A 55,919-nucleotide genomic window follows, 5' to 3' on the forward strand; every position below is an offset into this window, starting at 1 on the left:
TGTTCCGGGAACAACAAACAAGGCCAGAGCCGAGAGGCTCTGACCTATAAAAAATTTTCGGGTGTTTTGCAAATGAAAATGCTCAGCAAACATTTCACGTCTCGACGACGAAGTGGAGAGAGCTGGAATCAGCTCACTGCTTGCTGGTTGCAGCGCCATCATTGCGCATCGACAGGGCAATCCGTTCGGCGGTCCCGATTGGAATCTCGCCAACCACCGTCACCATCATTTCGCCTTGAGGCGTTGTCAGGCGGCGGGAAACAGCAACGGTCGGGCCCAGTTGAGTCCGGGTATCGGTGACGGTTGCGCCGTTCAACGGCTCCAGAAATACAGAGAAGCGGGCAAGACCATCGTCATACATCAGGCTGTTGACCTGGGTCTTGGTTTCCGGATCCTTGTGCGAGGAACTGCTGGTCAGTTCGAAGCCAGGAGGCAACCAGTCGGAACGCCAGACCTGTGCGGTCTTGACCGCAGAAGCCTTGTCGCTGTCGAGAGTGACTGTCTTGCAATCGGAATTGGCTTGCAGGTCTTTATCGGATGGAACTTCAGAGGTATCCAGTCGCGTGAACTGGAAACGCTCCAGCAACTGTCCCTTGTCGTTTAACAAAAGCGACTTGAGCGGCAGGCCCGTTTCCTTGTCCAGATGCAGTTCGAAACCGTAGCGGTGCTGATCACGCGGCGTCAGCGATACGATCACCGCTTCACGCCCGGCCACGCGCGACTTGCCAATGACGGCAAGCTCATACCAGTTCTTCAGCTTTTGAGGATCGAGAGGGCGAGCGGCGGAATTGGGAGAATCCCCCAGCCCCGCAATCAGGGTGCTGCTGACGCATTGAGTATGCCCATCAATGCGCACGACTTCCTGAGCCGAACCGTCGAGCTGAAGCAAACGCTCACGGACCTGGCCATTCTGGACGCGATGCCAGATGTTGTGGGTAGAAAAGCTACCGTTACGCTCGTAAACGAATGTGCCGTGAAAGCTTTGCTGCTGCTCGGCCTGGCCCAGGCGGGTCAACCAGTCCTGAGCCTCGTCGGCATGGGCTGGAACAATGAACCAGCCGCTGAGCAGAAGCGAAAGTAGAGGTATGGCGCGCATGATCCCCCTTAACGGTTTTCCAGGCTTGCTGCACGTGCATATGGCAGCGCACTCTCGGTGCCTTTCAAGGCAGCCTGTTGAGCGTGTTGACGCAGGTAACCTGGCAGACGCTGATCGTGCCAGCCTGGCTGACCTTGCAGTACGCCATTGGCCATTGGGCCAGTAGCTTCCGAACTCTCATTATAGCCTGCCAATACCGCCGGGCCTTTGACCTGAGGAGTGGCCAACACTGGCTGGTTGGATTGCTGAGCGAGTTCGACGCCGGCGATTTCGTCCTGGTTGTACAGACGAACACCCGCCAGAACGGCAACGGTCACCGAAGCAGCTACGGCCAGACGACCGAGGCTGCGCCATGGGCCGCGGGACACTTTGGCAGGGGTCGCTTCGTCTTCCAGCGCAGCAGAAACTGCCGCAGCGAGATCCAGGCGTGGAAGCAACAGATCCTTGTGCATGGCTGCCCGAGCGATCTGGTAACGAGCCCAGGTTTCACGGGTTTCAACATCGTCCAGTGCATTGAGCACTCGACGCAATTCCAGTTCGTCCGCTTCGTTATCCATCACTGCGGACAGCGATTCCTGCAGGGCTTCACGACTCATGGCGTTCCTCTCTTGGCTGTCGCCGCTGTCTTTAGTTTTCCTGCAACAACGGCTGCAGGGCTTTATCGATGGCCTCCCGGGCGCGGAAAATCCGGGAGCGCACGGTACCAACCGGACATTGCATGACGCTCGCGATGTCCTCGTAACTCAGACCATCGAATTCGCGCAAAGTTAACGCCGTGCGCAAATCCTCTGGCAGTTGCTGAATGGTTCGATGGACGGTGCCTTCGATCTCATCCCGCAGCAATGCACGTTCAGGAGACTCGAGATCTTTCAGGCCGTGATCGCCGTCATAGAACTCTGCATCCTCGGAACTTACATCGCTATCCGGCGGCCGACGGCCGCGTGAAACCAGATAGTTCTTCGCCGTGTTAATGGCGATGCGGTACAGCCACGTATAAAACGCACTGTCGCCGCGGAAATTTCCAAGCGCTCGATACGCCTTGATAAAGGCTTCTTGTGCGACGTCCTGGGCTTCATGGGTGTCGTGCACAAAACGCACGATCAACCCGAGAATTTTGTGCTGATACTTCAGCACCAGCAGATCGAAAGCTCGCTTGTCGCCACGCTGAACGCGTTCGACCAGCTGCTGATCCTCTTCCTGGGTTAGCATGAACACTCCTCGATAAACTCGGAGGAGGCTTGCATGACCAAACGACCGGACTTGCAAACATAGACTCGGGCTTTTCGCAAAAGTTCTCCCCCTCCAAGCAAGTTTCCTGCGGGCTCTGATTTGGCACGCACGAAAAACGCAGCGCGGGATGAACCGGCTGCGCGAATAATCTTGTCATCGGCTCGCCGGCAAGAACCCAACCGCAGGTTCCGCATTGAAGCCGACACTGTCCCTTGTTTCGGGCAACTGTCTATTGATCTTGGGCCTCTGGCAAAAGTTCCAAATATTTATAGACGTGCCGCGCCGACATTGTGCAACCGTGAGCGGAAAAAGCGTGTTTCATCTTCGATACAGTCGCTTTTTCCCAAAACCGCTGAAAAAAACATCCGACAAAGCGTCGGTATTTTTCCGTCACGGTAGTTTCACAATGCCATATCGGCCCGGCTATTGTGCCGCCCCACCCCTCTATATACTAGTGGGCTGTGTGGCTGTCTCGACTCGCCCATCCGCCTGTCCTGCGCCAACCCCGACCCGGGTCGCTTTGAGCGGAATCCTGAAATGAGCCAACAGTTTCAACACGATGTTCTGGTGATTGGCAGCGGCGCTGCCGGTTTGAGTCTCGCGCTGACCCTGCCCGGTCACTTGCGCATCGCAGTTCTGAGCAAAGGCGACCTCGCCAACGGCTCGACCTATTGGGCACAAGGTGGCGTCGCGGCCGTGCTGGACGATACCGACACGGTCGAATCCCATGTCGATGACACCCTGAATGCCGGCGGCGGCCTGTGCCATGAAGACGCGGTGCGTTTCACCGTGGAGCACAGCAAGGAAGCGATCCAGTGGCTGATCGACCAGGGCGTGCCCTTCACTCGTGACGAACAGTCCGGTACCGAAGACGGCGGTTTCGAATTCCACCTGACCCGCGAAGGCGGCCACAGCCATCGACGCATCATCCACGCAGCCGATGCCACTGGCGCTGCGATTTTCACGACTCTGCTGGCCCAGGCCAAAGAACGCCCGAACATCGAATTGCTCGAGCAGCGAGTAGCAGTCGATTTGATCACCGAGCGTCGGCTGGGGCTGGAAGGCGAACGCTGCCTGGGCGCCTACGTACTCAACCGCAAAACCGGGGAAGTCGATACCTTCGGCGCACGCTTCGTGATCCTGGCGTCCGGCGGCGCTGCCAAAGTCTATCTATATACAAGCAACCCCGACGGTGCCTGCGGTGATGGCATCGCCATGGCGTGGCGTTCGGGCTGCCGGGTGGCGAACCTGGAGTTCAACCAGTTCCACCCCACCTGCCTCTATCACCCGCAAGCCAAGAGTTTCCTGGTAACCGAAGCCCTGCGCGGCGAAGGCGCCCATTTGAAGCTGCCGAACGGCGAACGCTTCATGCAGCGCTTCGACTCACGTGCAGAACTGGCACCACGGGACATCGTCGCCCGCGCCATCGACCATGAAATGAAGCGTCTGGGCGTCGACTGCGTCTACCTCGACATCAGCCACAAGCCCGAAGCCTTCATCAAATCGCACTTCCCGACCGTCTACGAGCGCTGCCTCGGATTCGGCATCGACATCACCAAACAACCGATCCCGGTCGTACCGGCCGCGCATTACACCTGCGGCGGCGTGATGGTCGATCAACGGGGCCGAACCGACGTGCCCGGCCTGTACGCCATTGGCGAAACCAGCTTCACCGGCCTGCACGGCGCCAACCGCATGGCCAGCAACTCGCTGCTTGAATGCTTCGTCTACGCCCGATCGGCAGCGGCGGACATTCTCGAGCAACTGCCAGACGTCGCCATCCCGCGAGCGCTGCCCGCCTGGGACGCCAGCCAGGTGACCGACTCCGATGAAGACGTGATCATCGCCCACAACTGGGACGAATTGCGGCGATTCATGTGGGACTACGTCGGCATCGTGCGCACCAACAAGCGCCTGCAACGGGCACAACATCGCGTGCGTCTGCTGCTGGATGAAATCGACGAGTTCTACAGCAACTATAAAGTCAGCCGTGACCTGATCGAGTTGCGCAACCTGGCACAAGTGGCGGAACTGATGATCCGCTCGGCCATGGAGCGCAAGGAAAGCCGAGGCCTGCATTACACCCTCGACTACCCGGACCTGCTGCCCGAAGCACTCGACACTATTCTGGTGCCGCCCACCTACGTCGGCTGAACTTGAGGCGTACCCGCAGGCGTCGGTGCAGATCCGCCGCCTGCGAATCCCGGGTTACACAGATCGACCTGACCCGCCGTTCACCACGCAATCTAAAGCGCAGCACCACGATCAGTGGCAGCGCCAGGCTGTCCGGGCGCAATTGCACCGTTTGCCAGCCATCGGCCCGGTTCCACAATTGCCAGCCATCGGCGTCCCGGCGCAATCCGCAAAATGCCTTGGGATGACTCAGCAGGATCTGCCGCGGCGACACCCAGGCAGCATGGACAAGACACGCGAAAGCCCCAAGCAGAAAAACCCAGAATGGAATCGATAACAGAAACAGAGAACCCAGCGCGAATGCCTGGGCCAGCAGATACGCCGCCAGCAACTGCCGTGAGGCATGCCAGCGGCATTCGAACGTTTTACTTGGGCTGGACACGATCCAGGATCATGCGAACCATGCGTTGCAGCTCGGGATCTTCCGATTCGCTGCGCTCCATGAACCAGCCGAACATGTCCTGATCCTCGCACTCGAGCAGGCGGACATACAGCGCGCGATCCACCTCGTTCAGATTGGCGTAGACCTCTTTCACGAACGGCACCAGCAACACGTCGAGTTCCAGCATGCCGCGACGGCTGTGCCAAAAGAGGCGATTCAGTTCAACTTGTTCGACCATGGAGCCCTCCTCAAATAGGCCGCAAGTATACAGGCCCGAAGCGGGCCGAACAGTCGGCTTTGGTCGGGCACCACCGATCCTTTATCAACTACCCATTTCAACACCACCCCCTTATGATGTGCCCCAGTCTATTTACCCTGCGATGACCCATGGCCGATTCTGCTTTTTTCTGCACCCTCTCTCATGAAGGCGTTCTCGCGGTTCGCGGCGCGGATGCCGGCAAATTCCTGCAAGGCCAGCTGACCTGCAACATCAATTACCTGAGTGATACCCAGGCCAGCCTTGGTGCCCGTTGCACGCAGAAAGGCCGGATGCAGTCGAGTTTCCGCATCGTGCTGGAAGGCGACGGCGTGCTGCTGGCGATGGCCGGCGAGCTGCTGGAGCCGCAACTGGCGGACCTGAAAAAGTACGCAGTGTTCTCCAAATCGAAACTGACCGACGAAAGCGCCTCCTGGGTGCGCTTCGGTCTGGATCATGGCGATGCAGCCCTGAGCAGCCTGGGTCTGGAACTGCCGGCAGACACCGACAGCGTGGCCCGCCACGAAGGGCTGATCGCGATTCGCGTATCCCCGAATCGTGCCGAACTCTGGGTGCCCGCCGATCAGGCCGACTCCGTCAAAGGCAAGCTGTCCGCGCAATTGAGCGAAGGCGAACTCAATCAGTGGCTGCTGGGCCAGATCCGCGCCGGTATCGGCCAGGTCATGCCGAGCACCCGCGAGCTGTTCATTCCGCAGATGCTCAATCTGCAGGCTGTCGGCGGCGTGAGTTTCAAGAAAGGCTGCTACACCGGCCAGGAAATCGTCGCGCGCATGCAGTATCTGGGCAAACTCAAGCGTCGCCTGTACCGCGTGCAACTGGACGCCAGCGAATTGCCGGAGCCGGGCACCCCGCTGTTCGCCCCGAGCCACGGCAGTTCCATCGGCGAAGTAGTGCTGGCCGCCCGTGCCGAAAAGAATATTGAACTGCTGGCGGTGTTGCAGGCCGAAGCTGCCGACGCAGGCGATTTGCATCTGGGCACGGCCGAAGGTCCGGCGCTGCACTTGCTCGACCTGCCTTACGAACTGGATCGCGACCGCGAAATCCAGCGTTGATCGCAGCATTTGTTGCAACACCCTAGAGAAACGACATGAGTGAGCTGGCGGATAAGGTCCAACAGGATTTGGTTGAGGCCATCGATAACGATGACCTGGTTCTGCCAACGTTACCGGAAGTGGCCCTGCAGATTCGCAAGGCCGCTGAAGATCCGGATATCAGCGTCAGCGACCTGAGCAAAGTGATCGGCCGCGACACGGCGCTGTCGGCGCGCCTGATCAAAGTGGTCAACAGCCCGCTGCTGCGCGCCACTCAGGAAGTCACCGACCTGCACACCGCCATCACCCGGCTCGGCGTCAATTACAGCAGCAACCTGGCGATAGGTCTGGTGATGGAACAGATCTTCCACGCCCGCTCCGACGTGGTCGAACAGAAGATGCGCGAAGTCTGGCGCAAGAGTCTGGAGATCGCCGGAGTCAGCTACGCCCTGTGCCGCCGTTATACCCAGCTCAAGCCCGATCAGGCCGCGCTCGGTGGACTGGTTCATCAGATCGGCGTGCTGCCGATCCTGACCTATGCCGAAGACCACTACGAATTGCTGTCCGACCCGGTCAGCCTCAACCATGTGATCGATCACATTCACCCGCTGCTCGGCGACAAGCTGCTGCGGGTCTGGGAATTCCCCGAGCGTCTGGTGGAGTTGCCGGGGCTGTATCAGGATCTCAAGCGCGAATCGCAGCAGATCGATTACGTCGACATCGTGCAAGTGGCCAGCCTGTATTGCCACAAGGACACCGATCACCCGATGGCCCGCATCGATCCCTTCAGCGTGCCGGCGTTCCGCAAGCTTGGCATCGACCCGGACAACAAGGCGCTGTGCGCCGATCTGGAAGAATCGCGGTCGATGTTCTACTGATCAACCGGCGACAAAACTCACCCGCACCTTCAAACCCGCCTGCTCGCCATCGTGCAGACTGATCTGCGCCAGATGCGCGCGGCAGATTTCCCCGACAATCGCCAATCCCAGCCCGGAACCGGCCACCTGCTGGTTGCGCCGGTAAAAACGCTCGAACACCCGATCCCGCTCTTCCAGCGGAATGCCCGGCCCATCGTCTTCAACCTCCAGCACCGCCGGCGCCGTGACGCGCAGAATCACATTGCCGCCCGGCGGCGTGTGCGCCAGCGCGTTGTCCACCAGATTGCTCAGCAACTCGTTGAGCAACGTCGGCTCGCCACGCAGCCACACCGGCTCGTCCGCTTCCAGCGCCAACGCGACACCCCGCGCGTGAGCCAGTGGAGCCATGGCCATGCCCAGTTCACGCGCCAACTGACTCAGATCGAGCAACTGCGCACCGCCTTCGGCAATCGCCCGGGCACCGTTTTCCACTCGAGCCAGCGACAGCAACTGATTGGCCAGATGGGTCAGGCGATCCGTGCTTTGCGCTGAAGACTCCAACGTATCGCGCCAGGTCTGCGGCTCGTTTGAGCGCAAGCCCAATTCAAGACGCGCCTTGAGCGCCGCCAGTGGCGTGCGCAATTCGTGGGCCGCATCGGCGATGAATTGCGCCTGCCGCTCGAACTGCCCGCGCAGGCGTTCGGTAAAGTGATTGAGCGCCCGCACCAGCGGCCACAACTCGTGTTGCACCTCGACCAACGGCAAGGGGCGCAGGTCATCGGGTTGACGCTCTTCCACTGCCGTGCGCAAACGTTCGATCGGCCGCAGCGCCGCACTCACCGCAAACCACACCAGCAACAACGCGCCAATCGCCAGCATCCCGAGCCGCAGCAAGGTATCGGCCGCCAGGCTGCGGGCCATGCTGACGCGCGCCTCGTCGGTTTCGGCGACGCGAATTTCCGCCATGCCGTTCATGTTCGGCTCGCTGACCGCTTTGAGCAGGCTGACCACACGCACGTTCTGCCCCTGATATTTCGCGTCGTAAAAGCGCGCGAGGGCGGGATAGCTGTCGGTTCTCGGGGTGCCCGGTGGTGGGCCGGGCAGATTTTCATAGCCGGAAATCAACTTCTGGTTGATGTCGTTAACCTGGTAATAGATGCGACCCGCACTGTCGTAGGCAAAGGTATCGAGCGCCACGTAAGGCACGTCGGCACTGAGGCTGCCATCGCGTTGCGACAGACCGGCAGCAATGGTCCGCGCCGAGGCCAGCAGTGTGCGGTCGTAGGCGGTGTCGGCAGCTTCGCGACCGTTCCAGTACGCGCTCAACCCGCTGGCGAGCATCAACACCACCAGCAGCAGCGCGAGGTTCCACAGCAACCGCCAGCGCAGGCTGCTGGGCTTATGCATCACGGCTTTCCAGCAGATAGCCCAGGCCTCGGAAGGTCACGATGGCCACTGAATGGCCGTCGAGTTTCTTGCGCAGGCGATGCACGTAGATTTCGATGGCGTCGGGGCTGGCCTCTTCGTCGAGACCGAATACCTGCGCAGCCAGTTGTTCCTTGCTCATCACTCGACCCGGACGGGCAATCAAGGCTTCAAGCACCGCTTGCTCGCGGGACGTCAGCGTCAGCAATTCATCGCCAAGAGTGAAGCGTCGGGTGTCGAGATCGTAGGCCAGCACACCGCAACGCTGCTGGCGTTCGCCGCCAAGCACGCTGCGGCGCAACAGGGCCTTGACCCGCGCTTCGAGCTCGGTGAGTTCGAACGGTTTGGCGAGGTAATCGTCGGCCCCAAGATTGAGCCCATGGACCCGATCCTTGACGTCGCTGCGAGCGGTCAGCATCAGCACCGGCAGGTTCTTGCCCCGGGCCCGCAGGCGCGCCAGCACTTCAAAACCGTCCATGCGCGGCAGGCCGACATCGAGGATCGCCACCGCGTATTCCTCGCTGCCCAGAGCCAGGTCAGCGGCCACGCCATCGTGCAAGACGTCCACGGTCAGACCGGTGCTCTTGAGCGCCTGGGCGACGCTTTCGGCCAGCGGCAAATGGTCTTCGACGAGCAGGACACGCATGGATCTCTACCTCATTCAGGGATGGCCGACGCCATTCTTTGCGGCGGAGTTTACAGCCGCAACCGCCACTGTGAAGCCCGAAAACACGCGAAAGAATACTGAAAGGTTAGCGAAAGGTTGGGCCGTTAGAGTCGCTTCACCGAGGGTCCCGACTGCCGACCTTCGCCGTTTTGCTTGTCCTTACACCGTAGCTTCAAAACGTAGCTCTCGAAAAACGCCTCGATGCGTTTTCGCCAATAAGAACAATAACGAGGTACTGCACCATGCTGTCCACACAGCTTCAGGTTGACCCGTTCCATTCTTCCTCTCGAATTTCCCCGTTTTCGCTTGTCAGCGCCATCGTCGGCTGCGCGGCGTTCAACCCGTCCGGGTCTGAGCCTGTTAGCCTGCGCGCGCGAAACCGCCGCACCTGAAACATCCCCAAAAACAACAACTCCCGTGGAGACACTCATGAACCGATCCCTGCGCCGTTTCGCCCTCGCCGCCGGTTGCGTGCTGTTCGCCGGCCAACTGATGGCCGAACCGAAACGTCCGGAATGCATCGCCCCCGCCTCCCCCGGCGGCGGTTTCGACCTGACCTGCAAACTGGCGCAAAGCGCGCTGGTCAACGAAAAACTGCTGACCAAACCGATGCGCGTGACCTACATGCCCGGCGGCGTCGGCGCGGTGGCGTACAACGCCGTTGTGGCGCAGCGTCCGGCCGATGCCGGCACGCTGGTGGCGTGGTCCAGCGGTTCGCTGCTGAACCTGGCGCAAGGCAAGTTCGGCCGGTTCGATGAAACCAATGTGCGCTGGCTGGCGGCGGTCGGCACCAGTTATGGCGCCATCGCGGTGAAAAGCGATTCGCCCTACAAGAACCTCGACGATCTGGTCAAAGCCCTAAAGAAAGATCCGAGCGCTGTGGTGATCGGTTCCGGCGGCACCGTTGGCAGCCAGGACTGGATGCAGACTGCACTGATCGCCAAAGCCGCCGGGATCAACCCGCGCGACCTGCGTTACGTCGCCCTCGAAGGTGGCGGCGAAATCGCCACCGCTCTGCTTGGCGGCCACATCCAGGTCGGCAGTACCGACATCTCCGACTCCATGCCGCACATTCTCAGCGGTGACATGCGCCTGCTGGCCGTGTTTGCCGAGAAACGCCTGGACGAACCGGAAATGAAGGACATCCCGACCGCTCGCGAACAGGGCTACGACATCGTTTGGCCGGTGGTGCGCGGTTTCTACCTCGGGCCAAAAGTCAGCGACGAAGACTACGCCTGGTGGAAAGACTCCTTCGACAAACTGCTGGCCTCGGAAGATTTCGCCAAGCTGCGCGATCAGCGTGAGCTCTTCCCGTTCGCCATGACCGGTCCCGAGCTGGACACCTACGTCAAGAAACAAGTGGCGGACTACAAGGTGCTGGCCAAAGAGTTCGGCCTGATTCAGTGATCGTCTCTGTCTAGCGCTCACGGCCCTGCCTCGCAGGGTCGTGGCCCAGGAGTTCCCCATGCTTATTCAACGCATTTTTGCCTCGGTGCTGTTGCTGGTCTGCGCCAGCCTGGCGCTGATGGCCTGGCCGTATCAGGCGGCTTTTTCCTACGAACCGGTCGGCCCTCGGGCATTCCCCCTGCTGATGCTGGGCCTGATGGGCCTGGCGCTGCTGTACATGGTGTTTCGCCCGGCGCCCATCAAACACAGTGAGGACGAACCGCCGCTGGATCGCGAAACCCTGACCAAGATCTCGATCTGCGTCGCCTTGCTGCTGGTGTTCGCCGGCTTGTTCGAACCGCTGGGCTTCATCCTCAGCAGCATTCTGATCGGCATCCCGATGGCGCGCCTGTATGGCGGGCGCTGGGTGCCCAGCGTCATTGTGACGACGCTGATGGCGATCGGTTTGTACGTGCTGTTCGACCGCGTGATGGACGTACCGCTGCCCCTCGGCCTGCTCGACGTTCTGGAGAACTGATATGGATACTCTCGGTTATTTGGGTCAGGGCTTCGGCGTCGCGCTAAGTCCGTACAACCTGGTCACGGCCCTGACGGGCACGCTGATCGGCACCGTGGTCGGATTGTTGCCGGGCCTGGGCCCGATCAATGGCGTGGCGTTGCTGATCCCGATTGCATTCGCCCTCGGGCTGCCGCCGGAATCGGCACTGATCCTGCTGGCGGCGGTTTATCTGGGTTGCGAATACGGCGGCCGGATCAGCTCGATCCTGCTGAACATTCCGGGCGAAGCGTCCACCGTGATGACCACCCTCGACGGTTACCCGATGGCCCGCAAAGGCCTGGCCGGTGTGGCGCTGTCGTTGTCGGCATGGAGCTCGTTCATCGGCGCCTTCATCGCCACCTGCGGTATGGTGCTGTTCGCGCCGCTGCTGGCGAAATGGGCGATTGCCTTCGGGCCGGCGGAATACTTCGTGTTGATGGTGTTCGCGATTGTCTGCCTGGGCGGCATGGCCGGTGACCGACCGTTGAAAACCTTCATCGCGGCGTTGATCGGCCTGTTCCTGTCCAGCGTCGGCATCGACGCCAACAGCGGTGTTTACCGTTTCACCGGCGACAACATTCACCTGACTGACGGCATTCAGTTCGTGGTGCTGGTGCTGGGCCTGTTCTCGATCAGCGAAATCCTTCTGCTGCTGGAGAAAACCCATCGCGGCCAAGAAGCCGTGAAAGCCACCGGACGGATGATGTTCAACTTCAAGGAAGCAGCGTCGGTGTTCGTGGTGAACATCCGTTGCGGCCTGCTCGGTTTCATCATGGGTGTGTTGCCGGGTGCCGGTGCGACCCTCGCCAGCGCCGTGGCCTACATGACCGAAAAACGCATCGCCGGTGCCAGCGGCAAGTTTGGTCAGGGCGACGCCCGCGGCCTCGCTGCGCCGGAAACCGCCATCGGTGCCTCCGCTTGCGGCGCGCTGGTGCCGATGCTGACCCTCGGCGTTCCGGGTTCGGGCACCACGGCGGTGATGATCGGCGCTCTGTCGCTGTACAACATCACTCCGGGCCCGCTGCTGTTCCAGCAACAGCCGGACATCGTCTGGGGCCTGATCGCCTCGCTGTTCATCGCCAACATCATGCTGGTGATCCTGAACATCCCGATGATCCGCATCTTCACCCGCATCCTCGCCGTGCCGAACTGGGCACTGGTGCCGGTGATCGCGATCATTACCGGGATCGGCGTCTACGCCGTGCACGCGACCACGTTCGACCTGTTCCTGATGGTTGGCATCGGCATCTTCGGCTACATCCTGCGCAAACTGGATTTCCCGCTGTCGCCAGTCCTGCTGGGCTTCATCCTCGGCGGCCTGATGGAGCAGAACCTGCGCCGGGCGCTGTCGATTTCCAACGGTGCGCTGGACATCCTCTGGTCGAGCCCGATCACCTTCGGTGTCTGGGTGCTGACCGCGCTGATGCTGGCGTTCCCGCTGCTGCGCATCTGGCGCCGTCGCTCCGCTGCCCGGAACGCGATTGCCGATGTTTGATCGCTCCTCGTTGAAACAATGGTGGGGAACCCCGCTGGTCGGTCTGCTTGGCGGTTACATCGCCAGCCAGATCGGCTGGCCGTTGCCGTGGATGGTCGGCTCGTTGCTGGCGATCATCCTGGTGCGCTGCCTGACCCCATGGCAATTGGCTGAAATCCCTGGCGGCCGCAAGTGCGGCCAGTGGATCGTCGGGATCGGTATCGGCCTGCACTTCACCCCACTGGTGATGGAGCAGGTGCTCAGCCACTTTGGCCTGATCTTCTTCGGCGCGCTGGTCACCAGCCTCTCGGCGGTGGTCGGCGTGTGGCTGATGCGCCGCACCGGTGAGGATCGCGCCACGGCGTTTTTCTCCAGCATGCCCGGCGGCTCCGGCGAAATGGTCAACCTCGGCGCCCGCAACGGCGCGATGCTCAGCCATGTCGCGGCCGGGCAAAGTCTGCGGGTGTTGGTGGTGGTGTTGTGTGTTCCGGCGGCGTTCAAATATCTGCTGGGTGACGGCACCCCGATTTCACACGCCGGCAGCGTCGATTGGCGCTGGCTGGCGATTCTTTTTCCGGCGGGCGGCCTGCTCGCCTGGCTCTGGCAACGTCTGCGTCAACCCAACCCTTGGCTGTTCGGCCCGCTGCTGGTCAGCGCGGCAGTGAGCATCGGCTGGGATCTGCACATCGGTTTGCCCAACGGTGGCAGTCAGATTGGCCAGTGGCTGATCGGCAGCGGTCTCGGCTGTCACTTCAACCGCCAGTTCTTCCGCCGCGCGCCATCGTTCATGGGACGTACATTGATCGGCACGGCGCTGACCATGTTGATCGCGACACTGGCAGCGTTGGGACTGAGTGCAATGACCCATCTGGATCTGCGATCGCTGACCCTGGGCATGATGCCCGGCGGGATCGCCGAGATGAGCCTGACCGCGGAAACCCTGCAACTGTCGGTGCCGCTGGTGACGGCGATGCAGGTGATGCGGTTGTTGTTCGTGCTGTTTCTGGCGGAACCGTTGTTCAAATACTGGAACCGTAATCCCGAAGCCTGATCCGGTTATTGATAGTTGCTGATCGTTCCCACGCTCTGCGTGGGAATGCAGCCCGGGACGCTCCGCGTCCCAAAGCGGACGCAGAGCGTCCATTGAGGCATTCCCACGGGGACGGTCGACGTGGGAACGAGATTGGCCGCCAGCCCTGAGTATCAGACTACCGACGGCAGGCGCCACTCGATCGGCGCTTCGCCGTTCTGCTCCAGGAACTTGTTGGTGCGACTGAAATGCCCGCAACCGAGGAAGCCGCGATAGGCCGACAGTGGCGACGGGTGCACCGACGTCAGCACAAGATGCTTGGTGGCGTCGATCAGCTTCTGCTTGCTCTGCGCATGAGCACCCCAAAGCATGAACACCAGATGCGGTTGCTGTTGGCTGACCACCTCGATGATCCGGTCCGTGAAAAACTGCCAGCCCTTGTCCTTGTGCGCATTGGCGTTGGCGCGTTCGACGGTCATGGTGGTGTTGAGCATCAACACACCCTGATCGGCCCAGCTCTGCAGATAGCCGTGGTTGGGGATGTCGATGTTCAGGTCGCGTTTCAACTCTTTATAGATGTTGACCAGCGACGGCGGCGCCGGCACGCCCGGTTGCACCGAGAAGCACAAGCCATGAGCCTGGCCCGGGCCGTGGTACGGGTCCTGGCCGAGGATGACCACTTTTACCTTGTCCAGCGGCGTCGAGTTCAGCGCGTTGAAGATCATCGGGCCCGGCGGATAGATTTCCTTGCCGGCCGCCCGCTCCTGCTGCAGAAAAGTGCGCAACTCTGCCATGTAGGGCTGGTCGAATTCGGCACGCAGTGCCTCCTTCCAGCTCGGTTCGAGTTTGATACGGTCGTCAGCAGTCATGGTCATACCCGGCAAAAACAATGGGGCGAACCCTAGGAAAGCCGACCACGCTTGTCAATTGATCTGACGCAGATCCGGCACTTTCCCACACAGCGATCATACTGATCGTTCAAATTCCCGATCGAGGTCACGATGAATCTGCACTTCGAAGAACTCACCGGCACCGACGGCGCGCGCATCGGCGTAGCCACGCTGGATGCCGAAAAGTCGCTCAATGCGCTGTCCCTGCCGATGATCCACGCCCTGAGCGACAAACTGAACGCCTGGGCCAAGGATCCGCAAATCGTCTGCGTGCTGCTGCGCGGCAACGGCGCCAAGGCCTTCTGCGCCGGCGGCGAAGTGCGCAGCCTGGTGGAAGCCTGTCGCGCCCATCCCGGCGAAGTGCCGCCGCTGGCCGCACAGTTTTTCAACGCTGAATACCGTCTGGATTACAGCCTGCACACCTACCCGAAACCGTTGATCTGCTGGGGCCATGGTTATGTGCTCGGCGGCGGCATGGGCCTGTTGCAAGGCGCGAGCATCCGGATCGTCACGCCGAGCAGTCGATTGGCAATGCCGGAGATCAGTATCGGCCTATACCCGGATGTCGGCGCCAGTTGGTTTCTGTCGCGATTGCCGGGCAAGCTCGGTTTGTTCCTTGGTTTGACCGGCGCGCACATGAACGGTCGCGATGCGATCGATCTGGACCTGGCCGACCGTTTCCTGCTCGACGAACAGCAGCAGGAACTGATCGACGGCTTGTTGCAGTTGAACTGGCAGGAACAGACCGCCATGCAACTCAACAGCCTGCTCAAGGCGTTGCAGCAGGAAGCCGTGGCGCAGATGCCCGAGGCGCAATGGCTGCCGCGTCGGCAGCAAATCGATGAATGGCTGGATGTCAGCGACGTGACCTGCGCCTGGAAAGCCATCAGCCTGCAGCGGGACAGCAGCGATCTGTTGATTGCCCGTGCGGCGAAAACCATGAGTGAAGGCTCGCCACTGACCGCGCATCTGGTCTGGGAACAGATCATTCGTGCCCGCCACTTGTCGCTGGCCGAAGTCTTTCAGATGGAATACACCCTGAGCCTCAATTGCTGCCGGCATCCGGAGTTCAGCGAAGGGGTTCGGGCGCGGCTGATCGACAAGGATCACAAACCGCACTGGCACTGGCCGGACATCGCCCGGGTGCCGGACGCGGTGGTCGAGGCGCACTTTCACAAGGTCTGGGAGGGGCGACATCCGTTGGCGGATCTGTCGCAATACTAAAACTGATCATTGCCCGCGATGGCACTCTCTTGAGCTCTGTCGCGGGAAGTTTGAGCCAGTTGCGAAACTATCTGCGATCAAACATTCAACTCGTAAAACTCGATTATTTCCTTCATTGCCCGCAACGCCTCTTCATCATTTCTCGGCAAGATATCCTCTACATCCCGTAAGGGAGGTAGAGGGTGCAAAAGCTCAGCGAGCTGGTTCGCCGTGTAATTTTTAACAGCGCCCTCTTCTCCTTGAACACTGATGAAGCTGATAGCGGCATCGCCTCCTGAAAAGTGTTTAGAGACACGAATCTTTGGAGACATGCCATAGCTGACTACGATGACGAGATCATCCCGTTCACGGTGGAACTTGAGTTGATCAATCGACAGCCCAACCTCAGAAAAGTCTATACCGTCAGTTCCGCCACCGGCATTGACTACCAGGTCTCGCCCAAGCCCATCATATTTATAAACATCATTGCCCCCGCCACCGGACAAAGTGTCATTGCCCGGCCCGCCGTAAAGCACGTCATCGCCTGAGCCACCGCACAGCAGATCATCTCCTTGCATCCCTCTTATTTCACCAGTGCCACTGAGGGTGTCATTACCGCGACCGCCCACGAGCGGTAGAAAATGGTTCTCTCGAAAGGACTTAACCTGAGTAGCGTACGGAACAGTGACGCCGTGATGATAAATATCGGGGGCATTGCCTAATCGGCTAACGAGGTCTTTAAAACTTATGCTCGATCCGTCAGAAAACCTCACTCGTTCAATTCCGGAACCGCCGATGTCATTCGGATTGGGCAAAACGATTCGTACTTTTTGAGTTCCGCCCCATTCGATATCGAGTGTGGTGTACAGCATCTGGGCTCGAGGCGGTTGACGATGAGCGCCACGCAGTGGGGCCGGTGAGAGTTCAATATTTACCGTCTCAACCAACACAGCGCCCCAGGTTAGCTTCAACTTATCTGGTTTCGCCTCTTCCGGAAGAACGACGGTATCAACATCAAGCCCCGCAAACTCTTCATGCCACCCAGAGACTCCAACCTCGGGACGCAAAAAAACAGGGTTAAGCACGTCGGCAATAATGGTGGTTGCGCCATCATGCGCTTCAACTATGTAAGTGTCGGGACCGTTTTCGCCGTAAAGCCAATCTTCTCCCGGCCCACTGATCAAATAATCGGCTCCCGCAGAGCCCAGCAGCGTGTCGTTGCCTGCGCCAGCCGATAAAAATGCACCCGGGATCCTGTCGTTCACTCCGCCGTACTCAAGCACTGAATCAGCATAGGTAACCACCAAGTCATCTCCTGCACCGCCATGGAAGAGATTTCCCACTTCGAGATTTACCCTGCCGCCAGCGTCATTACCATGAACAACTTTATGTTTGATCGTTTGGGTAGTAGAACTCCAGCGAAACGCTTTACGAACAGTTTCATGATTTTCAAAACTGCCAGCGGGGTACACGTACCACCCCAGAATAGCGCCCGAGTGGTCTATATCTTCGACTACAGCATCACCCACGTTGAACGAGAACCCCGAATAACTGGAGCCAGACGGGTAATATTTTGGCTTTTGTTTCGGTAATTGCGCAGTTTCAGCTTTTACAAACTTGAACGTGGTTTTCGTTGCAGAAATTGACTGCCTTTCACTCACCACGACGTCTGCGGCAATCGCCCCCATCCACTCAGGTGTATTGGAAAAGACTCCGGCTTCAACGTCCTCATGGATCAGTTCGGCGCTGATGGCATAGCCACTTTTGTCGGTAGCAATATGACTTCTAACCCAAACACCCTGATCGTTCAGTGCAAATCCTGATGCCTGCCGGGCCGCTGAGCGCTTTGCTTTCAGTTCCGAAAGGAAAAGGCTATCCCACCGGGTGTGACGACCCGTTTCACTGCCTTCCCTCTCAGTAGAAGCGGCTAAGTCATCGGGCTGTGTCTGGACGACTGCTTCGCTCTCACTCTCAATGTCCTGCTTTTTTTCGGGATCGGGTACCGCAGCAAATGTCGCAGACGGATCCGTTACATCTACCGGTTGCACCGTTAATTTGATTACATCCTGGAAATTCAGGATCACGCCGTCGCTGAACCTGAATGTCGAACCTGCCCACTTTTCATGGTGAAGAATCAGAAGCGCGTCACCAATACCATTCGACAGCCGCAACGCCGTGCCCACATCAAGATTGACGATCTTGGCCTGCAAGTTCTCCGCAGAAAACCCATCACCAAAACTTACGACATTGTTGCCACCTGTATCGGTAACAACATCCAGTCCATCGCCCACTCCGAAGTAGAAAACATCGTTGCCCTGCATCCCTTCCAGATAATCGTTGCCGGCGCCACCCTCAAACACGTTATCGCCAGGGCCGCCGCGCAAATAATCGACTCCCTCCCCGCCAACCAGCGTGTCGTTTCCACCACTGCCCAGCAAAGTGTCGTTGCCTGAGCCGCCGTCAAGATAATCGGCGCCATGTTCTGCTTCGGATGTTTGCTCGTAGTCACCCACCAAAAAGTCATCATCGGCACCGCCCCAAAGCGTATCGGCGCCCAAACCTCCCCAGAGCGTATCGTTTCCTGAATTACCTTGAATGTGGTCATCGTTGGTTCCGCCCGCTTTCAAGTTGGGCTCATCGCCATCCAGAGCGTCGGCGCCTGATCCGCCTATCAGTGTGTCGGAGCCACCCAATCCACGGAGTGTGTCGTCTCCCGCACCGCCATCGAGATAATCATCACAGTGGTAACGAATCGGGTGTTCATGGTAATCACCGACCAATTCGTCATTCCCACCACCACCGAAAAGCGAATCACCGGCACCGCCGCCCCAAAGGGTGTCATTTCCCTCGCCGCCATCCAGAAAATCACTTCCGAAAAAGTCTGCGGCATCACCCGAAACGCCTCGCAGCACCTCGTCATCACCTTTCAGCACATCATTGCCGCTGCCTCCGTACAACACGTCGCTACCACCGTTTCCGGCAAGGAAGTCATCGCCACTGCCACCCGCCAACAAATCGTTGCCATGATGGCGACTGTCGAGACCGCCACCCCAATCCAGGTTGTCTCCCGATAATGTGTCATCGCCACTCCCGCCAGCCAGCGTGTCATTACCCTCTTCGCCGTACAGTGTGTCGTCGTCACTTCCGCCATCGAGCAGGTCACCTCCCCTGCCGCCATTGATAAAATCCCGGCCACCCTGCCCATAGAGGATGTCGTCACCGCCCTCGGTGGGACTATTCAATGAAAATTTGTCAAAGACGCTACGCATGCTGATGACGCCATCACTGAGTGGAACGTCGATGCGCTTGACTGTCCAATTTTGTTCATGTGCTCCGGTTGTTTGATCACCGGACAAATTGTCATCACCTGCTCCCCCAATCAGCGTGTCTCGACCGTTGCCGCCGAGCAGCACGTCTCGCGAGGCAGTGCCGACAAGCAGGTCATCACCCTGCCCACCATCCAGCCAGTCGCCACGGCTGGCCTTTCCCTTTGTTGCATCGGTAAAGGCATTTTCCAGCGTCGACTGCTTGTCACCGAATAAACGGTCATTGCCGTCCTTGCCGAACAGTCGATCAGACCCGCCAAGACCAACGATGAGGTCATCTTTCGGTGATCCGTAAAGCAGGTCGGCTTTGTTCCTCTGTTTAACATTGGGCAAAAGCAAGGCGTTGCCCAACTCATCGTAAGAAGGCTGATCTCCGCGAACATTGGGGTCGTTATCTTTAATTTTCCAGTCGCCTTGAAGGACCAGATCGGGAGCGGGGAACGCCTGGTCCTGGTAATCAGGAAGATCAATGCCGAGCATCCCCGGCTTGAAGTTCTTCACGACGATGAGATCACTCAGTCCGTATTTAATGTTCAGCGTGTTTTCAGCCTGATCTTCAATGAGCGTCAAGCTGATGGCTCGATCTTTCGTAAGCCAGATATTGCTGAGCGGAGCACTGCGTTCGAGAGGTGGGATCGGAAGTCCATTTATCAGCAACACGCCATCAATGTCCGCCTCGAAAATCTCGTCGACTCCATCTCCGCTGGAGAACTCATACCGATCGTTACCCGGCCCACCAGTCAGCGAGTCGTTACCCTTGCCACCCACCAACACATCATCACCGGCCATACCGTACAACGCATCATTGCCATCGCCTCCCGTTAAAGAGTCATTGCCACGAGCCCCCTGGATAAAGTCGTTACCAGACAGTCCGCTCATGGAATCGTTGCCGCCACCGCCGTAAAGATGATCGGTATTTGCCCCGCCACCAAATGATCGTCCGCCGTCATCACCAAACATGACCAGAGGGTTCAAGACACCTGTATTCATCGGGGCCTGTTTGCCCGAAGCCAGATCCGAATAGGAAAATGTCTGGACAGTATTTCGACCGAACGATCCATTGGTTCGGGCAATCAGCCGGGCCAGCATCTCAGAGCGATCGGCAAGCCACTGTTCAGTGATGAAGCCCTCTCCCGTTTCGGGGTCGTAAAGCTCCAGTTCGCGTCCGGAAAAACCGTCGGCTCGCTCAATCACGATTTCGCTTAGTTGCTTGAGGGAATTGCGTAACGCGGCGCCGATTTGCGTTGCCTGACTGGCCAACGTTGCCCAGTCCCTGGCACTGCCATACTCGCCAATGGTTCTGGTAACGATGCTTTGCGATTGAGCCGGAGAAAGTGCGGAGAAAAATGTGTATGCGTTGGCGGCGAAGGTTTCATCGGTGGTAGGCGTGGCGGCCGAGTTCCCGTCGTAGGTTCGCCTGAGCATGTCAAAGAAGTCATTCAGGTTATATCGCAATATCAGGCTGACAATGGGTGAGATGGGAGTACCTTTCACCACATGCTGAATCAGTGGATTGATGCTGCCACTGGCGAGAGCGATGTTTATCTGTTCGGGCAGGACTGAAAACAGGCTTTCAACCATATTCGACCCGAAGTTTTTAATCACTGCCTGCAATGCAACACTGTATGAGTCCACGGCAAACAGAATATTCTTTAGGTCATCGAGCCTGTTTAACTTGGCAAGATGATGATTCCCTTTTATATGGGAATTCGGATCACCGGCGGAGATCAACCTCCAAGTTTCATATGGCTTTTCTCCACCCAGCAGACTGAAGCCGATTGCTCCAGACCATCCCGCATTACGACTGGTAGCTGTATCAATTTCATTAACATCTTCACGAAATAATACTTTACCAATAGCGCTCGCATCGATTGCTGCAATTTGACTAATGGAGGGTACGGCCCATGGAGCCAACTCATGTTCAACGGAGCCTTTTATCAGCGTATTCATGAAATTGACAGCCACCTGATTAGATGACTCTTGCATCTTGAAATCGCTAAATTTTTTATTTAGCCTCAACTCCCCCTGCCGCAAAGTGTAGGCTCGGATCAACGCAGAGTAAGCGCCCACCCCGCCATTTGCATCAATTGCTACATCGAGCCAAAGTTTGGCATCCTTAAAAATGCCCATTACATTCTCGTCGAACGCAGAACCGTCTAAAAATTTTTCCCCAAAAACATTCGATAATGTGCGATAAAGTACGGCGCAGTTTCGCCCCTCTACCGCCACAGCACGATACTCTTGCCGCTCGATATTGAATTCCATCCCATCACAAACATTTGCAGCTTGTAAAATTACCGACTTTTCCAAATCACTGAATACATAGCTCATACTTACTTCCCTGTAATAATTGAACGTGAAAGATAGTCACTAACAGATTTAAGCGCTTCAGGAGCACCCCGCAATGCTTCTGTACCCAAATGTATACGACCATCCCCGCCTGCAAAGTCAAAACTATGCAACTCGACCGTACAATACGCACGCAGACTCCCAAACTCCAAATTCTCCAACTGCTCCTTATTCATTTTCAAAAGATATGCTTTACTCAAACCGCTGACCGAAGCTTTAGATTCTGGCGAATTCAAACCATCACAATTTATCGTCCGTGGTGTTCCATCACGCCGGCGCCAGTCGTGCATAACAAAAGTTCGAACAGAGAATTCATTTTTGATACTGGGTGGAGGCGCGGTAAGCCAAAGTTCAAGGCCTGGATAGTTCTTCAGTTTTACAACCAGATCATCCGGCCAATCCACATGCCGTCCGCCCATATTATGCGGCTCCGTGGTATCCCTTCTGGTGTAAAGTCTGGCGGAAACATTGTAATACGTCCAACTAATGGGTGGTTCTACCCCGTGAGCTTCATATTCCGGAAACAGTTCTTTTCCCGTCCACCAGAATGACCCTGAAAGAAGATCGGCAATACAGGAACCGTCGCTCCTTAATGTCGATCCAAAATGGAATCCGGGAATCTTTGTCCGATCCAGCAGGCTGCCGCCAAGTATCGGGACCTGCTCCATACCCGCCAGCTTCCTGCTGCACGCCCCTTGTTTCTTCTGATAAATCTCCCGCGCTACTGCGGCCTCCTCCCATCGAATACAGAAATCAACGACCCAATAACAGATCGCTAATAACACGCCATATTTAACTCCCCTTCTGCACTGGCGAAAAACCTCCTTGCGAGACATCTTAAGCATTTCAAATCTCCATATTAAAATGACCAATCACATCACTCGAAACAACTCACCTCATCAACTCCTTAAACACTTCAAAGTAACCGCTTACTCCTTTAACCACATCGAATTCGCTTGCCTTCAACCTCGCCGCATCCTTCATAGACCCAAAACCAGCGAAAGACGTTAAAACCCTGAACACTGCCGTGGCGATTTCTTCAGCGTCAAAAAAATCAACAAGTATCCCGCTGATCCCATTTTCGATAACTTCCTGTACGGGAGCGGTATTTGAACCTACGACAACACAGCCAGATGCCATTGCTTCCAATAAAGACCATGACAGTACAAACGGATATGTCAAATACACGTGAGCCTTTGAAAGACTCAGAACCGACCTGTATGTTTGATAAGGCAACCTCCCAACAAAGTGAACATTGGAAATATCAACATCCACCTCCGCGATCATCTTGCTTCGCCAGTTCGGGTATCCAATGGGCATCCGCCCATAACTGACACCATCCCCACCCACTACAATGACATGCGCACTCGGGCACTTTTCCTGAATATAGGGAATGGATCTCATAAAACTATGAAAGCCTCGGTAAGGTTCGAGGTTTCTGGCGACATAAGTCACGACAGGCTCACCTGCTTTTATCACGCGCCCACTCGGCAGCGTTACAGACTCGACCTTTTCTGATTCGGCAAACTGAACAATGCCTTCGTGAATGACGCGAATTTTAGACTGATATGTTTTAGGAAAAAGACCGCGCTGCCATTGTGTAGGTGCAATCCCGGCATCACACTGTTCAACATTCAGGAGATGCATCGAATTCAAGACTCTAAGCCTTGAGGACGTATCCATCGCACAGGGAAACTCAGGATCGAAACCAGAGTCTGCCTCACGCGCTCGGTAATAGTACTCACAAAAATTAACCAGAGGCACATCGGGGTACACATCTTTAACGAATAGCGATTCACCCCACCCAGGATGAGCGAGAACTACATCAGGCCGGAAGCCTGCCTGGCTGAATCTCTTCAATATTCGTTGAACTTGTTGCCCGTCCGAAACAGCCTCTTCATATCTATGCAAATAGTCATGAGCGCCATTAGTCATCTTCCTTGATGGTCGATATCGAAATAACTTAACCCCGGCAATACCTGGCGCTGTATCGCGTCCAATTGCAATGACGCCCAGACGCCTGCGCAATGCTTCCAACGCCACATGACGAAACTGACCAGGAAAATTCTGATGAATGATAAGAAGATTCATATTTGAGCAAGATCCCGCGCTAATACACCTCCATGAATTGAAGTTTTTCAACATCAACATGTGCATACAAACGCTAACAAATGCTCAGAAATAAAACTGTAGGAGGGTTCCGAGAACCTCCTAGGAGATGGTGCGATACACGCATTGCAAAAAAACGGGCACAAAAAAAGCGGCGCTCAATGCGCCGCTTTTTTGCGGGGGGTTACCAGCGGTTGCCGTGTCGGTTGTAATCGCCGCGTCCACTGTGACGGTCGTAGTTGCCACGACCCCGGCGGTCATCCCAGCCACCGCGACGGTGGTCTTCCCAGCGTCCGCGATCATGACCGTGCCAGCGACGGTTCTCGTAGTAACGCGGAGCCGGTTGGTAGTAACGAGGCGCCGAGTAATAGCGTGGAGCCGGTTGGTAATAACGAGGTGCTGGCTGGTAGTAGCGCGGCGCCGAATAATACGTGCTGCCGCCGCTGTAATAAGTGCCACCGCTGTTGTAGTACGAAGGTGCCTGCGATGTGTAGACCTCTGAGCTGTAGTAGCCATCTCCGTAGGAATAAGGGACGCATCCGCCAAGGGAAAAAAGCATCACGGTAAACAGAAGAATTCGGCGATACATGGCGGCCTCCTGGACCGCGGGTAGCCACACCAGCGACGCTGGCAGGCGTCAGTCTTTCATTCGGCGACTGACGAAATATCTGACAGCGTTTTCGGCATCCGGTGCGTTTCTGCAACAACTTGAAACAAGTGATTCATGAAACCTTGTTCATGCAGAAACGCCGTCATTCAGCCGCTGATTAGTGGTGACCACCATGGTATCCGCCGCCGTGATAACCCCGTCCGTAACCGCCGCGATAGCCATAGCCGCCGTAGTAATAGCGCGCGCCACCGTAGTAACGGGGGCCGTAATAGCCACCGTAGTAATAGGGCGAGTAATAGCCGGGATAGTAATAGGGCGAGGAGTAAACATCGTAGCCGCCGGTGTAGTAGTAACAGCCGGACAGCCCAAACCCGAGCACTGCTCCCAGCAGCACCCGACGCAGTATTTTTGAAGTACGCATGACGGCCTCCTGAAAGACCTGCGACAGCAGTCGGCACAGACCGGCTGACAAGAGTTTTGACTGGCAAAGCCCTTCCGAGTGCCAGCTTCCATCGCCCTTCGGATCAGCGGCGCAACAGGCTGCTCATTTCAGGCAAATATGCCGCAACCTTTTCCCCGCGACTGCCACTAGAATGCTGCCATCGGGCCACCGTCGACGGAACTGCCAATGCCGCTCAGATCTGCGTTTTACTCCCAACGTTCGCTGGTATTGACTCTGGTCGCCCTCCTCGGCGCAGGTTTCCTCGCCACCTCGCTGCTCAGCTACTACGCCTCGCGGGCGTCGATCCGCGACAACATCGTCAACACCGAACTGCCGCTGACTTCCGACACCGTGTACTCGGAAATCCAGAAAGACCTCGTCAGACCGATCCTGATTTCATCGATGATGTCCCGCGACACCTTCATGCGCGACTGGGTGGTGAACGGCGAGAAAGACAGCGACCAGATGACCCGCTACCTCGACGAGGTCATGACCCACTACGGCGCGTACACCGCGTTCTTCATTTCCAACAGCACCCACACCTACTACCACGCCAAGGGCGTGCTCAAGCAGGTGAAGATCGACGAGCCACGCGACGCCTGGTACTTCCGCGTGCGCGACATGAAGGATCCGTACGAGATCAATGTCGACCCGGACCTGGCCAACAAAGACAACATGACCTTCTTCATCAACTACAAGGTCTACGACTACAACGATCGCTTCATCGGTGCCGCCGGCGTAGGGCTGACGGTAGACGCGGTGATCAAGCTGATCGACAAGTACCAGCAGCGCTATCAACGCAGCGTTTACTTCGTCGACACCTTCGGCCGACTGGTCTTGACGGGCGCCGAGGGTGGGCCGGAGGGGGCGCCAGTCGGGAAAAGCCTGAACGACCTCGAGAGCATGAAAAGCCTGGTCAGCCAGTTGCCCAAACCCCACAGCGGCAGCTACGAATATTCCGCCCACGGCCAGGGACATTTCCTCAACGTGCGGTTTATTCCGGAGTTGAACTGGTACCTGTTCGTCGATAAACGCGAAGACGGCGCGCTGAGTGAAATCCGCCAGTCGCTGTACCTCAATCTGCTGATCTGCCTGCTGGTGACGTTGATCGTGCTGGCTCTGGTCAACCGCTTGATCCGCCGCTATCAGGAAAAGATCCACGCCCAGGCCACCCTCGACAGCCTCACCGAACTGCCCAACCGGCGTGGCTTCGACCTGCTTGCCGTGCAAGCGCTGCACGAAGCTCACCGCGAGCCGAAACCGCTGACCGCGCTGCTGCTGGATCTGGATCACTTCAAGGTCTTGAACGACACCTACGGACACATGGCCGGCGATCAGGTGCTGATCGGGTTCGCCCGGGACCTGCAAAGTTGCCTGCGGCATTCCGACATCGTCTGCCGTTGGGGCGGTGAGGAATTTATCGTTCTGCTGAAGGACACCGACGGCGAGACCGGTCAGAAGATTGCCGAGAAGATCCGCCAGCACGTCGAACAGCATGAATATGCCTACAACGGTCACACCCTGAATCTGACGGTCAGCATCGGCGCCACCACCCTGCAACGGGATGACACCTTGCACAGCCTGCTGTCCCGGGCCGATCATGCGATGTACCGGGCCAAACAGACCGGCCGTAACCGCACATGTGTGGAAATGCCTCACTCGACCTATGCCTGACACTCATGACCAAACCTGACCTCTGCCCGGCCTGCGGCGCCCGCAACGACTGCACCCTGGCCGACCCGCGCACCGCCGACCGTGCCTGCTGGTGCTACGGCGTATCCATCGATCCGGCAGTGCTCGAGGCCCTGCCGGCGGAACTGCGCGACAAGTCCTGCCTGTGCCCGCGTTGCGCCCAGGTCGAGGCGCAACTGCAAGCGGCCAAGCCGTCGATCCCGTAAGATGCGCGCCCCGCTTCCTGCAGATTCCTGATCATGCGTGTCGACCGTTTCCTCAGTAACCTGCCCCGCTACAACCGCAAACAGGTTCGCCTGTTGCTGGTGGAAAAGCGCGTGCGCATTGACGGAAAAGTCGTCAGCGATCCTCACAGCGAAGTCCTGGAATTCAGCCGCGTCGAAGTCGACGACGAAGTGCTGCAAAGCGGCAAACCGGCGCGTTACTTCATGCTGTACAAACCGCAGGGCTGCGTCAGCGCCACCCGCGATCCCGAACACCCGACCGTGCTCGACCTGATCCACGAGCCGGACAAGGACGACCTGCACATCGCCGGGCGTCTGGACTTCAACACCACCGGGCTGATGCTGATCACCAACGACGGCAGCTGGTCGCGGCGCCTGACCCAGCCGCAGACCAAACTGCCGAAGGTCTATTACGTCGAGACCGAGCAGGAAATCGGCCCGGAATATGCGATCAAGTTTGCCGAGGGGATCTACTTCGCCTTCGAAGACCTGACCACCCAACCGGCGCAGCTGGAAGTGCTCGGCCCACGGACGGCGCGGCTGAGCATCGTCGAGGGTCGCTACCATCAGGTGAAGCGCATGTTCGGTCACTTCAACAACAAAGTGCTGCGCCTGCACCGCGAATCCATGGGCCCGCTGGCGCTGGATCACGCGCTAAAACCGGGCGAGTACCGCGCCTTGCGCACCGAAGAGATTCATTTGTTCTAAGCAGCCGACCGCTCAGCAGAAGTTGTCGAACAATTTACCAACGGCACTTGCGCGATCCGGATCCCCCTGCTTGAATCAGGACGTCGGCCAAATTGTGACCGATGAGTCACACATAACTTCTAAGAAACTTTTTGTCGGTAGACAGCCCTCAGGGCTGCGCCTCAGCCGGCAGATTGCCCGCCAATAACAATACCCGTCGACCAGTTGTACCGGATCGACATGGGCTCCAAAATTCCAGGCGTATGCCTACCTGTCACAAAGCTCGTGCAATCTCTATTTGCGCGCATACCCGCTTGCTTGCCAGGAGTCTTATGACATGAGGCCAGAAATCGCTGTGCTGGATATACAGGGTCAGTATCGGGTTTACACGGAGTTCTATCGCGCAGACGCCGCAGAAAAGACCATCATCCTGGTCAACGGCTCGATGGCCACGACTGCGTCGTTTGCACAAACCGTGAAAAATCTGCACCCACAATTCAACGTGGTCTGCTACGACCAGCCCTACGCGGGCAAGTCGAAAGTCCACAACCGCCACGAGAAACATCTGACGAAGGAAGTCGAAGGTCTGATCCTGCTGGAGCTGATCGATCACTTCGCGGCCGAACACGTGCTGTCGTTCTCCTGGGGTGGCGCCGCGACCATGGTCGCCCTCGCCCACCAACCTCGGCGAATCGAAAAAGCCGTGATCAGCTCGTTCTCACCGGTGATCAACGCGCACATGCTCGATTACCTTGAGCGCGGCGTCGAATGCCTCGGCCAACGTGACGGCGACCGGGTCGGCCACCTCGTCAACAACACCATCGGCAAACACCTGCCGTCGCTGTTCAAGCGCTTCAACTACCGTCACGTCAGCAGCCTGGCCGAGCACGAATACGGGCAGATGCATTTCCACATCAGCGACGTGCTGCACAGCGACCGTCAGTGCTATCTGAACGCGGCGAAGAAAATCAACGTACCGGTGCTGTTCATGAACGGTGAATGGGACGAATACACCGCCGCCGAAGATGCGCGCCTGTTCGGCAGCCATGTCGCGCAGAGCACCTTCACCACCCTGCAGGCCACCGGGCACTTCCTCGACATGGAACACAAATCCGCCTGCCGGGACAGCCAGAACGCCCTGCTCGGTTTCCTGAAACCGGCGCAACAGGCCAGCCGAACGCGTTACCAGCTCGTCCAGGATCACCATGCATTGGCCATTTGAAACAGTGTCGTCGCGAGCAAGCCTGCGAGGCTGAGTTTTAGCCGTCCGCCAGCCCGTAGCGCTTGCCCGCGATTGACCGATCCGGCTCTGATTCAGGCTTTTCCACTCGCCACACGCAAAGAAAACTTCAAATCCGTGGCCGAGTCTGGTACAAAGTCAGCCGCTCTGAGCGGGTGTCGTATAATGGCATTACTCCAGCTTCCCAAGCTGATAACGAGGGTTCGATTCCCTTCACCCGCTCCAATCGAATTTATGTCCTGCGTTGTGGTTTGACGGGGGATGCAGAAACAAAAAAAACCGGCCTTGATGGCCGGTTTTTTTGTGTCCGGAATTTAGTAGCGAGCAAGCCAGCTTTGAGCCATTCAGAAACAACACGTTGATTGAATTCCCTCCGTCTGCGCTTACGCTCCTGACAGTCAGTCACTCATGTACTGAGCGTTCGTTATCGAAGCGTTCGGCCTCAAGGGAGAGATCCGCATGCCTTCCCGGCTGCTTCTCGGCCAGAGACCATCAAGGGTATGCGATTGCAATGGTTTCGATGGAGAGCTCAACGTAAAGCCAAGCTAGCGGTTTAAACACCGATAATTTAATTCTGTACTATTGTGGTTTATCAGCATTAATCGCAGTTAACTCACATCAAAATGGAGTTAACTGATTTGACGCAATGAAGGTTAACTCTATAATTTTGGGTATTAACCGACCTTTATGCGACATAAGGCACACCATGCTGGAATTAAGCCTCAGCAAACCAAGCGAGATCGTCAAACGGCTCTGCCAACGCCTGCGCACAGAGCGGATAGCCCTGCAGATGACGCAAGCCGATGTGGCTGCTCGCGCCGGTGTCGGCACCAATACGGTGGCCAACCTTGAAGCCGGGCGGAATGTCAGTTTCGAAACCGTCGTCCGAGTGGCCATGGTTGTGGGGCGCGTCCAGGAAATCGAAGACCTGTTCTTGCCAAAACTGGACAACCTGGACGACATCCTTCGTTACGAAGACAGCTCCAGGCGTCAGCGCATAAAAAGGAAATCAGGAAATGCTTGAACGAGTGGACGTCTACTACGATGGCTGGGGTGAACACTGGCGGTGGGGCACGCTCGTTTCCACGACGGCTATCACCGGTCGCCCACTGATCGTGTTCGAGTACAGCGACGAGGCAAAGAACAGAGGCCTGGAATTGTCGGCGTACAGACTTCCATTGGAAGGCCCCAAGTTACGGCGTGACTTTCCGCACCATCAATTGGGTTTGCCTGGACCGGTCTACGATGCGCTGCCGGATGGGTGGGGCATGCTGCTGATGGATCGTCTGTTCAAGCGACGCGGCCTTAACTCTGCACGCATCGGCCCGCTCGAGCGCCTCGCTTACATTGGCAACAATGCCATGGGCGCAATGTCATTCGAGCCGGTGGCACCCGAGGCGCTGGAGCCGCAAGTTGAGGTCTCCATTGATCTGCTGGCTGCCGAGGTGCAGGAAGTCCTCAAGGGTGAGGGGGGTGAGTTCTTGCAACAGCTGTTGCTGGTGGGTGGATCTCCGCAGGGTGCCAGACCAAAAGCCTTGGTCTATCGCGATCCGCGAACAGGCACCTTTAGCACCATAGCCAGATCAGGCTTCGAGGCCTGGCTGGTCAAGTTTCCCGCCCGGCAGGAGCATCCCGAGGTATGTGCCATCGAAATGGTCTACGCCGAATGCTTGCGGATGTGTGGAATAAACACACCTGACACTCAGTACTTCAGCCTGCCGAACGGGCTGGCAGCGTTTGCTACCAAACGCTTTGATCGCGAAGACGACTTACGCGTGCCGATGCAAAGTCTCGCGGCCTTCACTGCCGCCGACTTCCAGAATGCCGGTGCGCTGGACTACGTCAACTTCTTGCGTGCGACCCATCTCTGCACCAATGACGTACGAGAGAAAGCGCTCGCGTTTGAGCGTGTTGTCTTCAACGTCGTGTTCAACAATCGCGATGACCACCCGAAGAACTTCGCCTACATCATGTCTAAATCGGGCCAATGGACGCTGGCGCCCGCCTACGATGTGACCTTCTGTGAGGGTCCCGGCGGATACCACCAGATGGACGTTATGGGCGAAGCATTGGAGATCGGACGAAAAGCCATGCTCGACCTTGCAGAGGAGGCGGAAGTATCGGCTGAAACGGCCGATGGCATCATCGCCCGATTCTGCGAGGTGGCTGATCAGTTCGCGACGATGGCAGAAACGATGTACCCCGGCGTCATCACTCAGGACACGTTGCAGACTATCCAGAAACGAATCGATGAAAACGTCGAGCGGCTTCGCTGAGATTGCTCTGCCAAAGCGCCAAAAATGAAAAAACCGGTCGCGATGACCGGTTTTTTTATGCCTGCCATAGACCTTCACGTCAGCCAGCATCCGGAGGAAAAGAGTCGTTCCGCGTTTTTGGCTTCGGCTGCGTTGCGTATGTTGAGTTCGTGAATAATCTCTCGCCGCACACAAATATGGCGTGATGCTCGCCATGTTTTCAGACGTTTCCCAGCGACCAGTCCTTGAGATTCCGCTAGCATTCGCACACCCAAGAGGACGCTTGGGGTTAACGGATGTATTCAACAAGGACGACTCATGCTTTCTTCCGCACGCTTGGGCGATAAACACGTTTGCCCGTTGCCAGGACATGGCACAACCCCGATTGCCTCAGCCTCAGCTGATACCAATATCAATTTCATGGGCGCCGCTCGCGTTGGCGATACGTGCGGCTGTGGCGCAGTGATCACCACCGGTTTTCCATCGATTCTGATTAACGGCCGACCAATGGCTCACCTCTCCAGCCCCACCAGTCACGGCGGAACGATCATCACCGGCAGTGGCGACACATTTGGTGGTTTTGTTCTTGGGAGCGCCGTTGGTAGTCCTGTTATCGATTTCGCCTTAATGGGTGTGATTCGCCCTGACGGAAAGGTTGATGAGGAACGAATGGCCACACTGCTGGCCGATCCTCAGTTGAAAACCAAGGCAACGGCTGTAGGTGCCCTTGTCGATCCTAACGCCCCAAAAAAACCGCCAGCCAAGAAGGCCAAACCTGAGGAAGAAAAGAAACCTGCCGCCTGCACTCACCCCGATAACATGGAGCCCGTGGCGGCTTACATTGCCGATGAGATGAACCGGAACATCCTGCATCCGTCGGTCGTGAAAATGAAAAATGCCAACAGCTTCGATCCGGCAGCGGAGACAAGGAAATACCGGGAGCTGCCGTGGTATGCCCGAATCGGGGAACCGCCGAACTACTACACCATGGCTCTGGGAAAGAAAGCAGCGGCATTGACGTTGTGGACGGAGCGGGTTGGACAGAATCGCCCTTGGGATCACAAGCCGATTATCAAGAAGCGGTTCGGCTCGTATTACTACAAACACGGGAAATACGATTACTTCTACGACATCTGGTCGAACATCCATTACGGTTATGTCGGCAGAGCGGGAGGACTATCCGAAAGCCTTTTGCTGGATGGTGCAGGACTTGAACAGATCGCATCGGACTCGATTCGTAAAGCCCAGGACTGGAAGAACAAACCCGGGCCACGTCAGTCACCGGGTGTCGAAGGGCTGCGGGCTTGGGATGACGTCGCTGACAGGGTTTCTATCAGTATTGGTGTGAAGCTGTACAAGCGATACCCGCACGGTGGAATTACAGCAAAAATCGTCATGGATGAAGTGCTCGCCGTAGCACCTGAAAATTGGGGAGATGGAGTCAGTGTCCACGAATGCAAGTAAGCGACGCCCGCTCTATATCGTTATGCGGTTACTTATTCTGGTGGTGTTGACGTATCTGGTTTGGTACGTCGCAGTGCCACGCGTCGAGATTGATTTCTCGAAAGAAGGCACAGGTGATTTGAGGTTTGTGCTGAATACGCAAAATGAGATCTTTCGCGGAAACCTTGCCCCCGGAGAGTCTACGGGCGGACCAGGGCATCTGTTTCCCGATGATGACTTTTTTATGGAGTTTGATTGGCGTAATGCCGGGCAAAACCATTGCATCAGGATCACCCCGAAATGGCCCACGACTAAAATTCATATCGGGAGCAATGGCGAGGTTGATCGTAGCGCTGGCAGTGGCACTGATGTCGATCAGCTGGAGCCCTGCGCACCTTGAAGGAGAAAACCTTCGTAAAGTAAAACCGGCTCAATGAGCCGGTTTTTTATGCCTTCTGAAACATTGCATCAACGCAGTTAACTCTTCACCTCAACATGATCCAGCGCCTGATTCACCGCCAATTCCCCCAGCATCACCAACTGCGCAATGCCTATCGCGGTTCTGCGGTGGGTGGGGTCGAGGGTGGCGGCGAAGTTGTTGAGCATTTCGCTGGCCGAGCCAAGGGATTCGCTGGCGTTAGCGAGCAAGGATTCGGTGTCGTAGGCCGGGTTGGCGAAGTACATCGGGTCGGGCTGGTTGTTCGTGCCCATGACATGGGCGCCGGGGCAGAGGTAATGGTCGAGGGCGCGGTTGGCGGCGTCGTTGAGTTTTCTGGAGTCGACTGAGGTGTAGGGGGATGTTGGGTCGGTTTCGACTTCTGGGGGATTCGGTGTTGGCTTGAACATGATTTCATCTCTCCAAAAACAGGTTGGAGCTGACCCATTCGGTTCCACGCGAAAGGAGGCAGCTGTACGCAGGTTGGAACCCGGGGAGAGAAAACCCGGCAGACCCGAAGGTCTCCCGCGCACAGCCGCCATAACAGAGTGCACACATTCAAGGTGCGCAGCATACGTCATGAATAACGATTGTGCGTTTCAACTCTCCTCGGGGTTCCAATCCCGATCGCCGATTCATCAGCGATCCTCACAGGCTAGAGTCCGCACTTCCGACGGACAACCTGAAAACCTTGTGGGAAGGTTCAGTAAACGGAACCCACTCTTTAAACATCCCGAATCGAAAAACCGCGTTTACAGATCCCTAACACTCGTTCGGTTCTCACACTCGCCACGACCCGCTAGCATTTCCCCATCGCCCACCACCCTCCCCCTGCGCGGCCATCGACGAATACGCGCCATCACCTTTCGAGGGATTCAAGACCGTGGCCTCCGAGCCACCCAAATCAAATTCAAAAGAGCAGCAAACCCATGACCCAGAACATTTACGACGATCCCGAATTTTTCCAGGGCTACAGCCAGATGAACCGCTCCATTGGCGGCCTCGATGCCGCGCCGGAATGGCCTGCACTGAAAGCCTTGCTGCCCTCCCTGCACGGTTTGCAGGTGGTGGATCTGGGCTGCGGCTACGGCTGGTTCTGTCGCTGGGCCAGCGAACAAGGCGCTGCCGAAGTGCTGGGACTGGATGTCTCGGAGAAAATGCTCGAACGGGCGAAGGAAACCACCTCGGCCGCGAACATCCGCTACGAACGTGCCGACCTGGAACACCTCGATTTGCCTGCGTGCACTTACGATCTGGCCTACAGCTCACTGGCACTGCACTACATCAAGGATCTTTCGGGGCTGTTCGCCAAGCTGCACGCGGCGCTTAAACCCGGTGCGCATTTTGTGTTTTCCATCGAGCACCCGATCTTCATGGCGCCGCACAATCCGGGTTGGCTGATCGACAGCGAGGGCAACAAGCGCTGGCCGCTGGACAGTTATCAGATGGAAGGCGAGCGGGTGACCAACTGGCTGGCCGACGGCGTGATCAAGCAGCATCGTACGGTCGGCACGCTACTCAACGCGCTGATCGACGCCGGGTTCACGATTCAACACGTCAATGAGTGGGGCCCGAGTGATGCCGAAGTAGCCGCGCAACCGGCCCTCGCTGAAGAGCGTGAGCGACCGATGATGATGCTGGTTGCCGTACAGCGCTGACACCAAAAGAAAGGGCCGATCAAATCGGCCCTTTTTCATTTCAACGTGTGGCGACAATGAACAAACGTGGAAACGGCAACAGCACCGAACCATCCGCCAGCGCCGGATACGCCGTCGCGACCTCCGCCAGATAGTGCGCCAGATACTCAGCCCGCTCCGCTTCAGTCAGCGGACTGAGGAACGGAATCAAACCGCTGCCCTTGAACCACTCGACAACGCCTGAAGCCCCGCCCGCCAAATGATGGTGATACGTGGTGCGCCACACATCGACCCGCGCGCAATGCGGTCGCAACATCGAAAAATAGGCACTGGCGTCCGCCATCTCGGTCCGCTGCCCCGCCGCGTCCGCCAGTTTGCTGGCCCACGGCCCGTTGGCAGCCACTTCACGCATCAACCGATGGGACGGCTCGTTGAGGTTGTCCGGCATCTGAATCGCCAGACTGCCGCCCTGCGCCAACTTGCCCGCCAGCTCCGGCAACAACGTCGCGTGATCCGGCACCCACTGCAAAACGGCGTTGGCAAAAATCACATCGAACGGACCTTCATCGGCCCATTTATCGATGTCCGCCACTTCGAACTGCAACTGCGGCAGACGCTTGCGCGCGGCATCGATCATATCCGGCGAACTGTCGAGCCCCTGCACTTTCGCCCCCGGAAAACGCTCCACCAGTAGCTCGGTCGAGTTGCCGGGGCCACACCCGATATCGACCACGGAACGCGCCTCGGCCGTGGGAATCGCCGCCAGCAAGTCGCGGGCCGGGCGGGTGCGTTCATCTTCGAAAGTGACGTATTGCTTGGCGGACCAGGTCATTGCGTTCTCCTGTCGTGGACGTTCTGGCGAAACGTGGAAAAGCGGCTGCCGTCACGATACAGCGATCGTGTTTATCTGCCTTCCCCTACGTAGGTCCGATATCGCCGGGAACGCTGTCTTCGTCCGTGCCCACAGGGATTCAGAAAAACTGTAAGTAGAATTTTCCGCCCACCCCCGATGTCTGAATTTCAAGCTCCCCCCAACAAGGAACACGGCTATGAAATTCGCAAAGATTTCGCAAACGCTGGCGCTCTGGGCCGGCAGCCCCAAGACGTTCATGGGGGCTTTGATTCTGATCGGCCTCTGGGGGTTGAGCGGGCCGATTTTCGATTACAACGACACCTGGCAACTGATCATCAACACCTCGACCACGATCATCACGTTCCTGATGGTGTTCCTGATCCAGAACACCCAGAACCGCGACACCGACATCCTGCATTTGAAACTCGATGAGTTGCTGCGGGTGAACAAGGAGGCGCAGAACGCGATGCTCGGGCTGGAGTCGCTGGATCTCAAGCAGCTGGAAGCGCTGCGCAGGCATTACCGGGCGATGGGTGAAAACGAGGTGTTTGACCTGGAAGGTCTGGGGGACAAGAGCAAGCCGAAGCAGGATCTGAACGATTGTTGAAGACAACAAAAACGGCGCCATGAGCGCCGTTTTTTTATTGCTGCGGATTCAGCGACTGGCCTGAAGAGCCCGAGCCATTTCCAGATGGCTCTGGAGTTTCGGCAGAGTCTCGTCGGCAAATGCCTTGATCTCCGGCACGTCGGTGGTCTGGGCTTCCTGCTGGATCTGTTCGATCGCTTCTTCCGTGGCTTTGACCTGACTGGCGGCGTAGGCCTGATCGAAGCTGGCGCCCTCTTTGACTTCCGGCATCAGCGCCTTGGCCTTGTCGGCGACTTCTTCGCGGGGCGCTACCGGCAGATCCAGTTTCTTGGCGATTTTCGCCAGATGCTGGTTGGCGGTGGTGCGGTCGTTGATGACGACGATGGTGTAATCCTTGACCTCTTTGGACTCGGCCTTGCTGTGCGCCAGACGACTGGCCTCGATGTCGGCCATGCCTTTGGCCGAGGCATCATTGATGAAGTCGGCGGGCGACTGGGCAAACGCGCTGCTGGCGAATAACCCCAGCAGGCTGACAAAACTGATGTGGCGTACTCGGGTGGCCATCCGGCTCATGGTCGCGCCCTCCTTCTTTGCAGATTCAAGCGGGAGCTTGCGCCCCCGCCTCTCAATCAAAACGACCTTCACCGACTATTTCGACTTTTGAGCAGGCTTGCGGCCCATGTCGGTTTTAGGCTCTTTGTCGACTGTCGTGGTGGTGGTTTTCCCACCTTTGCGACCGGCTTCAGACGCCTTTGTCTTATCGTTGGCGAAGTTTCCCGAGTTCGAGTTTCTTGAGTTAGGCATGATTCTCTACCTCTTGGCATTGATCGTAAGCGAGCAGGTGCCCGCCTAGATTGAGAATTTCCTGACCGCCAAAGGTTTAGAAAAGTTGCCGTCGCCGCGACGAACGGTGATCCGCCGATCAGCTGTCCAGTGCCCGATGATTCAGGCGTTTGGCGGCGTACATGGCCTGGTCGGCGTGACGAAACAGTTGCTGTTCCTCATCGCCATGCTCGGGATATCGGGCCACGCCGATGCTCGGTTCGATGTGCAGGTTGTGCCCGTCCAGGCGCATGGGTTGCACCAGTACCTGTCGGATCTTTTCCGCCACGCTGTCGGCATCGTCGGCGGCGTGAACGCTGTGCAGCAGTACCACGAATTCATCGCCACCGATCCGCGCCACGGTGTCGGTTTCGCGCACGCAGCCTTTGAGCCGGTTGGCCACCGTCTGCAACAGCATGTCGCCGACCCCATGGCCAAAGGTGTCGTTGACCTGCTTGAAGCGATCCAGATCGACGTACAGCAGCGCCATGTGCCCGGACTGTTCCCGCGCATGGCTCAGCGCAGCCTTGAGCCGGTCGCGCAGCAGTTCGCGGTTGGGCAACTGGGTCAGTTGATCGTATTGCGCCATGCGTCGCAGGCGGGCGTGCAGTTGCTGGCGTTCGATGGCAGTGGCGACCTGGGCGCAGACGTATTGCAGCAGTTCCTTGTCGCGCTCGGTGTAACGCTCGCCGCCGGGCAGGCTTTTGACGATCAGCGCGCCAATCGTGCGGTCTTTCGAACTCAGCGGCACGCCGAGCCAGCACGGCGATTGCTGGCCGACCACCAGCGCGGCGAACTCCGGCGGCGCGTGGGGGCAATCCGGGGTCAGCAGGATTGGCTGACCGCTGCGGATCACTTCGGCACACAGGCGACCGGTGACGGTGCCGGGTTGCTCCGGTTGCAACTCGTCATCGTCGACGTGATAGGGAAAATTCAGCTGCGCGCAGTGTTCGTCGTACAGCGCCACCGAGAAATTCAGCGCAGGTAGCCACTCGCCAATAATCAGGTGGATACGCTTGAACAGCGCCAGCAGATCCTCCGCCGCGTGGGCGGCTTCGGAGATCGCATACAACGCCGCCTGACGGGATTCGGCGAGTTTGCGCTCGGTGATGTCCCGGGCCACGGCGATGCGCAGTTGATCGACTTCCGACCAGCGCGCCGACCACAGGATGTGCACGAGGCTGCCGTCCTTGCGCACGTAGCGGTTTTCGAAATTGTGCTTGGGCTCGCCGCCCATGATGTCGCTCGCGGCGGCCAGGGTGCGCTCACGGTCGGCCGGGTAGACGTAGTCGATCATCGACTGGCCGATCAGTTCGTCAGGCGTGTAGCCGAGAATCCGCTCGCAGGCCGCGCTGACAAAAACGAAACGACCTTGCTTGTCGACCGCGCAAACGGCGTCCAGCAACAGATCGATGTAACTCGCCAGCGGCGCGGAATTTCGGCTTTCCATGGTTCAGCGTGGGTGTCCGGGCAATGCAGCACTGTTCAACCATCCGTGACCTCGACCTCGCATCCCAGCGAATGTTTTCAAGCCTTGTTCGGCATCAACCCCGGCAGCGCATGCACCAGCGCGTTGATGGCAAAACCGATGAACATGATCCCGCACAACCGGGTGATCGCCAGTTCGTGGCGCTGGTACAACGTACGCACCTGGCGCGCCCCGACGATGCCAATGAGGATAGCGTAGGCGAGCAATCCGCCGAGGAAACTCAAGGCGATCAGCATTGGCAGCATCGACCAGTTGAGCAGTTCGGCGCGGCTCGACAGCAGCGCAGTGAAGGTCGCCACCGCCACCGGGTAAGCCTTGGGGTTGGTCAGGCCGAACAGGATGCCGTGCCAGAACGGCTGACGCGCCGCGCCCTGGGGCTGATCGCCATTGCTGCGTTTGGCCCGCACCGCGCGCCAGCCGAGCCAGAACAGGTACAGGCCGCTGAGCACGCCGAGCACATCGAACGCGGTGCTGCCGATTTCCCGGGCGCCGACAATCGCGATCAGCGCGGTGCTGCACCAGATCACATCGCCCAGCAGATGCCCGCACAGAAACCCTGCCCCGGCCCGCCGCCCTCGCGCGGCGCCGATGCCGAACACCGCCAGCACACCCGGCCCCGGCGTGATGCCGTAGATGAAACCCGAGGCCAGCACGGCCATTAGCAACGATGGAGTCATGGAAAACCTGCAAGTCCCGGAAAACGTGGCCGCCAGTCTATCCCAGCGGTTTGTGAATATTCACGACTCGTTGAAAAAACGCATGCCCGCGTAGGGCTTTTGCCGACACGCGGCCAGTCGCGAAGCCAGACCGCCGACGTGAGCTTCGAGTTTGTGCCCGTCCGGGTCGAGGAAGTAGAACGACGCGCCTTCGCTGCGGTTGTCGCGCCATTCCTGCACGTTGGCGGCGCGAAGCTGTTGCACGAACAGCGGGAAATCCGCCGCGCCGAGGCTGAAGGCGTAGTGGGTGTAGTCGGCGGCGGGCTCGGGATGGCGCTGCGCATCGAGCGACAGGCACAACCACAGGCCCGGGAGCGACAGATAGGCACCGGCGTCCCAGGTGGCCTCGACTCGCAGATTCAGCACGTCGCGGTAGAACCCGAGGCTGCGGTCCAGGTTGGTGACGGCGAGGGTCAGGTGGTTTAGGCCGGTGAGCATCGGGTCAGTAACCTCTGAGGTCTTCGGGGAGGGTGTATTGCTTGCCGTCGTAGGTCAGGGTGATTTGGGTTTTAGTCAGGTCGGTTGTTTTGGAAACGCACTCTTTGCCTGACTGGGTCGAGGCGTACACCACACCACTTGAGGAAACGATCAAATCTGCAAATCCATTGTGGCTGGACGGGCCGATTTCGACAGTTCTGCGAATTTGCGTGTCCTTGTTTTCACACTCCCCCGTACCCTCGCCGAACTCCTTGCGAATGACCAGACCTTCCAATACAGGTCGTAGCTTTGCGCCTTCGCGGACGTACAGCGTCAAGTCTGTCCTCGCGTAGGGATTGGCTCTCGATAGATGGACAGAGAAATCCGAGCGCAGGCCGAACGCGCGAACGTCCGACGCGAGACGGTAACGGGCGGTATCGATCTTCAGGTCATCGAACCGGGTAGCATCGGAGTTGTAGGCGCCGGGCTTGGTATAAGTCGCCAGCGGTTTGGCGTCGGAAGCGTTGAGCAGTGAGAGTTCCAGGTCGAACACTCCATCCTGGTCACCTTCGGAATCGGGCACGAACGTGGACTTCGCCGAAATCGCCTTGTCGGGGAAGGCCGGCCACACTTTGCAGCGTGACAGGGAGTGTCCGTCGAGTTTTTTTACCTGACAGGCAGCTTGGACCTGAGTGGTGACGGCCAGAAAGCCGAGGGCGAAAAGAAGTCGGGTTGAGGTGAGCATTGTTCTTCCTTGAAATAAGTCGCGTTGGCTCTGTATCACTCGATGGCTTTGAAACCTTTAGGCAAGACGTAGGATTTTCCGTCGTAGCGAAGGGTTGTCAGTTCAGGACTGCTGACACTGATTTTGTCTTCACAAGTATCGCCTTCGACGACATTGGTCGTCCCTGTCGTCTTGGTTTTGATGATCAGATCGGCATAACCATGGGAGCTGGTCTTGGCGATTTCTACCGTTCTGGTCGTCTCATATCGCTCGCCGGCGCAATCACCGTCCCATTCACCGCCGTACTCATAAACCACTAATTGACTGAGCACTGGACGCAACTTTTCGCCCTCTCTCACATACAGAGAGAGGTGCGTTTCCTCAAGCGGGTTGAGGCGAGAGGAATTGGTGAATTGCACGCGAACGCCAAACGCCCGTACCTCAGGGGTTAGTTTGTAGCGCGCGGTATCGAGCGAGAGATCTCGCAATGCCACCCCACCCGAAAAGAAAGCGGAGGCCTGGTGATAAGTGGCAACCGGTTCCGTTTGGTCGCTTTTCAAGACAGATAAATTGAAATCATAGGTGCCGCTCGTGTCGGTGGCACCCGGCACGGAGCTGCGTTCAAATTTCGCGTTCGCGCTGATGTTCAACCCCGGATAAGCGGGCCACTCCTTGCACACAGAGAAATCCTGCTCCCCCGTCACCGGCGCAGGCACACAATCAGCCAACACCTGCCCCGCGATCAACGCCCCACACAGCGCCACCCACCCAACAACCCCAGACTTCACTGTCACGCCCCGCTCCTTGATGTTTTTCAGCCGCGCACTATCCCCTGCTCAATCCGCCGATTCAACCAGTTCAACGCCTGATCCCCACCCCGCCGCTTGTGCCACGCCGATACAAACGTGAACGGCGCAATTTCAAACGGTGGCGGCACGACGACCAGCGATTCGTCATCCACCTCATTCAACGCCCGCGAAGCGACGGTCAGGATCAGATCCGTGCCGCTGATGAAGCGTGGCGCAACGCTCCAGTGCGGCAGGCTGATGGCGACGCGACGGCGTTCGCGCAGGGCGGTCAGGGTGCGTTCGATTTCCGGAGTGCCGCTGCCGCGCATTTCCAGCAAGACATGGGGACGGGAGAGGTAGGTTGGCAGGTCGAGAACACCTCCGGCGGGAAGGCTCTGGCGATCCAGGAGGCAGACGTAGCGTTCCTCGAACAGCGGCGTGCTGCGCAGTTCACCGGGCAATTCGGGGAGTACGCCGGCGGCGAGGTCGATGTCGCCGTTGAGCAGGCCTTCGACCATGCCTTCGCGACTGGCATGGCTGATTTGCAGGTCGATGCCCGGCGCTTCCGCGCGCAAGGTGCGAATCAGCCCGGGCAGGATGATCGCCGCGCCGTAGTCCGACATCGCGAGGCGAAAGGTCCGACGGGCGCTGGCCGGGTCGAAGGTGTTCGGCGCCAGCAGTGATTGCACCTGAGCCAGGGTTTCCGCCAGCGGCGCCGCCAGCTCCAGCGCCCGCGCGGTGGGCACCAACCCCGAACCGGCCCGCACCAGCAGCGGATCACCAAGCAAGTCGCGCAGACGCGCCAACGCATGGCTGACCGCCGGTTGACTCAGGTGCAGACGCTCGGCGGCGCGGGTCACGTGTTGCTCGCTTAGCAAGGCGTCGAGGATCACCAGCAGGTTGAGGTCGATGCGGCGCAGATCATTCATTCGATGCATGTTCCGAATACCAAAACAGAATTTAAATCTGCGCGACGAATACCCTAGAGTCCAGAAAAACCTTGCCGGAGAACGATCATGGGAACGATGCAGTGGGTCGGATTGCTGCTGTTGGCGGTATTCGCCGGGGCGGTGGTGCCGTTTCAGAGTGCGATCAACATCAATCTGGCACGGGGGTTGGGGCATCCGCTGTGGGCGACGCTGACCTCGCTGATGGTGAGCGTGCTGGTGCTGTTGCCGGTGATTGTCGCCCTGCGCCTGCCGTTACCGTCGCTGGCCCTCGCCAGCAAACTGCCGTTGTGGATGTGGACCGGCGGCGCGTTCGGGGTGTGCTTCGTCGCACTGGCGGTGGTGTTGCTGCCGAAGCTGGGGGCTTCGGGATTTCTGGCGCTGGCTTTGGCCGGGCAAATGATCACGTCAATCGTGCTGGATCATTTCGGCCTGTTCGGGCTGGTGGAAAAGCATCTGACGTTGCCGCGCCTGTTCGGCGCGGTGTTGTTGATGGCGGGAGTGGTGCTGATTCAGTTTGGTGACTCGGCTGCCAGGTCAATGGCACCGGCGAGCTGATCGTTCGCGTTATCGGAACGATCAGCCCGAAGCCTCAGTACTTGTCCAGCGTGCGCAATTTCTGCGGCAGGCCCCACAGCAGCAACGCTGCCGCGATCAGCGCCGCCACGCCGATGACATACAGCGCCGGCGTGGTGCTGCCGGTCAGGTCCTTGATCCGGCCGACCATCACCGGGCTGACGATGCCGCCGAACTGCCCCAGTGTATTGATCACCGCAATCCCGCCCGCCGCACCTGCCCCCGCGCCGGCCAGCAGCTTCGGTGGCAAAGTCCAGAAGCTCGGAATCGACGCGATGATCCCGGCGCCCAGCAATCCAAGGGCGACGATCAGGAATGTGGTGTGGCTGGCAAAAATCCCCGCACTGAAGAAGCCGATGGCGCCGACGATCACCAGCCCCGCGACAAACTTGCGCCGCTCACCCGTGGCATCGGACAAACGACCGATCACCACCATGCTGATTGCGCCACAGATGTACGGGATCGAGGTCAGCAGACCGATCATCACCGGACTTTCGGTACCGGCACTGCGGATCAGCTGCGGAGCCCAGAAATTCAGGCCGTAGGACGCCACCTGGATCAGGAAGTAGATCAGCCCCAGCGTCAGGAAACCCGGAATCTTCAGCGCCGCCAGCAACGAGCCGCCACTCTTGTGCGGTTCGTGATGGGCGATGCGGCTGGCCAACAGTTTCTTCTCTTCCGGGGTCAGCCAGTGCGCGTCCTCGATGCGGTCCTTGAGCAAGGTCAGCACCAGAAAACCCAGGCCGATGCACGGCACACCGCCGAGCAGGAACAACCAGTGCCAGCCGCGCATTTGCAGCACGCCGTCGAGGTGCTCCAGCACCAGTCCGGAGAACGGCGCGCCGACCAGCCCGGCAAACGCCGAGGCCAGGAACAGCATCGAAGTGATGCGGCCACGGAAGTGCTGCGGGAACCACAACGTCAGGTAATACAGCACGCCGGGGGCGAAACCGGCCTCCATTGCACCGATCACAAAGCGAAGCACGTAGAACTGCCATTCGCTGTTGACGAACACCATCAGCGCCGTCGCCACGCCCCAGGACATCATGATCCGGGCGATCCAGCGCCGCGCGCCGACCTTGTACAGCATCATGTTGCTCGGCACTTCGAACAGCACGTAACCGACCACGAACAGCCCGGCGCCGAGACCGTAGGCGGTGTCGCTCAGGCTCAGATCGGTCTGCAACTGGAACTTGGCGAAGCTGATGTTGATGCGGTCGAAGAAGGCGAACAGGTAGCAGACCATGATCAACGGCATCAGACGCCAGGCGACCTTGCTGACCAGGGCTTTTTCGGCGTCGTGATCGACGGACGGGCTCGCGCCCGCCTCCATTACATTGAGGCTCATAGCGTTGTCTCCAGGCGGACTGCCGGTAGGCGTCCGATTGTTTTTGTTGTCTGGTTCGGGTGAGTCAGTGAGCGTGTGACATCAGGTGGGGATCGGGTGCAGGTCGCAATTGCGTCCGGCCTTGGCCAGTTGCCCCGGCACTTCGTGGCCCAGCAGTGCGGGCAAACCACGGGACAGTTTCAGCAACAGCGGCAGGTCGATGCCGGTGTGAATACCGACTTCATCGCAGAGGTTCACCAGATCTTCGGTGCAGATGTTGCCCGATGCGCCGGGCGCAAACGGACAGCCGCCGAGCCCGCCCAACGCCGCGTCGAAACGCCGGGCACCTGCTTCGTAAGCCACCAGCACATTGCACAATCCCAGGCCTCGGGTGTTGTGGAAATGCAGGGTCAGGTCCGCCGCCGAAACCCGCTGCAATACCCGTCGCACCAGTCGATCGACCTGTCGCGGATTGGCCATGCCGGTGGTGTCGGCCAGGGTGATGCCCTGAATGCCCAGCTCTTGATAGGCCTCGACGATTTGCAGCACGCGGTCTTCGTCGACCGTGCCCTCAAACGGGCAACCGAAGGTCGTCGCGATGCTGCCGTTGAGCCGCACGCCCGAGCCGCTGGCGAAGCTCACGATCTCGCCGAACGCTGCCAGCGAGGCTTCGCAACGCATGCGCATGTTCGCCAGGTTGTGGGTCTGGCTGGCGGACATCACCAGGTTCAGTTCATCGGCGCCGGCCTCCAGTGCCCGTTGCGCGCCCTTGAGGTTGGGAATCAGCGCGACGTAAATCACTCCCGGCTGACGCTGGATACCCTTGAACACCTGCTCGCCATCGCGCAGGGCCGGGATCGCTTTCGGCGAGACGAAAGAGCCGGCCTCGATGCGGCTGAATCCTGCCTGTGACAGTTGATCGATCAGGGCGATCTTGTCTTCGGTCTCGACCCAGGTCGGTTCGATTTGCAGGCCGTCCCGGGGCGAGACTTCCTGGACGATCAGGCTCTGCGAGTAATCGCTGATCATTGCACCACCCCCTGGCTTTTCAGGCGTTCGATGTCCGAGGCGGTCAGGCCGAGACCGGCGAGGATGCCGTCGGTGTGCTGACCGAGGCCGGGCCCCGACCAGTTCACTCCGCCGGGGGTTTCCGAAAGCTTGGGCACGATGCCCGGCATCTTCACGGTCGCCCCGCCGGGCAGTTCGGCGTCGAGCAACATGTCCCGGGCCTGATAGTGCGGATCGGCAACGATGTCGGCCACCGAGTAGATGCGGCCGGCCGGCACTTCGGCGGCTTCCAGCGCCGCCAATACGTCATTGATCGGCAGGCTGCTGGTCCAGTGAGTGATGGCGGCGTCGAGCAGACCGCTCTTCGCGGCGCGACCGTCGTTGTGGTCGAATTCTTCGGCTTCCGCCAGATCATCCCGACCGATCACCTGCATCAGGCGCTTGTAGATCGGGTCGCTGTTGCCGGCGATCACCACGTAGGCGCCGTCAGCCGTGAGGTAGGTGTTGGAGGGTGCGATGCCCGGCAACGCGCCGCCGCTGCGTTCGCGGACATGGCCGAGCATGTCGTATTCCGGCACCAGGCTTTCCATGACGTTGAACACGCTTTCGGCCAGCGACACATCGACTATCTGCCCGCCGCCCTGCCCGGTCTTGACCCGCAGCAGCGACATCAGCGCGCCGATCACCGCGTGCAGCGAAGCCAGCGAATCGCCAAGGCTGACACCGACCCGCGCCGGTGGCGAACCGGGGGTGCCGGTGGTGTAGCGAATGCCGCCCATGGCCTCGCCGATCGCGCCGAAACCGGGACGGTCGCGGTAGGGGCCGGTCTGGCCGTAGCCGGAAATGCGCACCAGCGTCAGGTTGGGGTTCAGCGCGTGCAGCACGTCCCAGCCCAGGCCGAGTTTTTCGAGGGCGCCGGGGCGCAGGTTTTCGATAATCACGTCGGCATCGCGCGCCAGTTGCTTGACCAGCTCGATGCCTTCGACGGACTTCAGATTGAGCGCCAGGGATTTCTTGTTGCGCGATTGCAGGTACCACCACAGCGACGTCCCTTCGTGCAACTTGCGCCATTTGCGCAGCGGGTCGCCCTGACCCATGGCTTCGATCTTGATCACTTCGGCGCCGAATTCGGCAAGCATGCGCGCGGCAAACGGCGCGGCGATCAGGGTGCCGATTTCGATCACTTTGATCGCACTCAAGGGGGCAGTCATCGCGGGGTACCTCTTGTTCTTGGAATTGCAGCCAAGGCTAGAGGAACGTCATTGCTGCAATCCAGCCGTCACTCGGCAACGGGCGTTCGCCAAACGCGAACGCTCAGTTGCCTGCGCGCAAGTGCTCGAACAGGATACGGCTCACCGGCGACAGCCCGGTCTCGTCACGCACTACCACGATCAAGTCGCGATCCGACCAGCCATCGGTCAGCGGCACCGCTTGCAGCCCCAGCGCCCGCCCGAACAGTTCATAGGCCCGCTGCGGCAGGATGCCAATGCCCATGTTGGCCTGCACCATCCTGCACACCGCGTCGAATCCCGGTACATGAATGCGGATGCGCAGCACCTTGCCGGCCTGCCGCGCGGCGGCGTGGGTGCGCATGTTGATCGAACTGGCGGCATGCAGGCCGACGTAATCGCTGTCGAGGGTTTCACTGAACGCCACGGATTCACGTGCGGCCAACGGATGTTCGGGCAGCATCACCACCACCAGTTTGTCCCGACGATAGCGCACGCTGTGCAGGCCTTTGATGTCGCTGTCGCTGGAGCAGATGCCCAGATCCGCCACGCCATCGAGCACGCCCTGAACCACGCCGGCGCTGGGCCGTTCCTCAAGGTCGGTCTTGACCTGCGGGTGTTGCGCGGCGAAATCGCGCAGGTCTTCGGGGAGAAACTGAATGATTGCCGACAGGTTCGCCAGCATCCGCACATAGCCACGCACACCGTGGCTGTGCTCGCCCAGTTCAAGGCCCATTTTCTCGACGTTGAACAACATCTGCCGGGCGTGGTGCAACAGGGTTTCGCCGGCCGGTGTCAGGGTCATGCCCTTGGCCTGACGCACGAACAGGCTGATGCCCAGCGCTTCCTCCAGCTCCATCAAGCGCTTGCTCGCCGCTGACACGGCAATCGCCTCGCGGGACGCGGCACGGGTCAGCGTGCCCTCCTCGTGGACGGCGACGAACAGTTGCAGGGTGATCAGGTCGAGGCGGCGGATCAGGCTTTTTTGCAGCATGCAGGACTCGGCGATGGCAGCGCGGACGAACACGCAGCATAGCGTTGTTCGCCCGCCTCGCGCCCGACTCAGAACGCGCTGCGGAAAATCTCCTCGATCTGCCGCTGATCCGCGGCGCGCGGATTGGTAAAGCCGCAGGCGTCTTTCAGGGCGTTGGCGGCGAGCACCGGAATGTCGGTGCACTTGGCGCCCAGATCACGCAAGCCACCGGGAATCTCCACGTCTCTAGCCAAACAACGGATCGCATCAATCGCGGCTTTTGCGCCCTCCTCCGGACTGAAACCGCGAATATCGGCCCCCATGGCGTGGGCCACATCGGTCAGGCGATCGGCACGGACCAGCGCGTTGAACGTCTGCACATGCGGCAACAACACCGCGTTGCACACGCCGTGAGGCAGATCGTAGAAACCGCCCAACTGGTGCGCCATCGCGTGCACGTAACCAAGGGACGCATTGTTGAACGCCATGCCCGCGAGGAACTGCGCATACGCCATATTTTCCCGCGCGGCCAGGTCGCTGCCGTCGCGCACGGCCAGACGCAGGTTGTTGCTGATCAGGGTCATGGCCTTCAGTGCGCAGGCGTCGGTGATCGGGTTGGCGGCGGTGGAAACGTAGGCTTCGATCGCGTGGGTCAGTGCGTCCATGCCGGTGGCGGCGGTCAGACTTTTTGGCATGGCGACCATCAGCGCCGGGTCGTTGACCGACAGCAGCGGCGTGACGTTGCGGTCGACGATGGCCATTTTCACGTGGCGGGTTTCGTCGGTGATGATGCAGAAACGGGTCATCTCGCTGGCCGTGCCGGCGGTGGTGTTGATGGCGATCACCGGCAGTTGCGGCTTGGCCGATTGATCGACGCCTTCGTAGTCGCGGATCTGCCCGCCGTTGGTGGCGCACAACGCGATGCCCTTGGCGCAGTCGTGGGGCGAGCCGCCGCCGAGGGACACCACAAAATCACAGCGACTGTCCTTGAGCAGCGCCAGCCCTGCCTCGACGTTGGCGATGCTCGGGTTGGGTTTGGCGCCGTCGAAGATCACCGAATCGATGTCCTGCATCGCCAGTTTCTCGGCAATCATCGTTGCCACGCCGGCCTTGGCCAGACCGGCGTCGGTGACGATCAGCGCCTTGCGAAAACCGTAGTTGCGGATCGCGTTCATGGCGTCGTCGAGGCAGCCGCTGCCCATGATGTTGACTGCTGGAATGAAAAAGGTGCTGCTCATGGCGCGTCTCCTGACTGGGGCCGAATCGACTCCTGCGATCCGGCGGATACACACAGGATCGACCGATCGGTCACGGCCGATGTTGATCTGGCTCAATGCCCGCTCGTGATAAAGTCGCCGCCCATCTGCCCTTTGTTTTGAGACGTGCCCTGCAATGACCGATTTTCTGGATGTCGACGCCACACTCGAAGACTGGAACGCGTTGCGCGCCACCAGCGACTTCAGCGGTCTGCTGCTGGGAAACGGCGCCAGTCGCGCGGTGTGGGACGATTTCGGCTACGACTCGCTGTTCGAAAACGCCCGCACGGTGGAAGAAAAGCCCCTGAGCCCGTCGGAACTGAGCGTGTTCGACGCGATGCAGACGCGCAGTTTCGAGCAGGTGCTCGGCGCGCTGAAAACCACCAGTCGGGTCAACAAGGCACTGGCCGTCAGCTCGGCCGCACCGCGCAACCGCTACTATGCGATCAAGGAAGCGCTGATCAACACCGTGCACGCGGTACACATCCCGTGGCGGCTGATCGAAGCCTCGACCCTGGCGACCCTGAACAGTGAACTGGCGCGTTATCGCACGGTGTTCACCACCAATTACGACCTGCTCAATTACTGGGCGCTGCAACATCAGGGCGAAGCGATCGACGACCTGTTCAACGGCCCCGACGCCAGTTTCGATCTGTGCGAAAGCAGCACGGAAAAACCGCGTCTGCTGTACCTGCACGGCGGTCTGCATCTGGTGCGCAATCAGGACGGCACCGCTCGCAAACTGACCGCTACCGAGGGCACGCTGCTCGGCAGTTTCGCGATCAACAACACGATCAAGACGCTCGACGACGTGCCGCTGTTCGTCAACGAAGGGCCGAGCGCCGACAAGCTCAAGACCATCCGCAGTTCCGATTACCTGTCGTTCTGCTACGACCAGTTACTCGGTCACGGCGACAACCTGTGCATCTTCGGACATGCCCTGGGCGAACAGGACAGCCACCTCGTGCGCGCCCTGCGTCTGGCGAAGCCGAAGACCGTGGCGATCTCGATCTACCCGCGCAGCGCGGCGTTCATCCAGCACCAGAAGCGGCACTACGCAAAAGTGTTCGAGGGCACGGGTGTCGAGTTGCGGTTCTTTGATTCCAAGAGCCATGCGCTGGGCAATCCGAAGCTGTCGGTGCCGGTCGAGGTCTGATCATTCCTCGCTGCTGTGCACCACCACCAGCAACTGCGCCTGCACCTCGCCCACTGAACGGATGCGATGGGGTTTCTGCGCATTGAAGTGCAACGCATCGCCCCGCTCCAGCAGCACCCGTTCGTTCACGAAGTCCACTTCGACCTGGCCCTCGTGGACGAACAGAAACTCCTCGCCCAAGTGTTCCTTGAAGGTTTTGTCGGTGAATTCGCTCGGCGGGTAAATGATGAACGGCAGCAGGCTGCGCTCGCTGACCTGATGGGCCAGCACCGCGTAGCCGGGGCTGTGGTCGTTGGCCGCCAGCGACTGGCGTTCGTGGCTGCGCACCAGGCTGTAGCTGTCGAGGCTGACGTTGTCCTCGGAGAACAGCTCCTCGACTTTCACGTTCAGCGCCTTGGCCAGTTTCAGCGCGGCGGCAATCGACGGCGTATTCAACCCGCGCTCGACTTTCGACAGATAACTCTTGGTCATGCCGGATTTCTCGGCCAGCGCCTCAAGGGTTACGCCAAGTTTTTTTCTCAATAATTTCAAACGGATAGACATGCGAAGCGATTAATCCAGCAAAGGAAAGACGATTTGTCCTTGCCAATGACACAAAGTGTCATATAGCCTCTTAAGTGTCATCCATGGCAACCACCACAGGACACGGATATGGCGAAGACATTAGCACTACCCAAAGACGAACTGGTCAAGCAAGCGCTGACCCAGATGCAAAAAAGCCTGGCGGATAATACTTGGACAGACCGGCAAAAGCTGGCCCTGACCTGCCGGATCCTCTTCGAAAATGGCCACGATTCGGGCCTCGCCGGACAGATCACCGCCCGTGGCCCGCAACCGGGCACTTACTACACTCAGCAACTGGGGCTGGGTTTCGATGAAATCACCGCGAGCAATCTGCTGCTGGTCAACGAAGACCTGGAAGTGCTCGAAGGCCACGGCATGGCCAACCCGGCCAACCGTTTCCACAGTTGGGTGTACCGCGCCCGGCCGGACGTGAACTGCATCATCCACACTCACCCGACGCACATTGCCGCGCTGTCGATGCTGGAAGTGCCGCTGCAGATTTCCCACATGGACCTGTGCCCGCTGTACGACGATTGCGCGTTCCTCGAAGGCTGGCCGGGTGTGCCGGTGGGCAACGAAGAAGGCGAATTGATTGCCGGGGCGTTGGGCGACAAACGGGCGATCCTGCTTTCCCACCACGGGCAGCTGTCGACCGGGACGACCATCGAGGAAGCCTGTGTCATCGCGCAACTGATCGAGCGCGCCGCCAAGCTGCAGCTGCTGGCGATGGCCGCCGGGACGATCAAGCCGATCATTCCCGAGCTGGGTCGCGAGGCCCATGACTGGGTATCGAAACCGAAACGCCATGCTGCCGCCTTCAACTACTACGCCCGGCAGAACCTGCGTCAGCACGCCGATTGCCTGAACTGAACACCTCATCCTTGCGGAGCACTCTCATGTCCAATATTCACGGCATCATCGGCTACACCATCACCCCGTTCGGCGCCAATGGCGAAGGCGTTGACCTGCCGGCCCTCGGCCGCTCCATCGACCGTCTGATCGCCGGCGGCGTGCACGCCATCGCGCCACTGGGCAGCACCGGCGAAGGCGCTTATCTGAGCGATGCGGAGTGGGACCAGGTCGCCGAGTTCAGCATCAAGCACGTCGCCAAACGCGTGCCGACCGTGGTCAGCGTGTCCGACCTGACCACCGCCAAAGCGGTACGCCGCGCCCGTTTCGCCGAGGCCCATGGAGCCGACGTGGTGATGGTGCTGCCGACGTCCTACTGGAAGCTGACCGAGGCGGAAATCCTCGCCCACTACCGCGCCATCGGCGACAGCATCGGCGTGCCGATCATGCTCTACAACAACCCGGCCACCAGCGGCACCGACATGTCGGTGGAGCTTATCCTGCGCATCGTCAACGGCGTGGAAAACGTGACCATGGTCAAGGAGAGCACCGGCGACATCCAGCGCATGCACAAGCTGCAACTGCTCGGCGAGGGCCGGGTGCCGTTCTACAACGGCTGCAACCCGCTGGCGCTGGAGGCCTTCGCCGCCGGTGCGAAAGGCTGGTGCACGGCAGCGCCGAACCTGATTCCGCAGCTCAACCTGGATTTGTACGAAGCCACACTGGCGGGGGATCTCGGCAAGGCGCGTGAGCTGTTCTACCGCCAGTTGCCGCTGCTGGACTTCATCCTCAAGGGCGGGTTGCCGGCGACGATCAAGGCCGGTCTGCGGCTGACCGATCTGGAAGTCGGCGATCCGCGTTTGCCGGTGTTCCCGCTGAGCGAGGCCGGGCGTAATCAGTTGCAGGCCATTCTCAAAACCCTGCGCTGATCTTCAGGCACGGTAAAAACCCCGTGGGATCGGCGCACTGCCGGCCCCACGGGGTTTTGTGTTGAAGGTGGACTCAAAGCACCGGCAGGGTCTTGTCCTTGATCACCTTGGACGGCCCGTTGGCCTTGACGCTGGCGATGCCTTTGGCACACGCCGCGTCGGATGAATAGGATTCGCTGCTGCCGATGATCTGGTGATTGGCCGCCTTGAGGTTGAAGTAGGGATGGCCGTCCTTCGTCGATTTTTTCTCGTAGCGTTCATCCAGCGGGCTGTTGGTCTGCACCGAGGCAATGCCGTTTTCGGCGGCCGTGCGGCTGGTGTACAGCTCGCTGGTCAGAATGGTTTCGGCATTCGCCGCTTTCAGCACGAACCTGTACTGGCCGTTGCTGCTTTTGCTCAACTCGTACCATCCGGACATGTCGCAGCTCCTGTCGATTGAATCCCCGCAAGTAAAGACCGTTTCGACGGTTTAGCCACTGTTTTGCGACACGATTGAATCGCCAACATGACAAATGACAATCATTCTCATATCATCCGCGACTTTCTGCGCCCCCGCTTCGTCGAGAAGGATATTCATGCCCCGCCTCACGCCCGATCCTCTGTCGGCCGATTCGTTTCGCCGGTTTTACGGGGACATCCTGCATTACCTGCGCAAACGCACGGACAATCCCAGTGACGCGGCGGACATGACCCAGGATGTGTTCACCCAATGGCTCGACTATCGCGACCGGGGCAAGGTCGAGCAACCGCGGGCGTTTCTGTTTCAGATGGCGCGCAACCTGCTGCGTGATCACTGGCGCCGGCAGAAGGTGCGGCACATCGTGCAGCCCACTCAAGACAACGATGCCGAACTACTGGCCGATGAGCATCACGATCCGATGGCGGCCGCGCAACGCCAGCAACGGCTGGAGCAACTCAAAGCCGTGCTGGGCGAACTCTCGCCACGTCGACGCGAGGCACTTTTGCTGCACCGCTTCGAAGGCCTGAGTCAGGCGCAGATAGCCGAGCGCATGGGGATTTCGCTGAGCATGGTGGAAAAACACATCGCCTTCGCACTGCTGCATTGCAAGCAACGTCTGGATCACGAAAACGGCAAGGAGCAGCCAGAATGAACACTTCTCACGACTTCACCGGGGAACTGCCCGACGACAGCATCGACGCCCAAGCCGCCGCCTGGTTTACCCGCAATCGTCAGGATCAGCAGCCCGCAGCGCGCCAGGCATTCGAACAATGGCTGCACGAGCCGGCGCATGCCAGCGCCTATCGTTCGTTTGAAATATTGTGGGCCGACCTTAGTGAGCTGCAGCAAATGAACCGGCCAACGCCGCTACCGATACGTCGCCCCAGCAGCCGCTGGCGGCCGGTACTGGCAGTGGCCGCCGCGCTGGTCGTAGCCGTGTTGGCGACCTCTCTGGGCACACCCCATGAGGTCTATCGACAGCAGATTGCTGCCCAGGCCAAAGGCCAGCGCATCTTCGAATTGCCCGACGGCAGCACGTTGTCGGTCAATGCCAACACGCAACTGCGTGTCGACTTCGACAGCCACCAGCGCCGGCTCACCCTCGATCGCGGGCAGTTCTACATAGACGTCGCACCGGACAAGGAACGGCCGCTATGGGTGCAGACCGGCGACGCCACGATTCGCGTGGTCGGCACCGGTTTTGACGTGCGGCGCAGCGACCGCCAACTGGTGGTCAGCGTCGCCCACGGCCAGGTCGCGTTCACACCGGACAACCGCGCGCCAATGCTGCTCGACGCCCGGCAACAAGCTGCGGTCGACCTGGCCAGCGGCACCCTGCAGCAGCAAAGTCTTGCAGCCAGCCAGGTCGCCGACTGGCGCACCGGGCATCTGTCCTTTCGCAACCGCGAACTGGCCAGTCTGGTGGACGAGTTGAACCTCTATCGCCCGCATCCCGTCGTGCTGGCCAACGCAAAACTGGGGCAGATCAAGGTCTCCGGCAATCTCGACGTCGACGATCCGGACGCCCTGATCAACGCCCTGCCCGCTCTGGTTCCGGTAAAAACCGTAGCGCTGGCCGACGGTGGCATTCGCCTCGAAAGCCGCTGACAAAACCTCACATGAGAATATTTTGCATTCGCATGTGAGGTTTTTTTTACCTGCCGCGTCTTCCTCCGGTCTGCGTTCCATCCGCAGGCCTTTCTGGCCTTTTCGCCGCCCTGGGGGATTCCATGTTTCGCGTGTTTTCGCCGTACCCGCTCACTTGCCTTCGACCGACCCTGCTCGCCACTTGCCTTGCGTTCAGCGTACAAGCCCATGCCGCTGACCTGAGCCTGCATTTGCCGGCGCAACCCTTGGCAACGTCGCTGAGTCAGGTCGCCCAACAGGCGAAGATCCAGTTGCTGTTCGATGAGGCGCAACTGCGCAATCTCAAGGCCCCGGCCCTCGACGGTGAATACAGCGCGGAAGCGGCGATTCGCAAGTTGCTCGACAACAGTCAGTTCGGTCTGATCAAGGTCAACCAGACCTACGTCGTGCGCCCGGAAGAGCCGGTCACCAGCAGCGGTGACGGCATCCAGCTCGACACCCTGAGCGTGATCGGCAGCGGCACCGAAGTCGACTCCAGCACTGTCGGCCGCTCGACCCTGACCCAGGCCGACATCGACCGCCACCAGCCAAACAACATTCCCAGCCTGCTGGCGACCCTGCCCGGCGTGAGCATGGGCGGTTCGATGAAACCCGGTGGCCAGACCATCAACATCTGGGGCCTGGGCGATGCCGAAGACGTGCCGTTGACCGTCGACGGCGCCACCAAAAGCGGTTTCGAGCGCTACCAGCAAGGCACGATTTTCATCGAGCCGGAGCTGATCAAACGCATTGAAGTGGAAAAAGGTCCGCACTCGATGCTCACTGGCAACGGCGGTTTCGGGGGCACCGTGCATATGGAAACCAAGGACGCCCCGGACCTGCTGCAGGAAGGTCGCAACAGCGGTGCGATGGTCAAGTACGGTTACGCCAGCAACGACCATCAGCAAACCTACACCGGTGCCGTGTTCGGTCGCACCGACGACGGTCGCGCCGATGCGCTGGTGTACCTGACCAAGCGTGATGGCGGCGACATGAAGCTGGCCGGCACCCCGCCCGATCCGGACAATCAGTACCCGATCAACCCTCGGCGCCTGCCTAACAGTGCGCTGGATCTGGATGGCCAACTGCTCAAGTTCAACCTGCACCTGAACGACGAACACAGTGTCGGCCTGTCGTACTCGCGTTCGCAAAGCGAACGCTGGGCGCCGTTCTCGTCGGCCAGTTATCCGACCCCGCCGACCCGGGCCAACATCAAGCAATACGGCTATGAAAACGCCCTCAAGCGTTTCCTCGCCAACCGTGAAACCACCGACACCACGTGGTCGGCCAAATATCAGTACCAGCCGCTGGACAATCGCCTGATCGATTTCAAGCTGAGCTATTCCGAGTCCAACACCGATCAGACCGACGAGCGCGATGCCACGGCGTTCTTCCAGACGTCCACCGGCGGACGCAAGATGGACACCGCCTACAAGGACCGCATCGTCGAGGTGAGCAACATCAGCCTGTTCGAAACCGGCGTGCTGTCTCACGCAGTCACCGGCGGCGTGCAGATCCGCAAGCACAGCCGCGACACCGAAATGTGGATGCCGGGCAAGACCTACGAGGTGCCGAAGTACAACTACGGCTACTTCCAGCCGAGCTTCATGCCCCAGGGCAAGGTCGACACCAACAGCGTTTATCTGCAAGACGCGATCACGCTGGGCGACTTCACACTGACCCCGTCCTTGCGCTACGACCATGTGCGCAATCGCGGCGAAGCCAACGACGCGCCTTACTACGACAACCCGGACCCGAGCTTCGGCCACGACTACAGCGACCGCACTTACACCGGTTGGTCGCCGCGCCTGTCGGCGTTCTGGCGAATGACGCCGGACGTCGGCTTCTTCGTCGACTACAGCAAGACCTGGCGTGCGCCGGTCATCGACGAGCAGTATGAAGTTCAGGGTCTGGGCAGCCGCACCGCCACCAGTGTCGACCTCGACCCGGAACGCATCACCGGTTGGCGTGCCGGCAACATCAGCAACTTCGCCAACGTATTCACCGACCGCGACAATGTGCAGGTCCGCACCACGCTGTTCCGCAACAAGATCGACGACGAGATCTTCAAGGCCACCGGCATCGGCTGCGAAAACCAGGCAATCAAGGGCGGCAGCATCGCCTCGGACTGCAAGGGTTCCGGCCCCATGGGCAACTACCGCAACATCGGCGGGCTGACCATCAAGGGCTTTGAAGTCGAAAGCTTCTATGACTCGACGTACCTGTTCGGTTCCCTTTCCTACTCATGGATGACCGGCAAGCACGAAGGTGCCTACACCAATCCATGGGGACCGGACGTCTGGGTGCGGGACGTTCCACCGAGCAAATGGATTGCCGTGCTCGGCGTGAAGATTCCGAGCTGGGATGCCCAGGTCGGCTGGCAAGGGGAGTTCGTGCGCCAGACCGATCGCCTGCCGAGCGACAAGTACGGCTCGAGCAAAAACACCCTGGGTGACGTGTTCTACGACCAGTAC

The 55,919-nt window shown here is 59.1% G+C and carries 55 protein-coding genes and 1 tRNA gene (1 of these 56 only partly in view); 26 read left to right on the forward strand and 30 right to left on the reverse strand.

The window, feature by feature from the left end; translation table 11 throughout:
• Positions 1–133: 133 nt before the first annotated feature.
• The 3 genes from AC1Q9F_RS06395 to rpoE are packed head-to-tail and all read right to left on the reverse strand — an operon-like array spanning position 134 to position 2,305.
• Positions 134–1,096, reverse strand: a complete 963-nt coding sequence (locus AC1Q9F_RS06395) for a MucB/RseB C-terminal domain-containing protein (RefSeq protein WP_492619738.1) — start codon at positions 1,094–1,096, stop codon at positions 134–136.
• 8 nt (positions 1,097–1,104) lie between these two features.
• Positions 1,105–1,692 (reverse strand): sigma-E factor negative regulatory protein, encoded by a 588-nt coding sequence (locus tag AC1Q9F_RS06400; RefSeq protein WP_011332903.1) that lies wholly within the window; start codon positions 1,690–1,692, stop codon positions 1,105–1,107.
• Positions 1,693–1,723: 31 nt separating this feature from the next.
• Positions 1,724–2,305, reverse strand: a complete 582-nt coding sequence (rpoE, locus tag AC1Q9F_RS06405) for an RNA polymerase sigma factor RpoE/AlgU (RefSeq protein ID WP_003172477.1) — start codon at positions 2,303–2,305, stop codon at positions 1,724–1,726.
• 558 nt (positions 2,306–2,863) lie between these two features.
• Here rpoE and nadB point away from each other — a divergent pair.
• Positions 2,864–4,480: an L-aspartate oxidase gene (gene nadB / locus AC1Q9F_RS06410; protein WP_492619737.1), complete on the forward strand. Its 1,617-nt coding sequence runs from the start codon at positions 2,864–2,866 to the stop codon at positions 4,478–4,480.
• Here nadB and AC1Q9F_RS06415 read toward each other — a convergent pair.
• Positions 4,449–4,901, reverse strand: coding sequence for a protein YgfX (locus AC1Q9F_RS06415; RefSeq protein WP_492619736.1), 453 nt, complete (start codon positions 4,899–4,901; stop codon positions 4,449–4,451). The two genes, nadB and AC1Q9F_RS06415, sit on opposite strands and share 32 nt — an antisense overlap.
• A complete protein-coding gene (locus AC1Q9F_RS06420; protein ID WP_007957989.1) occupies positions 4,885–5,139 on the reverse strand; it encodes an FAD assembly factor SdhE in 255 nt (84 codons plus the stop codon). The genes AC1Q9F_RS06415 and AC1Q9F_RS06420 overlap by 17 nt, the downstream gene beginning before the upstream one ends.
• Before the next feature lie 149 nt (positions 5,140–5,288).
• Between AC1Q9F_RS06420 and ygfZ the strand changes: the two genes are divergently transcribed.
• Both ygfZ and AC1Q9F_RS06430 read left to right on the forward strand, forming a co-directional pair.
• Entirely contained in the window at positions 5,289–6,230 is a 942-nt protein-coding gene (gene ygfZ, locus AC1Q9F_RS06425) for a CAF17-like 4Fe-4S cluster assembly/insertion protein YgfZ (RefSeq protein WP_492619735.1), read from the forward strand.
• 35 nt (positions 6,231–6,265) lie between these two features.
• Positions 6,266–7,087, forward strand: a complete 822-nt coding sequence (locus AC1Q9F_RS06430) for an HDOD domain-containing protein (protein WP_007957984.1) — start codon at positions 6,266–6,268, stop codon at positions 7,085–7,087.
• On the opposite strand, the gene AC1Q9F_RS06435 is transcribed toward AC1Q9F_RS06430, so the two are convergent.
• Both AC1Q9F_RS06435 and AC1Q9F_RS06440 read right to left on the reverse strand, forming a co-directional pair.
• Positions 7,088–8,473: a sensor histidine kinase gene (locus tag AC1Q9F_RS06435; protein ID WP_011332897.1), complete on the reverse strand. Its 1,386-nt coding sequence runs from the start codon at positions 8,471–8,473 to the stop codon at positions 7,088–7,090.
• Entirely contained in the window at positions 8,466–9,137 is a 672-nt protein-coding gene (locus tag AC1Q9F_RS06440) for a response regulator (protein ID WP_007957980.1), read from the reverse strand. The genes AC1Q9F_RS06435 and AC1Q9F_RS06440 overlap by 8 nt, the downstream gene beginning before the upstream one ends.
• A 450-nt stretch (positions 9,138–9,587) precedes the next feature.
• Between AC1Q9F_RS06440 and AC1Q9F_RS06445 the strand changes: the two genes are divergently transcribed.
• The 4 genes from AC1Q9F_RS06445 to AC1Q9F_RS06460 are packed head-to-tail and all read left to right on the forward strand — an operon-like array spanning position 9,588 to position 13,628.
• The gene (locus tag AC1Q9F_RS06445) at positions 9,588–10,565 is read left to right on the forward strand and encodes a Bug family tripartite tricarboxylate transporter substrate binding protein (RefSeq protein ID WP_492619734.1); all 978 of its coding nucleotides are present in this window, start codon (positions 9,588–9,590) and stop codon (positions 10,563–10,565) included.
• A 58-nt stretch (positions 10,566–10,623) separates the two neighbouring features.
• Complete coding sequence (locus AC1Q9F_RS06450; RefSeq protein ID WP_007957976.1) at positions 10,624–11,082, forward strand: tripartite tricarboxylate transporter TctB family protein; 459 nt, start codon at positions 10,624–10,626, stop codon at positions 11,080–11,082.
• 1 nt (position 11,083) lies between these two features.
• Positions 11,084–12,598 (forward strand): tripartite tricarboxylate transporter permease, encoded by a 1,515-nt coding sequence (locus AC1Q9F_RS06455; protein ID WP_007957974.1) that lies wholly within the window; start codon positions 11,084–11,086, stop codon positions 12,596–12,598.
• Positions 12,591–13,628, forward strand: a complete 1,038-nt coding sequence (locus AC1Q9F_RS06460; protein WP_273896532.1) for an AbrB family transcriptional regulator — start codon at positions 12,591–12,593, stop codon at positions 13,626–13,628. Before AC1Q9F_RS06455 ends, AC1Q9F_RS06460 begins: the two co-directional genes overlap by 8 nt.
• Positions 13,629–13,780: 152 nt before the next feature.
• On the opposite strand, the gene ung is transcribed toward AC1Q9F_RS06460, so the two are convergent.
• Positions 13,781–14,476 (reverse strand): uracil-DNA glycosylase, encoded by a 696-nt coding sequence (ung, locus tag AC1Q9F_RS06465; protein WP_085605867.1) that lies wholly within the window; start codon positions 14,474–14,476, stop codon positions 13,781–13,783.
• A gap of 132 nt (positions 14,477–14,608) precedes the next feature.
• Between ung and dspII the strand changes: the two genes are divergently transcribed.
• The gene (gene dspII / locus AC1Q9F_RS06470) at positions 14,609–15,721 is read left to right on the forward strand and encodes an enoyl-CoA hydratase/isomerase DspII (protein WP_492619733.1); all 1,113 of its coding nucleotides are present in this window, start codon (positions 14,609–14,611) and stop codon (positions 15,719–15,721) included.
• Positions 15,722–15,798: 77 nt separating this feature from the next.
• Here the strand turns inward: dspII and AC1Q9F_RS06475 are convergent, their stop codons facing one another.
• From AC1Q9F_RS06475 to AC1Q9F_RS06495, 5 genes are all read right to left on the reverse strand, one after another.
• Complete coding sequence (locus AC1Q9F_RS06475; RefSeq protein ID WP_492619732.1) at positions 15,799–21,357, reverse strand: calcium-binding protein; 5,559 nt, start codon at positions 21,355–21,357, stop codon at positions 15,799–15,801.
• Positions 21,358–21,359: 2 nt separating this feature from the next.
• Positions 21,360–22,220 (reverse strand): hypothetical protein, encoded by an 861-nt coding sequence (locus AC1Q9F_RS06480; RefSeq protein ID WP_375745873.1) that lies wholly within the window; start codon positions 22,218–22,220, stop codon positions 21,360–21,362.
• A 46-nt stretch (positions 22,221–22,266) separates the two neighbouring features.
• Positions 22,267–23,466, reverse strand: a complete 1,200-nt coding sequence (locus AC1Q9F_RS06485; RefSeq protein ID WP_492619731.1) for a glycosyltransferase family 4 protein — start codon at positions 23,464–23,466, stop codon at positions 22,267–22,269.
• Positions 23,467–23,668: 202 nt separating this feature from the next.
• On the reverse strand, positions 23,669–24,073 hold the full coding sequence (locus AC1Q9F_RS06490) for a hypothetical protein (protein WP_492619730.1): 405 nt from the start codon (positions 24,071–24,073) through the stop codon (positions 23,669–23,671).
• A gap of 178 nt (positions 24,074–24,251) precedes the next feature.
• Positions 24,252–24,515: a hypothetical protein gene (locus tag AC1Q9F_RS06495; RefSeq protein ID WP_492619729.1), complete on the reverse strand. Its 264-nt coding sequence runs from the start codon at positions 24,513–24,515 to the stop codon at positions 24,252–24,254.
• Positions 24,516–24,722: 207 nt separating this feature from the next.
• Between AC1Q9F_RS06495 and AC1Q9F_RS06500 the strand changes: the two genes are divergently transcribed.
• The 9 genes from AC1Q9F_RS06500 to AC1Q9F_RS06540 all read left to right on the forward strand — a co-directional run bounded on the left by AC1Q9F_RS06500 (position 24,723) and on the right by AC1Q9F_RS06540 (position 32,477).
• Complete coding sequence (locus AC1Q9F_RS06500; protein WP_492619728.1) at positions 24,723–26,210, forward strand: sensor domain-containing diguanylate cyclase; 1,488 nt, start codon at positions 24,723–24,725, stop codon at positions 26,208–26,210.
• A 5-nt stretch (positions 26,211–26,215) separates the two neighbouring features.
• Complete coding sequence (locus tag AC1Q9F_RS06505) at positions 26,216–26,434, forward strand: cysteine-rich CWC family protein (protein WP_221535263.1); 219 nt, start codon at positions 26,216–26,218, stop codon at positions 26,432–26,434.
• A gap of 33 nt (positions 26,435–26,467) precedes the next feature.
• Complete coding sequence (locus AC1Q9F_RS06510) at positions 26,468–27,160, forward strand: pseudouridine synthase (protein ID WP_115076876.1); 693 nt, start codon at positions 26,468–26,470, stop codon at positions 27,158–27,160.
• 316 nt (positions 27,161–27,476) lie between these two features.
• Positions 27,477–28,361 carry an alpha/beta fold hydrolase gene (locus AC1Q9F_RS06515; RefSeq protein ID WP_207985299.1) on the forward strand — a complete coding sequence of 295 codons (885 nt, stop codon included), beginning with the start codon at positions 27,477–27,479 and terminating at the stop codon, positions 28,359–28,361.
• A gap of 169 nt (positions 28,362–28,530) precedes the next feature.
• Positions 28,531–28,604 (forward strand) — tRNA-Gly (locus AC1Q9F_RS06520).
• A gap of 481 nt (positions 28,605–29,085) precedes the next feature.
• Positions 29,086–29,403 (forward strand): helix-turn-helix transcriptional regulator, encoded by a 318-nt coding sequence (locus tag AC1Q9F_RS06525; protein ID WP_492619727.1) that lies wholly within the window; start codon positions 29,086–29,088, stop codon positions 29,401–29,403.
• Positions 29,396–30,655 carry a type II toxin-antitoxin system HipA family toxin gene (locus tag AC1Q9F_RS06530; RefSeq protein ID WP_492619726.1) on the forward strand — a complete coding sequence of 420 codons (1,260 nt, stop codon included), beginning with the start codon at positions 29,396–29,398 and terminating at the stop codon, positions 30,653–30,655. Before AC1Q9F_RS06525 ends, AC1Q9F_RS06530 begins: the two co-directional genes overlap by 8 nt.
• Before the next feature lie 297 nt (positions 30,656–30,952).
• Positions 30,953–32,098 carry a polymorphic toxin type 44 domain-containing protein gene (locus AC1Q9F_RS06535; protein ID WP_492619725.1) on the forward strand — a complete coding sequence of 382 codons (1,146 nt, stop codon included), beginning with the start codon at positions 30,953–30,955 and terminating at the stop codon, positions 32,096–32,098.
• Positions 32,079–32,477, forward strand: a complete 399-nt coding sequence (locus tag AC1Q9F_RS06540; protein ID WP_492619724.1) for a hypothetical protein — start codon at positions 32,079–32,081, stop codon at positions 32,475–32,477. The genes AC1Q9F_RS06535 and AC1Q9F_RS06540 overlap by 20 nt, the downstream gene beginning before the upstream one ends.
• Positions 32,478–32,554: 77 nt before the next feature.
• Here AC1Q9F_RS06540 and AC1Q9F_RS06545 read toward each other — a convergent pair whose 3' ends face one another.
• Positions 32,555–32,923 (reverse strand): DUF6124 family protein, encoded by a 369-nt coding sequence (locus AC1Q9F_RS06545; protein ID WP_492619723.1) that lies wholly within the window; start codon positions 32,921–32,923, stop codon positions 32,555–32,557.
• Positions 32,924–33,442: 519 nt separating this feature from the next.
• Between AC1Q9F_RS06545 and AC1Q9F_RS06550 the strand changes: the two genes are divergently transcribed.
• A complete protein-coding gene (locus AC1Q9F_RS06550) occupies positions 33,443–34,171 on the forward strand; it encodes a class I SAM-dependent methyltransferase (RefSeq protein WP_492619722.1) in 729 nt (242 codons plus the stop codon).
• A 40-nt stretch (positions 34,172–34,211) separates the two neighbouring features.
• Here AC1Q9F_RS06550 and tam read toward each other — a convergent pair whose 3' ends face one another.
• Positions 34,212–34,982 (reverse strand): trans-aconitate 2-methyltransferase, encoded by a 771-nt coding sequence (gene tam / locus AC1Q9F_RS06555; RefSeq protein ID WP_492619721.1) that lies wholly within the window; start codon positions 34,980–34,982, stop codon positions 34,212–34,214.
• A 217-nt stretch (positions 34,983–35,199) separates the two neighbouring features.
• On the opposite strand from tam, the gene AC1Q9F_RS06560 reads away from it, so the two are divergent.
• The gene (locus AC1Q9F_RS06560) at positions 35,200–35,610 is read left to right on the forward strand and encodes a low affinity iron permease family protein (protein WP_007957945.1); all 411 of its coding nucleotides are present in this window, start codon (positions 35,200–35,202) and stop codon (positions 35,608–35,610) included.
• A 48-nt stretch (positions 35,611–35,658) separates the two neighbouring features.
• Here AC1Q9F_RS06560 and AC1Q9F_RS06565 read toward each other — a convergent pair whose 3' ends face one another.
• The 8 genes from AC1Q9F_RS06565 to AC1Q9F_RS06600 form a co-directional block, all read right to left on the reverse strand.
• Positions 35,659–36,162: a DUF4142 domain-containing protein gene (locus AC1Q9F_RS06565; protein WP_492619720.1), complete on the reverse strand. Its 504-nt coding sequence runs from the start codon at positions 36,160–36,162 to the stop codon at positions 35,659–35,661.
• A gap of 75 nt (positions 36,163–36,237) precedes the next feature.
• A complete protein-coding gene (locus tag AC1Q9F_RS06570) occupies positions 36,238–36,393 on the reverse strand; it encodes a KGG domain-containing protein (RefSeq protein ID WP_080770669.1) in 156 nt (51 codons plus the stop codon).
• A 118-nt stretch (positions 36,394–36,511) separates the two neighbouring features.
• Positions 36,512–37,861: a sensor domain-containing protein gene (locus AC1Q9F_RS06575; RefSeq protein WP_492619719.1), complete on the reverse strand. Its 1,350-nt coding sequence runs from the start codon at positions 37,859–37,861 to the stop codon at positions 36,512–36,514.
• Between the two features lie 77 nt (positions 37,862–37,938).
• Positions 37,939–38,577: a LysE family translocator gene (locus AC1Q9F_RS06580; RefSeq protein ID WP_039772730.1), complete on the reverse strand. Its 639-nt coding sequence runs from the start codon at positions 38,575–38,577 to the stop codon at positions 37,939–37,941.
• A gap of 60 nt (positions 38,578–38,637) precedes the next feature.
• Complete coding sequence (fos, locus tag AC1Q9F_RS06585; protein ID WP_492619718.1) at positions 38,638–39,054, reverse strand: fosfomycin resistance glutathione transferase; 417 nt, start codon at positions 39,052–39,054, stop codon at positions 38,638–38,640.
• 4 nt (positions 39,055–39,058) lie between these two features.
• Entirely contained in the window at positions 39,059–39,778 is a 720-nt protein-coding gene (locus AC1Q9F_RS06590; protein ID WP_207985289.1) for a PA3715 family protein, read from the reverse strand.
• A 35-nt stretch (positions 39,779–39,813) separates the two neighbouring features.
• Positions 39,814–40,551, reverse strand: a complete 738-nt coding sequence (locus AC1Q9F_RS06595) for a PA3715 family protein (RefSeq protein WP_207985288.1) — start codon at positions 40,549–40,551, stop codon at positions 39,814–39,816.
• A 20-nt stretch (positions 40,552–40,571) separates the two neighbouring features.
• Complete coding sequence (locus AC1Q9F_RS06600) at positions 40,572–41,483, reverse strand: LysR family transcriptional regulator (RefSeq protein WP_207985287.1); 912 nt, start codon at positions 41,481–41,483, stop codon at positions 40,572–40,574.
• A gap of 78 nt (positions 41,484–41,561) precedes the next feature.
• Here AC1Q9F_RS06600 and AC1Q9F_RS06605 point away from each other — a divergent pair, with 78 nt between their 5' ends.
• Positions 41,562–42,050 carry a DMT family transporter gene (locus tag AC1Q9F_RS06605; RefSeq protein WP_207985286.1) on the forward strand — a complete coding sequence of 163 codons (489 nt, stop codon included), beginning with the start codon at positions 41,562–41,564 and terminating at the stop codon, positions 42,048–42,050.
• Between the two features lie 34 nt (positions 42,051–42,084).
• Here the strand turns inward: AC1Q9F_RS06605 and AC1Q9F_RS06610 are convergent, their stop codons facing one another.
• The 5 genes from AC1Q9F_RS06610 to yiaY form a co-directional block, all read right to left on the reverse strand.
• Complete coding sequence (locus tag AC1Q9F_RS06610) at positions 42,085–43,416, reverse strand: MFS transporter (RefSeq protein ID WP_207985285.1); 1,332 nt, start codon at positions 43,414–43,416, stop codon at positions 42,085–42,087.
• 81 nt (positions 43,417–43,497) lie between these two features.
• Positions 43,498–44,424, reverse strand: a complete 927-nt coding sequence (locus AC1Q9F_RS06615; protein ID WP_492619717.1) for a hydroxymethylglutaryl-CoA lyase — start codon at positions 44,422–44,424, stop codon at positions 43,498–43,500.
• Positions 44,421–45,614: a CaiB/BaiF CoA transferase family protein gene (locus tag AC1Q9F_RS06620; protein ID WP_492619716.1), complete on the reverse strand. Its 1,194-nt coding sequence runs from the start codon at positions 45,612–45,614 to the stop codon at positions 44,421–44,423. The genes AC1Q9F_RS06615 and AC1Q9F_RS06620 overlap by 4 nt, the downstream gene beginning before the upstream one ends.
• A 103-nt stretch (positions 45,615–45,717) precedes the next feature.
• Positions 45,718–46,626, reverse strand: a complete 909-nt coding sequence (locus AC1Q9F_RS06625) for a LysR family transcriptional regulator (protein ID WP_207985283.1) — start codon at positions 46,624–46,626, stop codon at positions 45,718–45,720.
• A 68-nt stretch (positions 46,627–46,694) separates the two neighbouring features.
• Entirely contained in the window at positions 46,695–47,843 is a 1,149-nt protein-coding gene (gene yiaY, locus AC1Q9F_RS06630) for an L-threonine dehydrogenase (RefSeq protein ID WP_492619715.1), read from the reverse strand.
• A gap of 154 nt (positions 47,844–47,997) precedes the next feature.
• Here yiaY and AC1Q9F_RS06635 point away from each other — a divergent pair, with 154 nt between their 5' ends.
• Entirely contained in the window at positions 47,998–49,017 is a 1,020-nt protein-coding gene (locus AC1Q9F_RS06635; protein WP_492619714.1) for a DUF4917 family protein, read from the forward strand.
• Here AC1Q9F_RS06635 and AC1Q9F_RS06640 read toward each other — a convergent pair whose 3' ends face one another.
• Positions 49,018–49,560 carry a helix-turn-helix domain-containing protein gene (locus AC1Q9F_RS06640; protein ID WP_007957913.1) on the reverse strand — a complete coding sequence of 181 codons (543 nt, stop codon included), beginning with the start codon at positions 49,558–49,560 and terminating at the stop codon, positions 49,018–49,020.
• Positions 49,561–49,668: 108 nt separating this feature from the next.
• Here AC1Q9F_RS06640 and AC1Q9F_RS06645 point away from each other — a divergent pair, with 108 nt between their 5' ends.
• Both AC1Q9F_RS06645 and AC1Q9F_RS06650 read left to right on the forward strand, forming a co-directional pair.
• Positions 49,669–50,451: an aldolase gene (locus tag AC1Q9F_RS06645; RefSeq protein ID WP_007957912.1), complete on the forward strand. Its 783-nt coding sequence runs from the start codon at positions 49,669–49,671 to the stop codon at positions 50,449–50,451.
• A 26-nt stretch (positions 50,452–50,477) separates the two neighbouring features.
• On the forward strand, positions 50,478–51,359 hold the full coding sequence (locus AC1Q9F_RS06650; protein ID WP_207985280.1) for a dihydrodipicolinate synthase family protein: 882 nt from the start codon (positions 50,478–50,480) through the stop codon (positions 51,357–51,359).
• A gap of 73 nt (positions 51,360–51,432) precedes the next feature.
• On the opposite strand, the gene AC1Q9F_RS06655 is transcribed toward AC1Q9F_RS06650, so the two are convergent.
• Positions 51,433–51,777: a YegP family protein gene (locus AC1Q9F_RS06655; protein WP_207985279.1), complete on the reverse strand. Its 345-nt coding sequence runs from the start codon at positions 51,775–51,777 to the stop codon at positions 51,433–51,435.
• 157 nt (positions 51,778–51,934) lie between these two features.
• Here AC1Q9F_RS06655 and AC1Q9F_RS06660 point away from each other — a divergent pair, with 157 nt between their 5' ends.
• From AC1Q9F_RS06660 to AC1Q9F_RS06670, 3 genes are all read left to right on the forward strand, one after another.
• Positions 51,935–52,471: an RNA polymerase sigma factor gene (locus tag AC1Q9F_RS06660; protein WP_207985278.1), complete on the forward strand. Its 537-nt coding sequence runs from the start codon at positions 51,935–51,937 to the stop codon at positions 52,469–52,471.
• On the forward strand, positions 52,468–53,427 hold the full coding sequence (locus AC1Q9F_RS06665) for a FecR family protein (RefSeq protein ID WP_492619713.1): 960 nt from the start codon (positions 52,468–52,470) through the stop codon (positions 53,425–53,427). Before AC1Q9F_RS06660 ends, AC1Q9F_RS06665 begins: the two co-directional genes overlap by 4 nt.
• Positions 53,428–53,549: 122 nt before the next feature.
• On the forward strand, positions 53,550–55,919 hold the 5' portion of the coding sequence (locus AC1Q9F_RS06670; protein ID WP_492619712.1) for a TonB-dependent receptor. 189 nt of this gene lie beyond the right edge of the window; the window shows 2,370 of its 2,559 coding nt (coding positions 1–2,370); its start codon is at positions 53,550–53,552; its stop codon lies beyond the right edge, outside the window.

This window comes from Pseudomonas sp. GW823-FHT04A03 (assembly GCF_058796615.1).

Excerpts from the sequence above, each read along its gene's own strand:
- dspII (WP_492619733.1), top strand. The coding sequence starts at position 14,609 with ATGAATCTGCACTTCGAAGAACTCACCGGCACCGACGGCGCGCGCATC.
- AC1Q9F_RS06485 (WP_492619731.1), bottom strand. The coding sequence starts at position 23,466 with ATGAATCTTCTTATCATTCATCAGAATTTTCCTGGTCAGTTTCGTCAT.
- AC1Q9F_RS06640 (WP_007957913.1), bottom strand. The coding sequence starts at position 49,560 with ATGTCTATCCGTTTGAAATTATTGAGAAAAAAACTTGGCGTAACCCTT.
- AC1Q9F_RS06550 (WP_492619722.1), top strand. The coding sequence starts at position 33,443 with ATGACCCAGAACATTTACGACGATCCCGAATTTTTCCAGGGCTACAGC.
- AC1Q9F_RS06570 (WP_080770669.1), bottom strand. The coding sequence starts at position 36,393 with ATGCCTAACTCAAGAAACTCGAACTCGGGAAACTTCGCCAACGATAAG.
- AC1Q9F_RS06565 (WP_492619720.1), bottom strand. The coding sequence starts at position 36,162 with ATGAGCCGGATGGCCACCCGAGTACGCCACATCAGTTTTGTCAGCCTG.
- AC1Q9F_RS06430 (WP_007957984.1), top strand. The coding sequence starts at position 6,266 with ATGAGTGAGCTGGCGGATAAGGTCCAACAGGATTTGGTTGAGGCCATC.
- AC1Q9F_RS06400 (WP_011332903.1), bottom strand. The coding sequence starts at position 1,692 with ATGAGTCGTGAAGCCCTGCAGGAATCGCTGTCCGCAGTGATGGATAAC.
- AC1Q9F_RS06445 (WP_492619734.1), top strand. The coding sequence starts at position 9,588 with ATGAACCGATCCCTGCGCCGTTTCGCCCTCGCCGCCGGTTGCGTGCTG.
- AC1Q9F_RS06535 (WP_492619725.1), top strand. The coding sequence starts at position 30,953 with ATGCTTTCTTCCGCACGCTTGGGCGATAAACACGTTTGCCCGTTGCCA.
- AC1Q9F_RS06545 (WP_492619723.1), bottom strand. The coding sequence starts at position 32,923 with ATGTTCAAGCCAACACCGAATCCCCCAGAAGTCGAAACCGACCCAACA.
- AC1Q9F_RS06515 (WP_207985299.1), top strand. The coding sequence starts at position 27,477 with ATGAGGCCAGAAATCGCTGTGCTGGATATACAGGGTCAGTATCGGGTT.
- rpoE (WP_003172477.1), bottom strand. The coding sequence starts at position 2,305 with ATGCTAACCCAGGAAGAGGATCAGCAGCTGGTCGAACGCGTTCAGCGT.
- AC1Q9F_RS06435 (WP_011332897.1), bottom strand. The coding sequence starts at position 8,473 with ATGCATAAGCCCAGCAGCCTGCGCTGGCGGTTGCTGTGGAACCTCGCG.
- AC1Q9F_RS06455 (WP_007957974.1), top strand. The coding sequence starts at position 11,084 with ATGGATACTCTCGGTTATTTGGGTCAGGGCTTCGGCGTCGCGCTAAGT.
- AC1Q9F_RS06660 (WP_207985278.1), top strand. The coding sequence starts at position 51,935 with ATGCCCCGCCTCACGCCCGATCCTCTGTCGGCCGATTCGTTTCGCCGG.
- AC1Q9F_RS06560 (WP_007957945.1), top strand. The coding sequence starts at position 35,200 with ATGAAATTCGCAAAGATTTCGCAAACGCTGGCGCTCTGGGCCGGCAGC.
- AC1Q9F_RS06500 (WP_492619728.1), top strand. The coding sequence starts at position 24,723 with ATGCCGCTCAGATCTGCGTTTTACTCCCAACGTTCGCTGGTATTGACT.
- AC1Q9F_RS06440 (WP_007957980.1), bottom strand. The coding sequence starts at position 9,137 with ATGCGTGTCCTGCTCGTCGAAGACCATTTGCCGCTGGCCGAAAGCGTC.
- AC1Q9F_RS06575 (WP_492619719.1), bottom strand. The coding sequence starts at position 37,861 with ATGGAAAGCCGAAATTCCGCGCCGCTGGCGAGTTACATCGATCTGTTG.
- ygfZ (WP_492619735.1), top strand. The coding sequence starts at position 5,289 with ATGGCCGATTCTGCTTTTTTCTGCACCCTCTCTCATGAAGGCGTTCTC.
- AC1Q9F_RS06580 (WP_039772730.1), bottom strand. The coding sequence starts at position 38,577 with ATGACTCCATCGTTGCTAATGGCCGTGCTGGCCTCGGGTTTCATCTAC.
- AC1Q9F_RS06635 (WP_492619714.1), top strand. The coding sequence starts at position 47,998 with ATGACCGATTTTCTGGATGTCGACGCCACACTCGAAGACTGGAACGCG.
- AC1Q9F_RS06625 (WP_207985283.1), bottom strand. The coding sequence starts at position 46,626 with ATGCTGCAAAAAAGCCTGATCCGCCGCCTCGACCTGATCACCCTGCAA.
- AC1Q9F_RS06605 (WP_207985286.1), top strand. The coding sequence starts at position 41,562 with ATGGGAACGATGCAGTGGGTCGGATTGCTGCTGTTGGCGGTATTCGCC.
- AC1Q9F_RS06665 (WP_492619713.1), top strand. The coding sequence starts at position 52,468 with ATGAACACTTCTCACGACTTCACCGGGGAACTGCCCGACGACAGCATC.
- AC1Q9F_RS06650 (WP_207985280.1), top strand. The coding sequence starts at position 50,478 with ATGTCCAATATTCACGGCATCATCGGCTACACCATCACCCCGTTCGGC.
- nadB (WP_492619737.1), top strand. The coding sequence starts at position 2,864 with ATGAGCCAACAGTTTCAACACGATGTTCTGGTGATTGGCAGCGGCGCT.
- AC1Q9F_RS06475 (WP_492619732.1), bottom strand. The coding sequence starts at position 21,357 with ATGAGCTATGTATTCAGTGATTTGGAAAAGTCGGTAATTTTACAAGCT.
- yiaY (WP_492619715.1), bottom strand. The coding sequence starts at position 47,843 with ATGAGCAGCACCTTTTTCATTCCAGCAGTCAACATCATGGGCAGCGGC.
- AC1Q9F_RS06645 (WP_007957912.1), top strand. The coding sequence starts at position 49,669 with ATGGCGAAGACATTAGCACTACCCAAAGACGAACTGGTCAAGCAAGCG.
- AC1Q9F_RS06530 (WP_492619726.1), top strand. The coding sequence starts at position 29,396 with ATGCTTGAACGAGTGGACGTCTACTACGATGGCTGGGGTGAACACTGG.
- AC1Q9F_RS06610 (WP_207985285.1), bottom strand. The coding sequence starts at position 43,416 with ATGAGCCTCAATGTAATGGAGGCGGGCGCGAGCCCGTCCGTCGATCAC.
- AC1Q9F_RS06615 (WP_492619717.1), bottom strand. The coding sequence starts at position 44,424 with ATGATCAGCGATTACTCGCAGAGCCTGATCGTCCAGGAAGTCTCGCCC.
- AC1Q9F_RS06590 (WP_207985289.1), bottom strand. The coding sequence starts at position 39,778 with ATGCTCACCTCAACCCGACTTCTTTTCGCCCTCGGCTTTCTGGCCGTC.
- AC1Q9F_RS06490 (WP_492619730.1), bottom strand. The coding sequence starts at position 24,073 with ATGTATCGCCGAATTCTTCTGTTTACCGTGATGCTTTTTTCCCTTGGC.
- AC1Q9F_RS06495 (WP_492619729.1), bottom strand. The coding sequence starts at position 24,515 with ATGCGTACTTCAAAAATACTGCGTCGGGTGCTGCTGGGAGCAGTGCTC.
- AC1Q9F_RS06655 (WP_207985279.1), bottom strand. The coding sequence starts at position 51,777 with ATGTCCGGATGGTACGAGTTGAGCAAAAGCAGCAACGGCCAGTACAGG.
- AC1Q9F_RS06525 (WP_492619727.1), top strand. The coding sequence starts at position 29,086 with ATGCTGGAATTAAGCCTCAGCAAACCAAGCGAGATCGTCAAACGGCTC.
- AC1Q9F_RS06480 (WP_375745873.1), bottom strand. The coding sequence starts at position 22,220 with ATGCTTAAGATGTCTCGCAAGGAGGTTTTTCGCCAGTGCAGAAGGGGA.
- tam (WP_492619721.1), bottom strand. The coding sequence starts at position 34,982 with ATGACCTGGTCCGCCAAGCAATACGTCACTTTCGAAGATGAACGCACC.
- AC1Q9F_RS06420 (WP_007957989.1), bottom strand. The coding sequence starts at position 5,139 with ATGGTCGAACAAGTTGAACTGAATCGCCTCTTTTGGCACAGCCGTCGC.
- AC1Q9F_RS06450 (WP_007957976.1), top strand. The coding sequence starts at position 10,624 with ATGCTTATTCAACGCATTTTTGCCTCGGTGCTGTTGCTGGTCTGCGCC.
- AC1Q9F_RS06600 (WP_207985287.1), bottom strand. The coding sequence starts at position 41,483 with ATGCATCGAATGAATGATCTGCGCCGCATCGACCTCAACCTGCTGGTG.
- AC1Q9F_RS06395 (WP_492619738.1), bottom strand. The coding sequence starts at position 1,096 with ATGCGCGCCATACCTCTACTTTCGCTTCTGCTCAGCGGCTGGTTCATT.
- fos (WP_492619718.1), bottom strand. The coding sequence starts at position 39,054 with ATGCTCACCGGCCTAAACCACCTGACCCTCGCCGTCACCAACCTGGAC.
- AC1Q9F_RS06620 (WP_492619716.1), bottom strand. The coding sequence starts at position 45,614 with ATGACTGCCCCCTTGAGTGCGATCAAAGTGATCGAAATCGGCACCCTG.
- AC1Q9F_RS06510 (WP_115076876.1), top strand. The coding sequence starts at position 26,468 with ATGCGTGTCGACCGTTTCCTCAGTAACCTGCCCCGCTACAACCGCAAA.
- AC1Q9F_RS06505 (WP_221535263.1), top strand. The coding sequence starts at position 26,216 with ATGACCAAACCTGACCTCTGCCCGGCCTGCGGCGCCCGCAACGACTGC.
- ung (WP_085605867.1), bottom strand. The coding sequence starts at position 14,476 with ATGACTGCTGACGACCGTATCAAACTCGAACCGAGCTGGAAGGAGGCA.
- AC1Q9F_RS06460 (WP_273896532.1), top strand. The coding sequence starts at position 12,591 with ATGTTTGATCGCTCCTCGTTGAAACAATGGTGGGGAACCCCGCTGGTC.